45 protein-coding genes and 8 pseudogenes are annotated in these 46691 nt (G+C 60.8%); 22 read left to right on the top strand and 31 right to left on the bottom strand.

What is annotated here, in order from left to right:
* Window positions 1-509, bottom strand: a 509-nt coding sequence (locus F759_RS0130245; protein WP_027803146.1) for a hypothetical protein, incomplete at its 3' end; no start/stop codon positions are given.
* Window positions 510-552: 43 nt separating this feature from the next.
* A complete protein-coding gene (locus F759_RS0130240) occupies window positions 553-933 on the bottom strand; it encodes a hypothetical protein (protein ID WP_036025586.1) in 381 nt (126 codons plus the stop codon).
* A 255-nt stretch (window positions 934-1188) separates the two neighbouring features.
* Here F759_RS0130240 and F759_RS0130235 point away from each other — a divergent pair, with 255 nt between their 5' ends.
* From F759_RS0130235 to F759_RS0130225, 3 genes are all read left to right on the top strand, one after another.
* Window positions 1189-1878, top strand: a complete 690-nt coding sequence (locus tag F759_RS0130235) for a tyrosine-type recombinase/integrase (protein ID WP_027803144.1) — start codon at window positions 1189-1191, stop codon at window positions 1876-1878.
* A gap of 100 nt (window positions 1879-1978) precedes the next feature.
* Entirely contained in the window at window positions 1979-2224 is a 246-nt protein-coding gene (locus F759_RS0130230; RefSeq protein WP_027803143.1) for an AbrB/MazE/SpoVT family DNA-binding domain-containing protein, read from the top strand.
* On the top strand, window positions 2221-2619 hold the full coding sequence (locus F759_RS0130225; RefSeq protein ID WP_027803142.1) for a PIN domain-containing protein: 399 nt from the start codon (window positions 2221-2223) through the stop codon (window positions 2617-2619). Before F759_RS0130230 ends, F759_RS0130225 begins: the two co-directional genes overlap by 4 nt.
* Before the next feature lie 358 nt (window positions 2620-2977).
* On the opposite strand, the pseudogene F759_RS45450 reads toward F759_RS0130225, so the two are convergent.
* The 5 genes and pseudogenes from F759_RS45450 to glnT form a co-directional block, all read right to left on the bottom strand.
* Window positions 2978-3090, bottom strand: a pseudogene (locus F759_RS45450) (ATP-binding protein); the annotation flags it as partial.
* Window positions 3091-3389: 299 nt separating this feature from the next.
* The gene (locus F759_RS0130210; protein WP_027803140.1) at window positions 3390-4751 is read right to left on the bottom strand and encodes an FMN-binding glutamate synthase family protein; all 1362 of its coding nucleotides are present in this window, start codon (window positions 4749-4751) and stop codon (window positions 3390-3392) included.
* Window positions 4752-4771: 20 nt separating this feature from the next.
* Window positions 4772-5461, bottom strand: a complete 690-nt coding sequence (locus F759_RS0130205) for a GltB/FmdC/FwdC-like GXGXG domain-containing protein (RefSeq protein WP_027803139.1) — start codon at window positions 5459-5461, stop codon at window positions 4772-4774.
* Complete coding sequence (locus F759_RS0130200; protein WP_027803138.1) at window positions 5449-6357, bottom strand: class II glutamine amidotransferase; 909 nt, start codon at window positions 6355-6357, stop codon at window positions 5449-5451. Before F759_RS0130200 ends, F759_RS0130205 begins: the two co-directional genes overlap by 13 nt.
* Window positions 6358-6368: 11 nt before the next feature.
* On the bottom strand, window positions 6369-7757 hold the full coding sequence (glnT, locus tag F759_RS0130195) for a type III glutamate--ammonia ligase (protein ID WP_027803137.1): 1389 nt from the start codon (window positions 7755-7757) through the stop codon (window positions 6369-6371).
* A 189-nt stretch (window positions 7758-7946) separates the two neighbouring features.
* On the opposite strand from glnT, the gene F759_RS0130190 reads away from it, so the two are divergent.
* Window positions 7947-8549 carry a helix-turn-helix domain-containing protein gene (locus tag F759_RS0130190; RefSeq protein ID WP_027803136.1) on the top strand — a complete coding sequence of 201 codons (603 nt, stop codon included), beginning with the start codon at window positions 7947-7949 and terminating at the stop codon, window positions 8547-8549.
* A 233-nt stretch (window positions 8550-8782) separates the two neighbouring features.
* Here F759_RS0130190 and hutG read toward each other — a convergent pair whose 3' ends face one another.
* Entirely contained in the window at window positions 8783-9577 is a 795-nt protein-coding gene (hutG, locus tag F759_RS0130185) for an N-formylglutamate deformylase (RefSeq protein WP_027803135.1), read from the bottom strand.
* Window positions 9578-9600: 23 nt separating this feature from the next.
* Window positions 9601-10566: a LysR family transcriptional regulator gene (locus F759_RS0130180; protein WP_027194719.1), complete on the bottom strand. Its 966-nt coding sequence runs from the start codon at window positions 10564-10566 to the stop codon at window positions 9601-9603.
* A gap of 202 nt (window positions 10567-10768) precedes the next feature.
* Here F759_RS0130180 and F759_RS0130175 point away from each other — a divergent pair, with 202 nt between their 5' ends.
* From F759_RS0130175 to F759_RS0130155, 5 genes are read left to right on the top strand one after another with little or no spacing between them, the layout of a single operon-like run.
* Window positions 10769-11956 carry an NAD(P)/FAD-dependent oxidoreductase gene (locus tag F759_RS0130175; RefSeq protein WP_027803134.1) on the top strand — a complete coding sequence of 396 codons (1188 nt, stop codon included), beginning with the start codon at window positions 10769-10771 and terminating at the stop codon, window positions 11954-11956.
* Window positions 11957-11978: 22 nt separating this feature from the next.
* Window positions 11979-12752, top strand: a complete 774-nt coding sequence (locus F759_RS0130170; RefSeq protein WP_051377509.1) for an electron transfer flavoprotein subunit beta/FixA family protein — start codon at window positions 11979-11981, stop codon at window positions 12750-12752.
* The gene (locus F759_RS0130165) at window positions 12749-13681 is read left to right on the top strand and encodes an electron transfer flavoprotein subunit alpha/FixB family protein (protein WP_027803132.1); all 933 of its coding nucleotides are present in this window, start codon (window positions 12749-12751) and stop codon (window positions 13679-13681) included. The genes F759_RS0130170 and F759_RS0130165 overlap by 4 nt, the downstream gene beginning before the upstream one ends.
* A complete protein-coding gene (locus F759_RS40250; protein ID WP_051377504.1) occupies window positions 13681-14355 on the top strand; it encodes a HutD/Ves family protein in 675 nt (224 codons plus the stop codon). Before F759_RS0130165 ends, F759_RS40250 begins: the two co-directional genes overlap by 1 nt.
* Before the next feature lie 11 nt (window positions 14356-14366).
* Window positions 14367-16031 carry an electron transfer flavoprotein-ubiquinone oxidoreductase gene (locus F759_RS0130155; protein WP_036025581.1) on the top strand — a complete coding sequence of 555 codons (1665 nt, stop codon included), beginning with the start codon at window positions 14367-14369 and terminating at the stop codon, window positions 16029-16031.
* Between the two features lie 42 nt (window positions 16032-16073).
* On the opposite strand, the gene F759_RS0130150 is transcribed toward F759_RS0130155, so the two are convergent.
* From F759_RS0130150 to F759_RS0130100, 11 genes are all read right to left on the bottom strand, one after another.
* Window positions 16074-17000 (bottom strand): flavin reductase, encoded by a 927-nt coding sequence (locus tag F759_RS0130150; RefSeq protein WP_027803130.1) that lies wholly within the window; start codon window positions 16998-17000, stop codon window positions 16074-16076.
* An 11-nt stretch (window positions 17001-17011) separates the two neighbouring features.
* Window positions 17012-17839, bottom strand: coding sequence for an alpha/beta fold hydrolase (locus tag F759_RS38975; RefSeq protein WP_036025580.1), 828 nt, complete (start codon window positions 17837-17839; stop codon window positions 17012-17014).
* A complete protein-coding gene (locus F759_RS0130140; RefSeq protein ID WP_027803129.1) occupies window positions 17829-18416 on the bottom strand; it encodes an amino acid synthesis family protein in 588 nt (195 codons plus the stop codon). Before F759_RS0130140 ends, F759_RS38975 begins: the two co-directional genes overlap by 11 nt.
* Window positions 18417-18601: 185 nt before the next feature.
* Complete coding sequence (locus F759_RS0130135; RefSeq protein WP_036025576.1) at window positions 18602-19294, bottom strand: GntR family transcriptional regulator; 693 nt, start codon at window positions 19292-19294, stop codon at window positions 18602-18604.
* Between the two features lie 91 nt (window positions 19295-19385).
* Window positions 19386-20468, bottom strand: coding sequence for an ABC transporter ATP-binding protein (locus F759_RS0130130; protein WP_027803127.1), 1083 nt, complete (start codon window positions 20466-20468; stop codon window positions 19386-19388).
* Window positions 20465-21262, bottom strand: coding sequence for an ABC transporter permease (locus tag F759_RS0130125; RefSeq protein WP_027803126.1), 798 nt, complete (start codon window positions 21260-21262; stop codon window positions 20465-20467). Before F759_RS0130125 ends, F759_RS0130130 begins: the two co-directional genes overlap by 4 nt.
* A gap of 1 nt (window position 21263) precedes the next feature.
* Window positions 21264-22097, bottom strand: a complete 834-nt coding sequence (locus tag F759_RS0130120) for an ABC transporter permease (RefSeq protein WP_051377507.1) — start codon at window positions 22095-22097, stop codon at window positions 21264-21266.
* Between the two features lie 86 nt (window positions 22098-22183).
* The gene (locus F759_RS0130115; protein WP_036025596.1) at window positions 22184-23194 is read right to left on the bottom strand and encodes an ABC transporter substrate-binding protein; all 1011 of its coding nucleotides are present in this window, start codon (window positions 23192-23194) and stop codon (window positions 22184-22186) included.
* Between the two features lie 121 nt (window positions 23195-23315).
* Complete coding sequence (locus F759_RS0130110; RefSeq protein WP_027803123.1) at window positions 23316-23630, bottom strand: NIPSNAP family protein; 315 nt, start codon at window positions 23628-23630, stop codon at window positions 23316-23318.
* Window positions 23631-23640: 10 nt separating this feature from the next.
* Entirely contained in the window at window positions 23641-25113 is a 1473-nt protein-coding gene (locus tag F759_RS0130105) for an aldehyde dehydrogenase (protein ID WP_036025573.1), read from the bottom strand.
* 47 nt (window positions 25114-25160) lie between these two features.
* Window positions 25161-26207, bottom strand: a complete 1047-nt coding sequence (locus F759_RS0130100; RefSeq protein ID WP_027803121.1) for an LLM class flavin-dependent oxidoreductase — start codon at window positions 26205-26207, stop codon at window positions 25161-25163.
* On the opposite strand from F759_RS0130100, the gene F759_RS42480 reads away from it, so the two are divergent.
* The gene (locus tag F759_RS42480) at window positions 26206-26436 is read left to right on the top strand and encodes a hypothetical protein (RefSeq protein ID WP_027803120.1); all 231 of its coding nucleotides are present in this window, start codon (window positions 26206-26208) and stop codon (window positions 26434-26436) included. The genes F759_RS0130100 and F759_RS42480 overlap by 2 nt on opposite strands.
* A 494-nt stretch (window positions 26437-26930) precedes the next feature.
* Here F759_RS42480 and F759_RS0130090 read toward each other — a convergent pair whose 3' ends face one another.
* The gene (locus tag F759_RS0130090; RefSeq protein ID WP_051377506.1) at window positions 26931-28496 is read right to left on the bottom strand and encodes an amidase; all 1566 of its coding nucleotides are present in this window, start codon (window positions 28494-28496) and stop codon (window positions 26931-26933) included.
* Between F759_RS0130090 and F759_RS45255 the strand changes: the two are divergent.
* From F759_RS45255 to F759_RS38970, 3 pseudogenes are all read left to right on the top strand, one after another.
* A pseudogene (locus F759_RS45255) lies at window positions 28473-28532 on the top strand (hypothetical protein); the annotation flags it as partial. The gene F759_RS0130090 and the pseudogene F759_RS45255 sit on opposite strands and share 24 nt — an antisense overlap.
* Before the next feature lie 327 nt (window positions 28533-28859).
* Window positions 28860-29165, top strand: a pseudogene (locus F759_RS42465) (transposase); the annotation flags it as partial.
* 94 nt (window positions 29166-29259) lie between these two features.
* Window positions 29260-29742: pseudogene (locus tag F759_RS38970) on the top strand (IS3 family transposase); the annotation flags it as partial.
* A 415-nt stretch (window positions 29743-30157) separates the two neighbouring features.
* Here the strand turns inward: F759_RS38970 and F759_RS0130080 are convergent.
* Window positions 30158-31378: an ISL3 family transposase gene (locus F759_RS0130080; protein WP_036025571.1), complete on the bottom strand. Its 1221-nt coding sequence runs from the start codon at window positions 31376-31378 to the stop codon at window positions 30158-30160.
* A gap of 156 nt (window positions 31379-31534) precedes the next feature.
* On the opposite strand from F759_RS0130080, the pseudogene F759_RS43735 reads away from it, so the two are divergent.
* Window positions 31535-31624, top strand: a pseudogene (locus F759_RS43735) (IS6 family transposase); the annotation flags it as partial.
* A gap of 171 nt (window positions 31625-31795) precedes the next feature.
* Here the strand turns inward: F759_RS43735 and F759_RS0130070 are convergent.
* Complete coding sequence (locus tag F759_RS0130070) at window positions 31796-32947, bottom strand: porin (protein WP_027803117.1); 1152 nt, start codon at window positions 32945-32947, stop codon at window positions 31796-31798.
* A 640-nt stretch (window positions 32948-33587) separates the two neighbouring features.
* On the opposite strand from F759_RS0130070, the pseudogene F759_RS38965 reads away from it, so the two are divergent.
* Window positions 33588-34284, top strand: a pseudogene (locus tag F759_RS38965) (IS6 family transposase).
* 564 nt (window positions 34285-34848) lie between these two features.
* On the opposite strand, the gene F759_RS43730 reads toward F759_RS38965, so the two are convergent.
* Together F759_RS43730 and F759_RS38960 are read right to left on the bottom strand one after the other, a co-directional pair.
* Complete coding sequence (locus tag F759_RS43730; RefSeq protein ID WP_209440528.1) at window positions 34849-34992, bottom strand: hypothetical protein; 144 nt, start codon at window positions 34990-34992, stop codon at window positions 34849-34851.
* Window positions 34989-35951, bottom strand: coding sequence for a D-alanyl-D-alanine carboxypeptidase family protein (locus F759_RS38960; protein ID WP_209440527.1), 963 nt, complete (start codon window positions 35949-35951; stop codon window positions 34989-34991). Before F759_RS38960 ends, F759_RS43730 begins: the two co-directional genes overlap by 4 nt.
* Window positions 35952-36486: 535 nt before the next feature.
* On the opposite strand from F759_RS38960, the gene F759_RS0130045 reads away from it, so the two are divergent.
* From F759_RS0130045 to F759_RS45250, 3 genes and pseudogenes are all read left to right on the top strand, one after another.
* Window positions 36487-37437: a YncE family protein gene (locus F759_RS0130045; RefSeq protein ID WP_244438950.1), complete on the top strand. Its 951-nt coding sequence runs from the start codon at window positions 36487-36489 to the stop codon at window positions 37435-37437.
* A 68-nt stretch (window positions 37438-37505) separates the two neighbouring features.
* Window positions 37506-38513, top strand: a complete 1008-nt coding sequence (locus F759_RS0130040) for a sterol desaturase family protein (protein ID WP_027803115.1) — start codon at window positions 37506-37508, stop codon at window positions 38511-38513.
* A 342-nt stretch (window positions 38514-38855) separates the two neighbouring features.
* Window positions 38856-38948 (top strand): annotated as a pseudogene (locus F759_RS45250) (transposase); the annotation flags it as partial.
* Window positions 38949-38989: 41 nt separating this feature from the next.
* On the opposite strand, the gene F759_RS0130035 reads toward F759_RS45250, so the two are convergent.
* The 5 genes from F759_RS0130035 to F759_RS0130025 all read right to left on the bottom strand — a co-directional run bounded on the left by F759_RS0130035 (window position 38990) and on the right by F759_RS0130025 (window position 41623).
* The gene (locus F759_RS0130035) at window positions 38990-39661 is read right to left on the bottom strand and encodes an IS6 family transposase (RefSeq protein ID WP_152530739.1); all 672 of its coding nucleotides are present in this window, start codon (window positions 39659-39661) and stop codon (window positions 38990-38992) included.
* 99 nt (window positions 39662-39760) lie between these two features.
* On the bottom strand, window positions 39761-40150 hold the full coding sequence (locus tag F759_RS44455) for a Rossmann-fold NAD(P)-binding domain-containing protein (RefSeq protein WP_244438947.1): 390 nt from the start codon (window positions 40148-40150) through the stop codon (window positions 39761-39763).
* Between the two features lie 11 nt (window positions 40151-40161).
* Complete coding sequence (locus F759_RS45245) at window positions 40162-40308, bottom strand: hypothetical protein (protein WP_407668558.1); 147 nt, start codon at window positions 40306-40308, stop codon at window positions 40162-40164.
* A gap of 5 nt (window positions 40309-40313) precedes the next feature.
* The gene (locus F759_RS44450; RefSeq protein ID WP_244438946.1) at window positions 40314-40793 is read right to left on the bottom strand and encodes a lactate/malate family dehydrogenase; all 480 of its coding nucleotides are present in this window, start codon (window positions 40791-40793) and stop codon (window positions 40314-40316) included.
* A gap of 380 nt (window positions 40794-41173) precedes the next feature.
* Window positions 41174-41623: a potassium channel family protein gene (locus F759_RS0130025; protein ID WP_027803113.1), complete on the bottom strand. Its 450-nt coding sequence runs from the start codon at window positions 41621-41623 to the stop codon at window positions 41174-41176.
* Window positions 41624-41628: 5 nt separating this feature from the next.
* Between F759_RS0130025 and F759_RS0130020 the strand changes: the two genes are divergently transcribed.
* From F759_RS0130020 to F759_RS0130010, 3 genes and pseudogenes are all read left to right on the top strand, one after another.
* Window positions 41629-41916, top strand: a complete 288-nt coding sequence (locus tag F759_RS0130020) for a hypothetical protein (RefSeq protein ID WP_027803112.1) — start codon at window positions 41629-41631, stop codon at window positions 41914-41916.
* Between the two features lie 411 nt (window positions 41917-42327).
* A pseudogene (locus tag F759_RS38950) lies at window positions 42328-42588 on the top strand (DUF4148 domain-containing protein); the annotation flags it as partial.
* 316 nt (window positions 42589-42904) lie between these two features.
* Complete coding sequence (locus F759_RS0130010) at window positions 42905-45079, top strand: FUSC family protein (protein WP_027803111.1); 2175 nt, start codon at window positions 42905-42907, stop codon at window positions 45077-45079.
* 52 nt (window positions 45080-45131) lie between these two features.
* On the opposite strand, the gene F759_RS38945 is transcribed toward F759_RS0130010, so the two are convergent.
* Complete coding sequence (locus F759_RS38945) at window positions 45132-46055, bottom strand: LysR family transcriptional regulator (RefSeq protein WP_051377501.1); 924 nt, start codon at window positions 46053-46055, stop codon at window positions 45132-45134.
* A 291-nt stretch (window positions 46056-46346) separates the two neighbouring features.
* Between F759_RS38945 and F759_RS0130000 the strand changes: the two genes are divergently transcribed.
* Window positions 46347-46691 (top strand): IS6 family transposase (locus F759_RS0130000; protein WP_027803110.1); only part of this gene is annotated, 345 nt, incomplete at its 3' end.

Genomic DNA, 46691 nt, shown 5'->3' with positions numbered 1-46691 from the left:
AGTTCGATGTGACCCACCAGAACCGATTCGTCATCCCAGGCAGGCCGGTCAACGAGCTGTGCCACGTAGTGCACATACACCTTATCGCCCGCCTGCGCCTTTACGCCCGCTGACGGCGCGTCAATGTCCATCAGTTTCGCTTTTCCGCCGCAGAACCGGTTGCCGAGGCCCGGCGCCACACCTCTGGACGCCTTCTTTCCGGCGTCCGTCAGCGTGTACCGGGCGCCAGGCAAGCTTTGACCGAAGTCGCGCACCGTCGCAGGCTCCTTCGCCAGCAGTCCCACCTTCACAAGCTGGTCTGCCTGCTGCTGCTCCCCGGCGCGAACGTTCGCATACTCGAACGGCGCAGGCCGGTTGCTCCAGACGCAGACTGCGTCCGTGGCATCGAGGTACTGCTGCACAGCCTTCGCATAGTTTTCTTTTGTCGTGGCCGACTTGCTATCACACGCACTGAGCGCGATGGTCAGCAGCACGGCGGCAGAGACGGGCGCAATTTTCGAAGGTTTCATTTGCTGTTTTCTAAAGATGGGTTTGGCGGGACGCGAGCCTCGGTTAGTCCACGTCGGGCAGCATACTTCGGCGTTGAGGTGCCCCGCTGTGAGCCTTCGAGCCAGCGCGAGGCAATGCGCGCTGCGCGACCCTCGCGATGCCAATGTTCCTGACATCAAATCCGATCTCTCCGGCGGCTCTCACCGCCGCATCGAGCGTCTTGAACTGACGCACCTTGTGGGTATCGAGCTCGCGAGCCGTGCGCAACTGAATTTGTATCTGCCACCCCCCGCGGCCAACAACAAGCAGAGTGAGCACCCAGACATCCCCACCGACGTTACTGACGAAGAAATCGTCCACCATCCCGGCGCGAAAAAACGTTTTAGCCTGAGCCGGCGTCCACGTCTCGAACTCCTGCTCAAACAGTTCACCCGACATTCCCATGCACTTGCCTCCGCTCGGTCGGACCGCAGTGTACCAAGACGTTTCCAGAAAATGTCGTGACGGAAACAGAAACCCGGCTGCGACCGACGCGGTTACTTCTAACGGCGGGAAGGCAGCCATTGCCTTCCGGCTTTTTCCTCCCCTCAGCTTTTCCGAGGAAGTGAGGCACTACGCGGGTTACACTGGAAAGGAGCGTCAAACACTTTCTCTCTCGTAACAGGCTCGATTTTCAAGCGCATTACGAGATACGGAAGCATGGAACCCAAACACGCCAGAACCCTCACACCGGCGAAATTCCGCCACCTCCTGCGCGTCACCGAAGCGACCAGTCGCTTTCCGGAACGCGACACTTCGATCCTCCTGCTCGGCATTACATGCGGGATGCGCGTGACCGAGATCGCGCGTCTAGAAGTACATCATGTGCTCTCGAAGTCAGGCACAAAGAAAGAAGAAATCGGCTTGCCCGGTTCGATCACCAAAGGCTGCCGGCCGCGCTGCGGGTTTCTCTCGCACGCGAAGACGGTCGCAGCCTTCGAAGGCTACGTCGAGTGGCGATATGTCCGTGGGCATGGGGTGTCGCTGGATCGTCGCGAATACCGTGGCCTGATGCCGCGAACGAGGTTGATCCTCACGCAGAAGGGTGGCGCGTTCGAGCTGAGCGTCAAGCGGCGCGTCAATTTCGAGGGCAAATCAATCGAGTATCTGGCCGCCGATAGCCTCCAGAGCTATGTGACTGGCCTATACCGTGCCGCAGGGCTCGGAGCCGGTTACAGCAGTCACACTGGCAGACGGACGTTCGCTAGCCGCCTGATGGCGAACGGGCACCCGCTCGAAACGGTGCAGATTCTTTTAGGCCATGCTCACCTCGATCACCTGTCGCCATATTTGGACGTGTCCGCACGCGATCAGCGCGAGGCTGTCGCCGCGATTGATCTCGGCGAGTGACGCATGCCATCTGGGGTGTAGTCAGTCGTGTGGCACTCCCGCTGGTTTTCTTGCTTTTTCATATTCCTTACTTTAAAGTAAGGAATATGGAGGTGTCACCATGACAGCAGCAACTCTCACTTCAAAGGGCCAAGTCACTATCCCGGTGGACGTCCGTAACCAGCTTGGCTTGCAGTCCGGCGACCGGATCGAATTCAGCTTCAACGAGGCGACGGGCCGGTATGAGGTCTATCCGGCCACGCGGTCGCTTGGGTCCCTCAAGGGCGTCGTGAAGAAGCCGGCGAAACCAGTGTCGATCGAGGACATGAACCGGGCGATAGCCGAGCAGGGGGCATCCGCGCGATGATCGGACTGGATACGAACGTGCTGGTCCGCTATTTCGCGCAGGACGACGCCGTGCAATCAAAGAAAGCGACGGCGCTGATGGATTCCCTGTCGGCAGAACGAACGGGCTACGTTTCGCAGGTCGCGCTGGTTGAGGTCGTGTGGGTGCTTGGGCGATGCTACGGTGTCGAGCGCGAGCAGATGAAGGACATTATCGACTCGATGATCGGCACCAAGGAACTGGTCGTTGAAGGTGCAGACACGGTGCGCAAGGCGCTTCGCGTTTTCGCCGCATCTACAAAGGCGGATTTCGCCGACTGCCTGATCGAGCGTTCGGGACACGTCGCAGAGTGCGAATATACGGCAACTTTCGACGTGGCGGCCTCGAAAGTTGCCGGGATGCAGTTGATCAAGTAATGACGGCGCCGGCCGATAACAGGAGAGCGGTCGGAGGCTACCCGACCCCGAATTCCTTGTCTTTGGTCCGTAACTCCGGAAACATCTTTCTCGTTTTATTGAGGATGATCTCTGCCCGAGGGAAGTTCGGTGCCGCCTCTTTTTGTGCAAATTCGATTCCGCCTCCCACCTGCAAACCGCGGGTCATCGGAGCAAGGCAAAAGCCACCATCCGCATAGATGACGGAATGCCTCAACGTGATGCCCGGATCCCTTAGAAGGACTTGATAGCCTGTCGCCGGCCGCTTTCACGCAGCGATTCCATTTGAGTAAAATCGCTGCTTAACCCGTTGGCGTCCGCGGATTCCGACTGACCTCAACGGCTGATTTGCCGTTATTAAAAGACTTTTGGCTCATACCTCTCGGCGACCAGTTCGAACAGCACACTGGTTTCAGCCTGGTCCTTGCGCGCTTACGACAGGTCGTCCAAGATTTGTCAGCACCGCCCGTTGGCAAAGCTACAAAATTGCTAGAGGAACGCAATTAAGCAAAATTTTTTTAGTAACTTTGTTCCCGCCATTGGTTCAAGCCGCGGTCCGTCGGTGCTGAAAAGGACAAAATAATGTAAGACAACGGTGCTTGGAACGCCCGTTCAAACCGGCGACGATGCTCGACTGCCGCGGCGCGGTCTCCCTTTGCCGCCGCACACGATGCGTTGAATGCCGTGGCCGCATCGACGCCCTGCGTCGCTCGCATGGCGAGCTCTGCACCGGGTGTCGAATCCTGCACCGATCAGTACGTCTGCCCCGGAATCCACGACGTACCTGCCAGCGGAATACGCGCCATGGCAGCGGCCTCCACCGTCAATGCTACGAGGTCCTCGGGCTCCAGGTGATGCACGTTCTGCTTGCCGCAGGCCCGCGCGATCGTCGTCAGTTCCATGTTCAGCGTCTTCAGGTAGTTGCGCACGCGGCGCGATCCTTCTTCCGCCTGCACGCGCTGTTCGAGCACGGCGTCCTGCGTCGTCACGCCGACCGGACATTTGCCGGTGTGGCAGTGATGACAGAACCCCGGCGACGTGCCGAGCGCGGCGTAGTCCGCCGTCGCCGGATGCAGCGCGCCGTTCTGAAAGTACGTATCGCTATTGCAGCCGAGCGCCATCAACATGCCCTGCCCGATCGCGACCGCGTCGGCGCCCATGGCAAGCGCCTTCGCCACGTCCGCGCCGGAGCGAATGCCGCCCGACACGATCAACTGCACCGTGCCCTTCATGTTCAGGTCTTCGAGCGCATCCACGGCCTGACGAACCGCGGCCAGCGTCGGAATACCCACGTTCTCGATAAAACATGTCTGGGTGGCGGCGGTGCCGCCCTGCATGCCGTCGATCACCACCACGTCCGCCCCGGCGTGCACGGCCAGCTTGACGTCGTTGAACGTACGCGTCGCGCCGACTTTCACGTAGATCGGTTTTTCCCAATCGGTGATTTCGCGCAATTCCTGAATCTTGATCGCCAGATCGTCGGGACCGGTCCAGTCCGGATGACGACTCGCCGACCGCTGATCAACGCCCGCGGGTAGGGTGCGCATCGAGGCGACGCGCGGGTTCACCTTCTGCCCGAGCAGCATGCCGCCACCACCCGGTTTAGCACCCTGCCCGATCACGACTTCGATCGCATCGGCACGGCGCACGTCGTCGGGATTCCAGCCGTAACGCGACGGCAGGCACTGATACACCAGCGTCTTCGACGAGCGGCGCTCTTCCTGCGTCATGCCACCGTCGCCCGTCGTGGTGGACGTGCCCATCGCGGTGGCCGCCTGGCCAAGCGCTTCCTTCACGTTCGCCGACAGCGCGCCGAAGCTCATGCCCGCAATCGTGATCGGAATATCGAGCACGACGGGCTTCTTCGCGAAGCGCGTGCCGAGCACTGTTTGCGTCGTGCACTTCTCGCGATAGCCTTCGAGCGGATAACGCGACAGCGATGCGCCGAGAAACAGCAGATCGTCGAAATGCGGCACGCGCCGTTTCGCGCCGAGACCGCGAATTTCATAGAGACCGCGCTGCGCGGCGGTGTGAATGTAGTCGATCGTCTTGCGGTCGTAGCCTTGCGACTCTTCCTGCTGCAAGCGGGCGAAACGGACGGGTTTGGCTTCCATGGGGACGTTCTCGATGAAGTTCAATATTCCTGGTCCGCGTCAGCGTTCCAGTGATAGAGCGTGCGGGCCGACGCGATGCGTTTGAACGACTGCGGGTCATGATCGAGACCCGCGGCGCCGAGCAATGCACCGACGGCGGCCACGTCCGCGTCTGTCATGGGCTCGTACTGCGCATCCGCGCCGAGCGATTTCACCTCGCCGCGCACATACAGCACGGCTTCGTACAGCGAGTCGCCCAGTGCATCGCCCGCATCGCCGCAGATCACCATGCGGCCAGCTTGCGCCATGAACGCCGAAAAGCTGCCCACCGAGCCACCGACCACGATATCGCCGCCCTTGAGCGAAATCCCGCAGCGCAAACCCGCATCGCCCTCGATCACGAGCAGGCCGCCATGCGCGGATGCCCCCGCGCCGTTCGAAGCAAAGCCCTTCACGTGGACCTTGCCGCTCATCATGTTTTCCGCGACGCCGGTGCCGGCGCTGCCTTCCACGACGATCGTCGCGAGCTGGTTCATGCCGCCCACGTAATATCCGGCGTGTCCCTGCACCGTGACCGTCACGTGCGCGTTGACGCCCACCGCGATGTTGTGCGCGCCGTTCGGCGACGTGATATTCACCTTCACGCCTTCGAGGGCCTCTTTTGCGCCATGCAGGTACTGGTTCAGTTCGCGTACCGACGACCCCTCAAGGTCGAACTTCATGCTTTCCATACATACATCTCCTCGGGTGAGGGTTCGAATACCCTGGCATTGCTGATGTCGGGCAGATGCGCGAGCGAACGGAACTCGGAGGCGATCGCCACGTAGTCGTCGTTTTCCGCGACCACTGCGGGTTTGCACGCGAACGGATCCCGAATCAGCGCGAGTTCGGTCGAGGTCCCCATCAGGAACGTGTAGAAGCCGTCGAGTTCTTCAAAGCCCTTCTGCAATGCGACCGGCAGTTCATCGCCTTCACGCAGCCGCCATTCGAGAAAGCGGCACGCGGCTTCGGTATCGTTGTCCGTCTCGAAGCGGATGCCTTGCGGTTCCAGCTTGCGGCGCACTCCATGCGCATTCGAGAGCGAGCCGTTATGCACGAGGCAAAAGTCTTCGCCAGCCGTGAACGGGTGTGCGCGCTCGGGTGTGACCGCCGATTCGGTCGCCATCCGCGTATGACCGACGAGATGCGAGCCGGTCAGCTTGGAGAAGTCGTAACGTTGCGCGACCTCGGCAGGCGAGCCGATATCCTTGTACAGATCGATCGAGCGTCCGGTGGACAGCAGGAAGAGCTTCGGAAAACACTTGTTGAGCCATGCCTTCACTGCTTCGGCATGGCCGTTCACGGTCAGCACCGCATGATTGGCCTTCGACTCGGCGCGCGCATCCACGTCAATCGCGCTGTTGAGCGCATCGAGCAACGCGTTCCAGTCGAAGTCGTTGCCGGCTTCGGTAAAGCCCGCATACAGGCTCAGCTTGCGCTGGCTGTCGCCAACCGCGCTGCCGAACACCGCGAGTCCGGCCGAGTCCGGTCCGCGCTCGGTCATGCCGATCAGCATCGGCACCATCAACTGACCGAGCTGCGCGCGCAATGCCGGCGTCTTGACCAGCAGGCCAACAATTCCACACATAGTCGTACCCCTTAGAAGAATTCCAGATAACTTTTCATTTCCCAGTCCGAGACATGGCGCATGTACTCGAGCCATTCCATCCGTTTGAGCCTGATGAATTCGTCGGCGACAGGTCCGAGCGCATCGCAGATCACGCGATCGCTTTCGAGCGCGTCGAGCGCCTGTTCGAGGTTCTGCGGCAGGATACCGATCTGATGCTCGCGCAACTTCTCGAGCGACCACTCGTAGAGGTTTTCATTGGCCGGCGCGCCCGGCGACAATTCGCGTTCGGCGCCGTCGAGTCCGGCCGCAATCACGGCCGCTGTCGCGAGGTACGGATTGCACGCGCCATCGGGCAGGCGCAGTTCGATGCGCTCGCCGGGCATGCGCACCATCGTCGAGCGGTTGTTGTCGCCATAACTGATGTAGGCGGGCGCCCATGTCGCGCCCGTCAGCGAGCGGCCCACCACAAGGCGCTTGTACGAGTTGACGGTCGGGTTGCATAGCGCGGTGAGTGCCGGCGCATGCGCGAGCAGTCCCGCCGTGAACTGGTAGCCGAGCGTGGATAGCCCCATGCCGAGTTTGTCGCTCTTGTCCGAGAACAGATTGCGTTCACCATCGCCAATCGACATGTGCATATGCATGCCGTTGCCCGGACGGTTGGCGAATGGTTTTGGCATGAACGAGCAGATCATGCCCAGTTCGTTTGCGATCTCGGAGGCGGCCATCTTGAAGAACACGTAGTGATCGCACGAAGTCAGGCAATCGGTATACGTGTAGTTGATTTCGAACTGGCCGTTCGCGTCTTCGTGATCGATCTGATAGACGTCGATGCCGACCGAGCGCATCGATTCGGTGAGCTTTTCCAGGAAGACCCGCGTGCGCGACAACCCCTTGTAGTCGTAGCACGGCTTGGCGAGCGTATCGCTCGGATCGCACGGTTCGATTGCGCCCGTCGCCGAGCGCTTGAGCAGCGAGAACTCCGGCTCCAGTCCGGTGAACAGCGTCCAGCCGCGCTGCGTCATGCGCGCGACCTGCTTCTTCAGCGTGACGCGCGAATCGAAAGCCCACGCTTGTCCGTCGACGTGGCCGTCGCAGACGATCCGCGCGAGACCGTCCTGCCACGGCACCGGCGTGAGCGTCGACAGATCGCCCACCGCCATGTAGTCAGGACCGTTCGGCTCGATACCCACGCCCCAGATCGCAAAACCCGCAAAGCCGGCGCCTGCCTTCAGCACGCCCTTGAGATGCGCGACCGGCACCGACTTGGCCTTCGCCACCCCGTGGATATCGACGAATTGCGCCAGCACGTACTTCACACCGCGTTGCGTGAGGTAGTCCTGCGCCTCTTCAGCCGAGCCAAAGCGGGGCACGCTACCCAACTCGTTGACCGGCAGCTTGCTCGCATCGTTCAGGTTCATCGTCACTCCTTGCACCACCATCGCTGGCTGATTGAAGAGCCGTGCCCCATTGCACGACCCCGCTGCGAGGCTGTTCGCAGCATCAATACAAATTTATTGACGTGCAACAATAGTTCTCGCGGTGAAACTATCAGGGCGCAATGCGGCCCTTCGATCTGCTACCCTCTCGCCTTTCAACGAGGTTCAACCATGCAAAACGGCGAAGACAGTAAAAACTCGCTCGAACGCTATCTGGGCGCAACGATCCGCGAACTCCGCCAGCGCCACGGGCTGACCATCGCCCAGGTGTCCGAACAGGCCGGGATCAGCCGCGGCATGCTCTCGAAGATCGAAAACGCCCAGACTTCCACCGGACTCGACGTGCTCAACCGGATCGCCAATGCGCTCGGTGTTTCAATGTCCACGCTGTTCCGCCGTTTCGACGTGCCCGAAGGCGGCGCCCAGCTAGTTAAAAAAGGCGAAGGCATGGAGGTGGTCCGCAAAGGCACCAAGCGCGGCCACACGTATCACCTGCTTGCCTACGATCAGGGCCCGAGGAAACTGTTCGAGCCGTTCCTGATCACGATGGACGATGAATCGGAAATCTTCCCCGTCTTCGAACATCAGGGCACCGAATTCATCCATATGCTCAAGGGCGTCATCGAGTACCGGCACGGCCAGCAAACCTATACCCTGCATCCCGGCGACACCCTCACCTTCCAGGCCGACGTGCCCCACGGTCCCGAGCGGCTGATCAGAACACCGATCCAGTTCCTGTCCATCTTCCTGTACGGCCAGGGTGACCGCGACTGATGCAACGTACGCTCACCGGCAATACCTATGCAACGTTCATGCCATGATTACCAATGGGAACATAAGATTCATGCTGGGAAACACTTTGGGCGAACCGACCGCATGAAACGGGTGGCTTCCGCGGATCCTCACCGCGTCAAAGCAGTGCGGTTTACCGACCTGCGCGGTGCCTCGCCGCACAGGAACGGCACATCGGGTTCGGATACATCAACAGCATTACTTATACAAAGTGGTCACAGGTGCTCGAGCGCATTCAGCGCGCCGGCCACCATGCGCTGTAGCGTGGGTTGAAGAACCGCCGCGCGTGCGTCGTGATAGGAGAATGGCGCGTCTTCATTCATGTAGATGCACTGACACATTTCAAGCTGAACCGCGTGAATACCGCGCTCGGGTTCGCCATAGTGACGCGTGATATAACCACCCTTGAAGCGGCCGTTCACGACCCACGTATACGCGCTGTCCGCAGCGGCTCGTTCGGCTGCGCTTTGCACGAGCGCGTTTGCGGTGCGGCCGTCTTGGGTCCCAAGATTGAGATCCGGCAACTTCGCGTCGAAAAGGCGCGGCAGTACGCTCGCAATCGAATGTGCTTCCCATAACAATACATGCGGATGCCGCTCGCGCAGCCTCGCCAACTCCGCTTGCAATGCCGTGTGGTATGGCTGCCAATAGGCAGCCACGCGGCGTTGCTTCTCCGCCTGGTCGGGTTCCTGGCCGGGCCGGTAAACCGCTTCGCCCCGAAACGTTTCCGTTGGACAAAGGCCCGTCGTCGTTTGGCCGGGGTACAGACTCTCGTCGTTCGGCGGCCGGTTCAGATCGATCACGTAGCGGGAAACGCGCGCGCCCAGCAAAGTCGCGCCCAGCGCTTTCGCAAAGTCGTAAAGACGGTCGAGATGCCAGTCGGTGTCCGCCACACTCAGTGCCACCTCCGAATACTCATGCTTCAGCGACGACGGAATCTCCGTGCCGAGATGCGGAAGCGAAATCAGCAACGGCCCATCGCCGATATGCAGCTTGTACAGCTCACTCATCGTTGACTCCTTAAAATTTTTTTTCAGCGCAGCGCGCCATCGGGCAAATGCGGCAATGCGCGGGCCAGCGCCGGCCAGATGCTGTGATCGAGCACGCCACGTGTGAGTGTGATGATCTCCGACGCGAAATCGTCCCATTCACCCTGACGATGCAGCAGAAAAAAATCACGACGCCCAAGACGGCTATCGGGCAGCGGCAATACGGCAATGTCGTCGAGATAATGACGCGCCTGCCACAAACAGAGCGGCGTCGAAATGGCAAATCCGAGCCCTGCGGCCACGAGACTCAATAGCGGATCGGTCGCGTCGAACTCATAGCGCCGCGCGCTCTCTATGCCAAGATGCCGCGCGAACCGCTCAACCTGCTGACCGATCACGGAGCGCGCCGTATAGCGGATCAGCGGCAATTCCAGTGCGAGAGTGCGCCAGTCGACGTTCTTGCGCTGATCGGGATAACGTCGCGCCACGACGGCCACGAAGGCTTCCGAAAACAGCGGGACTTCGACAATCCGTGCGTCGCTCAATAACGTCTGCGTGCAGATCGCCACGTCCAGTTCACGGTCGTGCAACTGCTTGCTAAGGCCCGGCGTCAGACCAGACCAGAGCGAAATCTGCCGCGCCGAGCCCGATACCGCCCGGATTAGTTCGGGCCCCACGGTGGCCGCGAACGAATCCACGCAACCGAGCCGCACCGGCAGCTTGCCTGCATGCGACGCATCGCCGACGCGCGCGCTCACCATCTGCGCATGTTCGATCAACGGACCGGCCAGTTCCAGCAAGGCGCGTCCAGCGATATTGGGGCGTGGCGGCCGGCTTTCGCGATCGAACAGATCGACACCTTGATCGCGCTCCAGCGCGCCAATGGCCTGGCTGATCGCGCTCTGGCTTACGCCCAACTGCTTCGCCGCGCCCGTCATGGACCCCGCCTCGCAGACTGCGATGAAAGCCTGCAACGCGCGCAGGTCGATGGGAGGTTGGGTTCGTCGCATGAAAGCTCCGCTGGTTATCGCGTCTGGCGCCTTTCGCCTTCTTGCTCTCTTTTGTCACGGAAGAGCCTGCATGATGCTTTTTTTCTGCCGGCACTTGCCGACCATGAGCAATCCACGGTCTGCACCATAAGTTTGCCTAATACAAAAGTCCCGTGGGGTTCCGCTACCTAGAATCGGCTCCGTCTTCAACGCAGAGGTTCACATGAGCCATTACGATTTCGTTGTGATCGGAGCCGGAGTAATCGGAGCCTCGGTAGCCCATCATCTGGCCGCGCTCGGCGCGAAAAGCGTGCTTGTGCTTGAACGCAGCACCATTGGCGCGGGCACGACGTCACAGTCGTCCGGTCTGTTGCGCACCCATTATTCGGTGAAACAGAACGTCGAACTGGCTCGCTCGTCGTGGTGGGCTTTCAACAATTTCGCCGAATACGTTGGCGACGACGAAGCGTCGTGCGGTCTCGTCAAATGCGGCTACATGATTTCCGCACCGGACGGCGGCAAGATCGATCCGCTGCGCGCGTCGTTGATCGCACAGCAGGACATGGGTATCGAGGTCCAACTGCTCGACCGGGCCGAGGCGCGCGAACGCCTGCCGATCGCGCAATTCGACGACGCCGCGTTGATCGGCTACGAGCCGGAAGCGGGCTTCGCCGACGCGTATCTGGTTGCAACCAGCTTCGCTCGCGCGGCGCGCCGGCAAGGAGTCAAGATCATGGAGGGCGTGAGCGTCACCGGCGTAGTACGCGCAGGCCGCAAGGTGGTTGGGGTTCAGACGTCGGCGGGCTCGTTCAGTTGCGGCGCGCTGATCAGCACGCAGAACATCTGGACGCCGGAGATGGCCGCGTGGATGGACGTCGAATTGCCGGTCAAGCCTGAACGTCATACGGTGCTTGCACTGGAATGCGACACAGCCGCCTATTCGTTCAAGATGCCCGCGTTCAAGGATCTTGGCTCAGCCGGGATGCTTTACTACCGCAGCTATGGCGGCAGCCAGATGCTCGTGTCCGAAGGCGTGGTCGGCGAAACGTTGAATGCGCCGGAGACCGAGCAGGGCGATATCTCGCTCGACTACGTCGGCGAAGTCGGAGCGCAAGTCGCCGAACGCTTTCCCGCTTATGAGACGGCAGGTCTGGCCTCGTCATGGACGGGTGTGTACGACGTCACGCCCGACTGGAATCCGGTGCTCGGCTCAGTCAGCGATATCGAAGGACTGGTGGTGGGGTTCGGTTTCTCGGGACACGGCTTCAAGCTGTCGCCGGGCGTCGGCAAGATCCTCGCTCAGCATGCGCTTGGACTGCCCACTGACGTTTCGCTGGCCCCCTATGCGTTGAGCCGGTTTGCGAGCGGTGCGCTGCTCGTCGGCAAGTACGGCGCGGGCGCCGTGTCGTGATCAGGAGCCTATCCTCATGAATATTCGAATTCTCGTTCCCGTCAAACGGGTCGTAGATGCCAACGTGCGCGTGCGGGTCAGTGCAAGCGGCGTAATCGATACGGCCGGTTTGAAAATGTCGCTCAATCCCTTTGACGAATGCGCGGTCGAAAAGGCGCTGCAACTCAGGGAAGCCGGCGTGGCAACCCGGGTGACGGTCCTGACGTGCGGCCACGCCACGAGTCAGGATGTGTTGCGCACCGCCCTCGCCATGGGCGCTGACGACGCCGTGCTGATCGACACCGGCGCCGCCAGCGCAACGTTGGACTCGCTGGCCGTCGCGCGCTTGCTGCGCGCATACATGGCGGCGGGCGACTTCGGCCTCGTGCTGTGCGGCAAACAGGCGATCGACAGCGACATTGGCGGCGTCGCCGCCATGCTCGCGGCCTTGCTCGACTGGCCGCAGGCCCTGAACGCCAGCGCGTTATCCGCGCGGAGCGGCCACTGGCAGGTGACATGCGGCGACGATGGCGGCACATCGACATGGGAGCTCGACGGTCCTGGTGTGATCAGCGCGGACCTGCGTCTTGCCGAGCCGCGTCGCGTCACGCTGCCGAGCATCGTCAAGGCCAAGCAGAAGCCGCTTGTCATGCTCGACGGTGCGTCTCTTGGCGTCGACCTGACGCCGCGCACGACGATCGTCGAACTGCGCGACCCGCCTGTGCGCGAAGCCGGCATCAAGGTCGCGAATACCGCCGCGCTGCTGGACGCGCTCGCCGCGCATCATCCGTTCGACAATCTGGGAGCAAATGCATGAGAAGCCTTGTGGTGGGTGAATGGGAGCACGGCGCGCTCGCGGAATCGACGCGGCGTGCCGTCACCGCGGCGCTGCAACGCGGTCTGCCGGTCGACATGATGGTGCCCCCGGCGGGCGCTCAGGCCGCGGCCGGAATCGCCGGTGTGGAACGTGTGCTTGCCGTCGCGGGCGATGCTGCGCATGCCCCAGTCCCCGAAACGCTCGGCACGCAGCTTCAGGCCGTTTCGGACGATTACGCGCTGATCGTTGCGAGCCACCGCAGTCTCGGCCGCAGCGCGTTGCCGCGCGCCGCCGCGCTGACCGGCGGCGCGTTTCTCGCGGACGTGACCGGGATCGACGCGCAAGGTCTGTTCACACGTGGCCTGTATGCGGGCAGCGTCATCGCAAAAGTGTCGGTAACGGCGCGCACGACATTTGCGACGATACGTGCGTCGTCTTTCGGTGCGGCAGAGGCATCGGGCGGCACTGCAACTATTGTCGAGACGAACCCCGCCGCCACGTTTGAAAGGACGAAGCTGCTGGAGCGCCAGGCGTCCGGACAGTCCGGACGCGATCTGAGCACGGCGCGTGTCGTTGTCTCCGGCGGCCGCGGGCTGGCGTCGAAAGACAACATGGACCGGCTCGGCGGCCTTGCCGAACGCGTGGGCGCGGCACTCGGCGCGTCGCGCGCCGCTGTGGACGCGGGCTATGCACCGAATGCCGCGCAAGTGGGACAAACCGGCAAAACCGTCGCACCCGATGTGTACTTCGCTTTCGGCATTTCCGGCGCGATCCAGCATCTCGCCGGCATGAAGGATTCGAAGGTCATCGTTGCCGTGAACAAGGACCCCGATGCGCCGATTTTTTCGGTGGCTGACTACGGCATCGTCGGCGATCTGTTCGATGTGTTGGGCGAACTCGAAGCTCACGTCAGCGCAAAGGCGGCGTAATGGATCACGATCTTCTCAACCCTGCCTTACGCCGCAGCAGCGAGCCGCTGCTCCATCCGAAGACGGATCGCGCGGACGACAGCGTGCCGTCTGTCCGCTTTATCGACTGCACGTCGATTGCCCCCGAACCGTGGGCCAACGGAGGCGGCACGACCCGCACTCTCGCCCATGGCAGGAATCGGGCAGGGGTGGCGGACTGGCGCGTGAGTCTCGCGGACCTCACAGGTGCCGCGCGGTTTTCGCAATTCCCCGGCTTCGAACGGACCCTGCTGCTGATCGACGACGGCACAGTCGATCTGCATTCGCAGGACGGCCAGTTGCTCGCACGAACAGGGCAGCCCGTGCAGTTCTCCGGCGACCTGCATGTATGGGTCAGCTTGCCGACGAAGCCCGTTCAGGTCCTCAATGTGATGGCCCGGCGCGAGACGTGCCGCGCGAAAGTCAGCGTCGCTACCAATGCGCTGCGGATCACACCGGCGAGCGTCCAACTGTTGATCAGTCTTTCCGGCGAATGGAGCGTGTCGAGTGCGTTGCTGAAGAACGTCACGCTGTCGCCGATGCACGGCGTCTGGATCGAACGCCGCAATGAAGAGCTGGATCTGCATCATGTCGGGCCGGGCGCGAGACTGATGTCGATCGGGATCGAGCCGATTGTCGTGCCGTGCGTGCAATAGAGAATACAAGCATGCAGAACGTGAGAGAACAATACGGCCCGCGCGAGTCGATGGAATACGACGTCGTGATCGTCGGCGGCGGCCCGGCTGGCCTGTCCGCGGCGATCCGCCTGAAGCAGCTGGCGGCGGAACAAGGCGTCGAGCTTGGCGTGTGCGTGCTGGAAAAAGGCTCGGAGATCGGGGCGCATATTCTCTCCGGCGCGGTCATGGATCCCCGCGCGATAGACGAACTGATCCCGGACTGGAAAGAAAAAGGCGCGCCTTTGACGGTCGACGTGACCGAAGACAAATTCCTGTTCCTGACCGAAACCGGCTCGAAGAGCGTGCCAACGTGGGCGTTGCCGGATAACTTCAAGAATCACGGCAACTACGTGATCAGCCTCGCGAACGTGACGCGCTGGCTGGGCCAGCAGGCCGAAGCGGCGGGCGTGGAGATTTTCCCGGGCTTTCCGGCTGCGGAAATCCTCTACAACAACGATGGCTCGGTCAAGGGCGTCGCAACCGGCAACCTCGGCATCGGCAAGGACGGCGAGCCGACCGAAAATTTCCAGCTCGCCATGGAACTGCACGCGAAGTACACGCTGTTCTGCGAAGGCGCGCGCGGGCATCTGGGCCGTCAGCTGAACGACCGGTTCATACTGCGCGAGGGCGCCGATCCGCAGGTCTACGGTATCGGCATCAAGGAACTGTGGGAAATCGATCCGGCGAAGCACAAGCCGGGTCTCGTGATGCACACCGCCGGCTGGCCGCTGGAAAACGACACCTACGGCGGCTCGTTCCTCTATCACATGGACAACAACCAGGTGGTGGTGGGCTTTGTGGTGGGTCTGGGTTACACAAACCCGTACCTGTCGCCGTTCGAGGAATTCCAGCGCTACAAGACGCATCCGGCGATCCGCGCGATTCTGGAAGGCGGCAAGCGCGTGTCATACGGCGCGCGGGCGATTACCGCGGGCGGGCTGATGTCGCTGCCGAAGCTGGTGTTCCCGGGCGGCGCGCTGGTGGGCGATGATGCGGGCTTCCTGAATGCCTCGCGGATCAAGGGCTCACACGCGGCGATCAAGACCGGCATGCTGGCCGCCGAGGCTGCGTTCGATGCGGTGCAGGCCGGACGTCAGTCGGATGAACTCACCGCCTATCCGGAGAGCTTCACGACTTCGTGGCTGCACACCGAACTGCATCGCGCGCGCAACTTCAAGCAGTGGATGAGCAAAGGCCTGTACCTGGGCACGCTGATGGTCGGCATCGAGCAGAAGCTGCTGGGCGGCAAGGTGCCGTGGACGCTGCATCACCAGCATTCGGATCATGAGATGATAAAGCCTGCTTCGCAGTGCAAGCAGATCACGTATCCGAAACCGGATGGCAAGCTGACGTTCGACCGCCTGTCCTCAGTGTTCATCTCAAACACGAATCACGAAGAAAACCAGCCGGCGCACCTCACGCTCAAAGATCCATCCGTTCCCGTCAATATCAACCTTCTCACTTACGATGGCCCCGAAGCACGCTTTTGTCCCGCAGGCGTCTATGAATTCGTAAAGGAGAATGGCTCGCCGCGCTTGCAGATCAATGCGCAGAACTGCGTACACTGCAAGACGTGCGACATCAAGGACCCGACGCAGAACATCGTATGGGTCACGCCCGCGGGTGGCGGCGGCCCGAACTACGCGAACATGTGACCGCAGTAAAAAAGGCAGCTTCGAAATTCGCGGCCGCTTTTTCTATGCGTTCGCCACCAGCGATTGCACGGTGCCCTTTTCGACATCGCCGACATAGATGCCGAACGCGTCTTCGGTCCGCTCCTTGACATAGCGGCGCAGCATCGACTGCACAGCCGGATCGCGAATCTCGTCCCACGGTATCGCATCGAGCGGCACAAAGCGAACGTCCGCCGCGACCGGTGCGTCATGGACCACCCGACCGCGATAGTAGATGTGCGTGATGCCCTTCTCCTCGAACACTGCAAACAGAAAATCGAGGTTGACGTTCAGTTTCAGGCCTTCAAGCACACCGCGCAGACTCGTAACGTCCGACAGCGGTTCGAGCCGCATGCCAGTAGGCAACTGCATTCCGCTAGCGGTCCTGATCAGCACGAGTCCCCTGGCGTGCTCGAGAATCGCGCCGACCTGCGCACGTTGACCGGTCGCCGCCAACGCTTCCTGCGACAAACTGAAATCCACATACGCGCCACGGCAATACCCTAAAGGCGTCGCGCTGGAATGCGTGAAGTCCACCACGCGGCCGATCAGGATGATGTGATCGCCGGCATCCACCACCTGATGCGTCTCGCAGTCGAAGCTCGCCGCCGCACCGTCCATCACCGGGCTGCCGGTGCGCTGCGCGTGCCACGCCACCTGCGCGAACTTGTCCGCGCTCTTCGACGCGAACACGCCTGACACGGGCCGCTGATCTTCCGCCAGCACGCTGACCGCGAAACGCTGCGTCTGCGAAAACACCGGATGGCTCGACGCGGTCTTGGCAATGCACACGAGAATCAACGCGGGATCGAGCGACACCGACGTGAACGAATTCGCGGTAAAACCGCGCGGCGTGCCGTCCGGCTGGATCGTCGTCACCACCGTCACGCCGGTGACGAAAGCGCCCAGCGCGCGGCGAAACTCGATGAGGTCAAACGAAGAATCGGTCATGGTGCTGCTCCTCAGGACGGACGGCTCACATCGCGAATAAAGTGCAAAAGCCGCTGATTCACAATTGACGGCGCCGTGACGTTCATCATGTGCCGCTCGTCGGCGATGATCTCGGCGCGGCCGAGCGGCGCCGCAGCCGCCATCGACTCCGACATCGCCGGGCTCGAGTTCGGATCGCATTCGCCGGTCATGAAGAGCGCCGGCATTGCGAGTTGCGGCAGGCGGCCCACGTGCGCCTGGTCCGAACTCGCAAACAGCCGGTACGTGCGCGCATAGCCTTCCAGATCGACGCTGTCCAGCAACGAGCGCACGAGCTCCGCGACGTTCGCCAGATGACCCGGCACCGGATCGTCGAACCAGCGGGCGATCGTCGCGTCGATGCTCGGCTGGTCGAGCCCGCCGTTCAGCGACGCCGCGCGCTGCATCACGGCGGCCCGTTGCAACGGCGTGCGGTCGTACACCGCATTCAAGGCGGTCACGCTCGTCACCCGCGACGGGTAACGCAACGCGAATTCGAGCGCAATCAGCGAGCCCATCGAATGGCCGACGACATGCGCCGTCTTGACGTCGAGGTGATCCACCAGTGCAAGCAACTGCACTGCGTATTCCTCCAGTTGCGGAGAAGCCGCAGGCAGCCGGCTCGCGCCATGTCCCAGCATGTCGTAGCTGACGACGCGAAAGTGCGCCTGCAACGCTTCGACCTGCGGTTCCCACACGCGGCGATTCATGCCCACGCCATGGATCAGCACGAGGACCTCGCCCTCGCCTGCCACGCTATAGGCCGTGCCGTCGAACACGCCGTTCATCGGCGCATTTGCGATATCGGTTTCACGCTTCATTGGAGCCCAGCTCCTTCAGATCCTGATAGCGGTCGCCAATCCGGTGATGCGGCCGGCCGCCAATCGACGCGCCGAGCGCAATCACGAGTTCATCCGGCGCGGGCGCGTCGACGATCGAAAACTGGATGGTCAGGTAGTGCGAGCGCATGCCTTCGTCGCCCTTGTGCATCAGCGGAATCGTGACCGGGCAGTTCGGGCCGCCGCGCAGGTTTGTGAAGCTCAGATAACTCTTCGCGCCGACCGCTTCGCGAAATTTGTTGCCGAAGCGCAGCGTATGAATCAGCGCCGATGCGTGCTCGACTTCACCCGACGTTCCGACGATCGCCGCCTTGCCGTAACCCTCGACCGCTTCGCCCGAGCCAGCGATGCGCAGGATCTCGGCCGTCAGCACTTCGCCGAGTTGCGGCCCGAGCGCGTGAATCTCCGGCTTCAGGTCTTCGACGAAGCCGCGCCCGGCCCACGGATTGCGCAACACCGCCGCTGCCGCGAACAGTTTCAACGGCTGGGCTGCAACCTTGCCGCCTTCGATGAACGTATCTTCCACATAGGTGACCAGCTTGCGAATCTCGAGCTTCATAGGACTTCCTTCGGAGACAGGTGCGCCTTGGCTCAGTGCGCGACGCGTTGGAAGTATTATGGTATCCCATATTAGCGTATGCAAGGTTTTAAACGCCGATGGCGGGTTTACGAGACTTTCTTCGCCGTACGGACGAAAAAAAACCGTCGCGAGCGACGGTTTTTCCTGGGGGACGAAACGAGGATTCAGGCGCTTTCGCTTTGATCCGCGACCTGCTCGGCGAGCGCGGCCATGGCGATCGCCGCCGTGCGCCGCACATGTTCGAGCGACGCGGCGGCCGCCGCATCGCCGTCCTTCTTGGCAATGGCCGCCAGCAACTTGTTCATCTCGCGATTCGAATCCGCGCCACGCCCCGGCGACGAAATCGTTACGGAACGCAACTGGTTGATGCGGCCGTTCAGCGATTTGACCACCTGATGCATCATCGGCTTGTGGCCGCCCGCGAACATCGCTTCGTAGAAGCGTTCGGTGTAGGCCAACACACGGCGTAAGTCGGACTTGTCGAATGCGTCTTCGATTTCCTTGCGGATTTCGCGCAACTGCTTCACCAGCGCGGGCGTTGCAAGCTCGGCGCAGGCGCGGGCCGCCTCCGATTCGAGCAGCGCGCGAATCTCGTAGATTTCCTGCACCTGTTCCGGGTCGAGCCGAGCGACGATTGGGCCGGAATGCGCGACCGTCTCCACCAGCCCTTCCGTTTCCAGATGGCGCAGCACTTCGCGCACCACGGTGCGGCTCACGCCCAACTGATCGCACAAGGTCCGCTCGATCAACCGGTCGCCGGGACGATAAAAGCCCTGCGAAATGGCTTCACGCAGCTTCTCGAGCGTGAGTTCGCGAAGGGTCGGTGCACTGCGGTCAACGCGCATCTGTTCGATCATGGCGAGCTTCCCAGGCGATATCCTGGGCCGGTTGGTTTTTGGAATACCAAAGTATCGCACAGCCGCCGTCGGCGAATCGCGATGCCATAAGTCATGCGGGAAACACCTGCGCGTTTGAGCGGTCCCAGTCGAGCCAGGCTCCTGCGCCCACCGCGAGCCCCGCTTCATGCGTGCCCGCCGCGGTGCGCACCGCGATCTCCTGCTGCCATGGCGTCGCCACCGAATAGTGCATCGTGTCGCCCAGGTAGGTGATATCGCGCACGACGACCGGCAAACCGTCGTCCGCCACATGCGGCGCCTGCGCGCGGATACGGATCTGTTCGGGCCGCAGCATCAGCGCGCCGCCGTCGCCCGCGTTGAGCGCACGGTCGCAGCCCGCGATCGGCACCGGCTTGCCGTTCGGGAACACCGCATGCGAGTCCGCGTGGCCGCCGGCCAGCGTGACCGGCAGAAAATTCGAATTGCCGATGAAGCTCGCCACGAAGCGCGACGCCGGTTTGCGGTACAGATCCTCGCCCGTGCCGACCTGCTCGATGCGCCCTTTGTTGAATACCGCGATCCGGTCGGACAGGCGCAACGCTTCTTCCTGATCATGCGTCACATACAGGATCGTCACGCCCGTTTGCTGATGAATCCGGCGCAGTTCGCTCTGCAATTCCTCGCGCAGTTTTTTATCGAGTGCGGATAGTGGCTCGTCCATCAGCAGGACCGGCGGATCGTAGGCCAACGCACGCGCAATCGCCACGCGCTGCTGCATGCCGCCCGACAACTGCTCCGGCATCCGGTCACGGCAATCGGCCAGATGCACGAGCTTGAGCATTTCATCGACTTTCGCGCGCACTTTCGCGTCCGGCAAGCGCCGCACGCGCAGCGGAAACGCGACGTTCTCGCCGACCGTCAGATGCGGAAACAGCGTGTAGCGCTGAAACACCATGCCGATGTTGCGGCGGTTCGGCGCGACCGACAGCAGCGGCTTGCCGTCGAGCAGCACGCGGCCATCCGTGGGCGACTGGAAGCCCGCGACGATATACAGCGTGGTGCTCTTGCCCGAGCCGGACGGCCCGAGGAAAGTCATGAACTCGCCCTTCTCGATGTCGAGCGACACCTGATCGATGGCGACGACCTGATCGTAGGTCTTGCGAAGACGCTGAATCTGCAAAAACGGTGAGCTCACGATTTACCTCTCTTGAGTACAAGGCCCAGCAACATCAGGACAACGGTTAGACCGACCAGCAGCGACGACGCGGCGGCGATCACCGGCGTCAGGTCCTGCCGCAGCGTGCTCCAGATGCGCACCGGCAGCGTCTGCAGAGTCGGGCTGGCCATGAAGATCGACACGACGACTTCATCCCACGACGCGAGAAACGAGAAGATCGCCGCCGCGAACAGGCCGAGCCGGATACCCGGCAGCGTGACGCGCCATTTCACTTCGAACGGGCCGGCACCGCAGATCAGCGCGGCATCTTCCAGCGACGTGTCGAAGCTTTCCAGCGAGTTGCTGATCGCGATGATCGAAAACGGCAGCGCGATGATCAGGTGCCCGATCACGAAACCGACCAAGGTGCCCGTCAGGCCGATACGCAGAAAGAAACCATACAGCGCGACGGCCAGCACGACGACGGGCAGCACCATAGGCGTCAGGAAGAACGCCTTGAGCAATGCGCGGCCGCGAAAATTGCCGCGTGTGAGCGCCAGCGACGCGAGCAGCCCCAGCACGACCGACAGCACCATCACGACAAGCCCCAGTTCCACACTCGTCATCAGCGAGTCGAACCAGCCTGGATCGGAAAACAGCATGCCGTACCACTGCAATGTCCAGCCGGGCGGCGGAAACATCAGCCATTGCGAATTGCCGAACGACAGCGCGACGATAAACAGCACCGGCAGCAGCAGGAACAGCGACACCGCGCCGCCGACGCTCAGCAGCAGCCAGCGCAACGGGCCAAGACGATCGAAATCGAGCAGCATGTCAATGAACTCCTGAGGCGCTCGCGGCGCGTCCCGAGAAACGCAACTGCACCGCGTACAGCGACAACGTGACGAGCAGCAGCACCAAAGCGGCCGCACCGGCCAGCCCCCAATTCAGCAATTGCTGGACGAGCTGCGCGATCAGTTCGGCGAGCATCATGTATTCCGGGCCGCCCAACAGCGCGGGTGTGACGAAGTAGCCGAGCGCCATCACGAACACCATCAGCGCACCGCTGGCAATGCCCGGCATCGCGAGCGGCACGAGCACGCGCCAGAATGCTTGCCAGCGGCTCGCGCCGCAGATTGCGGCAGCGCGCAGTGTGGTCGGATCGATCGCACGCAAGGTGGCGTGCAGCGGCATGACGAGAAACGGCAACATGATGTAGGTCATGCCGATCGTCACGCCGGTGAGGTTGTTGACAAGCGTGAGCGGCTCATGAATCACGCCGAGCCACATCAGCAGACGATTGATCGGACCGGTCTGTTGCAGCAACACCATCCATGCGAAAGTGCGTGCGAGCAGATTGGTCCACATCGACAGCAGCAGGATCGCGAACACCAGCTTGCCGATCCAGCGCGGCGCGATGGCGAGAAGCCACGCGGTCGGAAAGCCAATCACTACGGTTACGGCGGTCACCACCGAGGCGACAAAAAACGTATTGCCGAACACACGCAGATAAGTGGTCGAGCCGAAGAGCTGCGCGTAGTTCTGAATGCCGGGCGTCGGCTCCAGCACGCTGCGCAACAGCAGCGAGAGCACCGGCAACAGAAAGAATACGACCAGCAGCAACAGCGCGGGCGCGAGCAGCCGGATCTTCCTGAAGCCGACGGCCATATTCGGCGCCGCGACCGGCGGCTCCGCGATAGTACTGACTGCATTCGACATGACCACTCCTTCGCTGGGTTCGTCAGGCCAACGCTTTACTTCGACTGCCACGCGTACCAGCGCTTCGCGATTTCATCGCGATGATCAGCCCAGTACTTCATGTCGAGATTGATCTGTGTCGCCTTGTACTGATCAGGCTGGGTCTTCGCAACGTCGGCAGGCAAGAGCGCGGCGGATTTGAGGTTGACGGGCGCATAGCCGGTTGCGGCCGCGAAATTCGCCTGGGCCTGCGCACCCGTCGCGGTGGCAAGGAACTTCATAGCCTCGGCTTTATGTTTCGAGCCCTTCGGCACAACCAGCATGTCGGCTGCTGTCAGGTTCTGATTCCACGACACGCCAACGTCCACACCGGTCTGCTGCAATGCATGCAGGCGACCGTTCCAGAACACGCCGATCGGCGCTTCGCCGGATGCCATCAACTGCTGCGATTGCGCGCCGCCGCTCCACCAGACGATCTGGCTCTTGATCGTGTCGAGCTTCTTGAAGGCGCGATCGAGATCGAGCGGATAGAGCTTGTCGGGCGCGACGCCGTCGGCGAGCAACGCGACTTCGAGCACGCCGGGCGCGGACCACTTGTAGAACGTACGCTTGCCGGGAAAGCGCCTGGTGTCGAACAGGTCGGCGTAATTCGCCGGCGCGCCGCTCCTGTACGCCGCCTTGTTGTAGCCGAGCACGAACGAATAGTAGAAGCTGCCCACCGCGCCGGGCGACATGAAGCGCGGGTCGAGTTGCGCCTTGTTCACCACCGAATAGTCGATCGGTTCCACGAGACCGTCACGCAGCGCCGCATACGCGAAATCGCCTTCGACGTCGACCACGTCCCACTGCACGTTGCCGCTGTCGACCATCGCCTTGAGCTTGCCGTAATCGGTTGGGCCGTCCATCAGAACCTGAATGCCCGACGACTGGGTGAACGGCTGCGCCCACTCCTTTTGCTGAGCCGACTGCGTCGTGCCGCCCCAACTGGCGAATACGATCGGCGCGGCAGCCGCGGACACCGGTGCATGGATCAACACGGCTGATGCGGCGATCACGGCGGTAACCATCGTGATGGCCACTGCGCGCGCCCGCGCGGGCATACGTAGCGCTTGCTTCATGACGACTGCTCCTTGAAAGGATACGGCTGGCTTCGAGAGGACGGTTTGCGAATGCAGTTCTTTGCAGTTCTTATTTCAGCGGCGAAAACGCGGCGGGCTTCATGATCTTGCTTTCCATGGTTTCCATCAGCGCCTGAATCTTCGGAACAAAGGCCTGCCATGCGGGATCTTCGGCGAGCCTCTGACGGCGTGCTTCGCGCTCGTCGAGACTCGGATACGCCCACATGTGGACGATCTGGTTCAGCGGCCCGATCTCCGAGAAGAAGTAGCCGACCAGTTCACCCAGATAGCGCTTCTGCAGTTCGATGCCCTCTTGCTCGACCAGTTTCAGATACGCGGGCACCGCGCCTGTCCTGATCTTGTACGTGCGGATTTCGTAGTACATGTCGGCCTCTTTAACGCATGACGAACGGATCGGCGATCGGGTCGTCCGACGTGCGGATCCACACGGATTTGGTGCGCGTGTAGTCGAGCACCGCATCGAGGCCGCCCTCGCGTCCGAGGCCGCTCAGACCATAGCCGCCGAACGGCACGATCGGCGACACGGCGCGATAGGTGTTGACCCAGACAATGCCCGCGCGCAACTGCCGCGTGAGGCGGTGCGCGCGCGTCAGATCGCGCGTGAACACGCCGGACGCGAGGCCGTATTTCGTGTCGTTGGCGAGCGCGAGCGCTTCGGCTTCGGTGTCGAAGCTCATCACGCTCAGCACCGGGCCGAACAGTTCCTGAGCGACGCTCGGCACCGTGGACGACGGGCAATCGACGATGGTCGGTTCGAAGAAGAAACCGTCGCCGTGTCCTTCGGGACGGCCGCCGCCTGTCAGCAGCGTGGCGCCCGCTTCGAGACTCGCGGCGAGCACGGCTTCGATATGATCGCGTTGCCTGCGCGTCGCGAGCGGTCCCATTTCTGTATCCACGCTCTGCGGATCGCCGATCCTGATCGCGCGCGCTTTTTCGACGAGCCGCGCGAGCAACCGGTCACGGATGCCGCGCTGCACGAGCAACCGCGAGCCCGCCACGCAACTCTGCCCGGTGGCGGCGAAGATGCCGGCGATCACGGCGTTGCTGACGCTGTCCACATCGGCGTCGTCGAAGACCAGCACAGGCGATTTGCCGCCCAGTTCCAGCGACGTCGCCGCCAGGTTCTCGGCGGAATTGCGCACGATCTGGCGCGCGGTCTCAGGGCCGCCCGTGAACGCGATCTTCGACACGAGCGGGTGACTCGTCAGCGCGCGGCCGCAATCCGCGCCGAAACCGGTCAGGATGTTGACGACACCCGCCGGAAAGCCGGCTTCGTGCACGAGCTTTGCAAATGCAAGCAGCGGCGCCGGGCCTTCCTCGGACGCTTTCAGCACGATCGTGCAACCGGCGGCGAGTGCTGGTCCGATCTTCACGGCCGAGAGAAACAGTTGCGAATTCCACGGCGCGATCCCGGCGACCACGCCGACCGGCTCGCGCCGCAGGAAAACGTCCATGTCGGGTTTGTCGACGGACAGACAGGCGCCCTGAATCTTGTCGGCGACGCCCGCGTAATAGCGGTAGTACTCGGCCACGTAGCCGATCTGGCTGCGCGTCTCGCGAATGATCTTGCCGGTGTCCGCCGTTTCCACCTGCGCGAGCTCCTGTGCGTTCGCCGCGACGAGGTCCGCGAGCCGGTACAGCAGCTTGCCGCGCTGGCTGGCCGTCAGGCCCGCCCACTCCGGCGCGAACAACGCGCGGTCCGCCGCTTTCACCGCGCGATCCACGTCCGCCGCGCTGGCCGCGGGCATTGTCGCCCAGGCGGCGCCGGTCGCGGGGTTCACGCTGTCGAAGGTGGCGGCGGCGTCGCTGAACTCACCGTCGATGTAATGCTGGAACGACTTCAACATAACTTCTGCTCCTGAGTGCAGAACGTCGATTCAAGGGTGAGCGGCAATCAGCCGCGCGCTGCGAAGGCCGGCATCACGTCGGAGATAAAGCGTTCGAGCGAGCGGCGTTTGCGCTCGAAGCTCATGTTGCTGTCGACCCAGAAGCTGTATTGATCGAAACCGAGTTCCTCATACTGTTTGAGCCGGTCGATCACGTCGGTGGGCTGGCCGATCACGAGATTCTTGCGAATCCGCTCCGGGGCGTATTGCGGGAACGACGCGATGTCGGCGTCGGTCAGCGGTTCGATGAAGCCTTGCTTGACCGGACGCTCGTTCTTGAACCACTTGCTGAAATAGCAGTAGAAGCGCGCCAGATCTTCAACGGCCGTGTCGACTTCGGCGGCATCGGCGCCGACAAAGGTGTGCATTAGCATCATGATCTGCGGCCGCCGAACGTCGGGGTTGGCCTTGCATGCCGCGTTAAAGCGTTCCATCAGACTGACGACTTCGCCATCGCCCGCGGCCAGCGAGGTCACCTGCACATTGCAGCCGTTGCGCACCGCGAACTCATGCGAGTTCGGATCGCGTGCGGCCAGCCACATCGGCGGATGCGGTTGCTGCACCGGACGCGGCACCGGCGTGGTGGACGGCCACGACCAGAACTCGCCCTGATGCGCGTAATCGCCCTTGAACAACTGGCGCAAGGCGGGAACCAGTTCGCGCATTCTGGCTCCGGCGCCGAACGCGTCGAGACCGGGCAACAAACGTTCATATTCGAAGGAATACGCACCGCGCGCAATACCCAGGTCGAGCCGACCGTTGCTCGCGACGTCGACCATACCGGCTTCGCCCGCCAGACGGATCGGATGCCAGAACGGTGCGATCACCGTGCCCGTGCCGAGACGAATCCGCTCAGTACGGGCAGCAAGATACGAAAGGTTGATAAAGGGATTGGGCGCGATCGTGAACTCCATCGCGTGATGCTCGCCGATCCAGGCGGTTTCAAAACCGCCCTCTTCCGCGATCTGGACGAGATCGGTCAGCTCGTCGAAAAGTTGCCGATGCGGCGTGGCAGCGTCGTAACGCTCCATATGAACAAACAGCGAAAATTTCATGATCGACCTGTATGCAGAAAGCTGGGAGTCGGTCCTGCCGCGACCGGCGCGTCCTCGAAGGACGCCGTCGCTCCGTGTCGACCGCTGGGATGCAGCGGTTGGTATTACGGTATTCCACCCAAGCCAACAGATCAAGCTTTTCAATATTATGGAATACCATAATATATCGCGCTGGCGCCAACTGGGCGCGCAAAGTGATGGGGTAGACGTGGTGGGCCAGGAACGGTAGTCGCGGAACCTGCTGCAGCGAGCGGCACGGGTACGGTCAGGCAAGGTGCTGCGGAGGTTTCGTCTCGAGAGGGGGCAGTGTCCAGCGTGCGTCATCTGACGTGCGTTCAGACGCCCCTAAGCGCCGCAAATATTCGGCTTACCGCGAGGGCCGCGGCCTTGAAAACAATCAGCCGCTGAGAGCAAGCAGCTTCCCTCATACGTTGGAACACGGCGAATGCGCGCAAGCGTTGCGCCGATCGCCGATATCTTTTGGGGAATGAGTGACGATCCAAGCATCCTTCATACCGAGGCTTTAAGCTCTTCACGTCGAAACTCGTCGGACAGGTTCGATCTGCTGCCGATGCTTGTCGATCTTGTCTGCCGTGTAATTCCTGTCACGGCTGTTCACAACCTTGCTCTGCGCTATTCAGGGCGCCGGCGCGAAATTATTTAACATACGCCGACACTCTTTCCCTTTCTCGCAAGCGTATTGATGTGCGCTGGAACATCCGTCTAGAGCGTCGGCACTTTACGATGGTGCGTTGCCTGTTCATAAGCATAGGCCATCGCGATAAGCGTCGCTTCGTCCCATTGACGGCCAACAAAGATAATCCCGAACGGCGAACCTGACGCGTAGTAACCCGCCGGGACCATCACGCCGGGCAATCCCGCGATGTTGATTTCTCCAACCGTTGTTTCCTGGATCGTTTCCTTCCCATGAAGTGGCGGCAGTTCGCAACGCATTTGCGGAAACGCCAAGGCGTCGAGTTGCTGGGCGTTCATCACTGCGTCGAAGATGCGCAGATACTGCGCCTTGAGTTCGATGAACTCGGAGATGTCCGGTGGCGTTGCCGGATTCGCCAGTGCCGCAGCGAATTGAGGCAGGTTGCGGGTAAAATTGAGCACGCCCTTCGTACCGAACGCATCTTGCGAAGCGGTTGCCCCCGCGAAGTCGTCGAACGTCTTCAACGGGGAATCAGGACCCAAGCGCTGCAAGTATTGGTGGACGTCGTAGGGAATCGACTCGATGCCGCGCGCGTCGAAATTGACGAGTGGCGGTGTCGGCTTGCGAAGTGAAAAGAACGACGTTGAGGCGAACGGGTCTTCGACGAGAATCGCGCCCGCCAATTGCAACTCGTGCTTCGCGCGTTCGTACAGTTGCGCCGCTTCATCCGATAGCGGCTGCGCACGCCAGCCCGGTCCGTACAGACCGATCCGCTTCCCTTTCAATGCGTCGACGGTCAGCGACGCGGTATAGCCACCCGCCTGTTGATGTCCGACAGAAGCCAGCGTCTTCGGATCTTCCGATGAATATCCCGCGAGCACATCGAGGCACAGTGCCGCGTCGCGCACGGTTCGTGCAATCGGGCCAACCACGTCGCGATTACCGGACAGTGGCACCACGCCCGCGTTCGGTACTAGTCCGATCGTCGGTTTGATCCCAACGAGGTCTTGCGCCGACGCCGGGTTCTGGATGGACCCACCCGTTTCTTCGGCGAGTCCCAACACCGCCATCGCCGATGCAACGGCGGCCGCCGTGCCTGCACTGCTTGCGCCCGGCACACGATCCGGCATCACGACATTCAGTGTCGGACCGGCCCAACTGTCGTTCGCATGCGTGCCGGAGTGGCTCAACACGGGCACATTGGTCTTGCCGAGCAAGATCGCGCCCGCGGCGCGCATGCGCGCCACGACCGGCGCGTCTTTCGCCGGCATCAGATCGATGCCGCCGGTCTTGCTGTAAAGCAGCGACCAGCCGGCCGTCGTTGGAAAACCAACCATGTCCATCGGATCCTTGATGACGACCGGGACGCCCGCCAGCGGCCCCAGTGATTCACCGGCTGAGCGGCGCCGGTCAATATCACGCGCATCATCGAGTGCTGCCGGGTTCAGAAAAATGAGGGCGTTGTATTTCCCGTTGTGCGCTTCGATCTGTTCGAAACACGCTTTCGCGAGCGACTCAGCGCTAAAGCGTCCGCTTGCAAAACCTTCCTGTACTACTTCTACGGTGAGATTCGCGAGATCGATGCCGACTCCGCGTTCTGAATCTGCACCGGCATGGTCGTCCTCTGCGGCGATAGCCACACGACAACGTATGGAGCGCTTGGAGCACTCGCGAACTCCGCCCGAAAGCGTCGCAGACATACCTATCTCTCAGAAAAAAGATATGAATAAAGCATTGTCAACAGCCTGCGCCGCGCTGACCGCGACGTTCGCTTCGGTAGCACACGCGCAAAGCAATGTCACTCTCTACGGCGCGCTCGATACGGGGTATCGACTATCTCAGTAACCAGAAGACAGTCAACGGACAGGGGACACAACAACTGGATGATGGAGAGCGGCAATCTCAACGGCGACCGTTGGGGGCTGCGTGGCACTGGGCCGGCCCTGGCGAAAACCGGACGCGAGGTAACGCTTAAACTTTGAGGTAGTCTTACGCCTATGTTTAGGCCAAGCTCTAACGTGGAACCCATTGAAGTTCTGAGCCAGCCCGAACAGCGCCGCCGGCGCTCTGTCGATGAGAAGCTCGCGATAGTGCGCGAGACCTTCGAGCCCGAAGCAACCGTTTCCGGAGTTGCCCGTCGTCAGGTAAATGCAAACCAGGTGTCCGCCTGGCGCAAGCTCTATTAGGACGGAAGCCTGTCAGCAGTCAGTGCCGGCGAGCAGGTAGTGCCGGCATCCCACTTGGCCGAAGCGATGAAGCAGATTCGTGAACTCCAGCGACTGCTGGGCAAAAATGGTATGGACGCCTCCTCATCGCATAATTGAGGCCTCGTCCTACCGGCGAGCGCAAATGGAAATGACAGTCGTGGGCGTAGACGTCGCCAAGCGGGTTTTCCAGCTCACCGACATTACCGAATTCCAGATCCCCGCCGGCCAGGTATATCTGTCGCCGGTGATCGACTGCTTCGACGGACTCGTTGTGAGCTGGTCAATCGGCACACGGCCGGATGCCAAACTCGTCAATACCATGCCGGATTCGGCGATTGAGTCAGTGGCTGGCTGCAAGGAGCGGCCCGTGGTTCACTCCGATCGCGGTGCGCACTATCGCTGGCCGGGGTGGCTCTCATGGATGCCGGATGCCAGACTAATTCGCTCGATGTCGCGCAAAGGATGTTCGCCGGATAATGCAGCCTGCGAAGGTTTCTTCGGGCATCTCAAGACGGAGTTATTCTATCCTCGTGACGGGCGGGCCACGACCGTTGATAAATTCTTTGAGGTCGTTGACTCGTATATCCGCTGGTATAACGCAAAGCGGATCAAGGTCTCGCTCGGCTCCCTCAGCCCGATCGAATACCGGCAGAGTCTCGGAATTGCGGCATAAATCAGTCCAAGAATTTAGCCGCACCCACACCGGCTGAATTTTCGGTCGGCGTAAGCACAGTAGGAGTACTGATTTAACAAGGCTGACAGAATTATGTGGATGGTGGCTGACTATAAGATCTTCGCAGCAGTTTACAACGTCTGTTCTAACCCATTGAGCGTGAACAATTCTTCATGCGATTGTCCTGCGGCTTAACCCATCATACGAAGATCCGGTCTACTGTAGCAACTTACGCGACGGGTCGCGTAGCCGGAGCTATCACCATGAACCAATACTTTTCTGCGACTGTGCTCGCCGCTTTGCTGCGTACCAGTTCCACACTGCTGTTTGCTGAAGCAATCGCGAACGCCTCGACTCGGTGACGGGAAACATCCACCTTTTATGGCTCTTTTGAAAATGCAGTGGGTAACGGGGCTCACAAGGCATGCGGGTTGAAGCCGGAGAAATCGAGCTTGCCAGCAACGAGAAAGAGGACCGTGCGCATCGTCGCGAAGCGCGTGTAGCCGCGAGCTTTTCGCTTGGTCGCTTGAAACAAGCCGTTGATTGCTTCGATGAAGCCGTTGGTCTGGCGGGTCTGAGTCCAGGCGACGATGCCATCGAAGTGCCGACGAATCGGGCGCGCGACCTCCTTCATCGGCTCGACTTTTGAGCGCATGACATTGGTGCACCACTGCCGCAACATCTCGGAGACGACATGGATTTGCTTGCGTTCGAGAATCTCTCGCGGTTGCTCGCGATACAGCCATGCGCGGGCGGTGCGCTTGGTGGCGTACTGCCTGACAAGAGCCTCGAGGTCGGTCAATTGCGCAAGATTCAGTTTGTTGGCGTCCTTGAGCAGCGTCCAGCGCATCCCTTTGAGTTCCGGGTCGGTTTTCTGTTGTTGGCGGCGCACCGTATCAAGCGCCTTGGACGCGTGGGCGACGACGTGAAACTTGTCGAACGCCACTCGCGCGTTGGGCAGATGTTCGCCCACGCCCTTGATAAACGCGGGCGACATGTCGATGCTCACCGAGGTGACCTGCTCGGGCTTGGCGTGGTGTTGGCTCAGATATGCCGCGAAGCCTTCAATCGTCTTCGCGTCACGCCCGGGCGTGACGAACACGACCCGTCGCGCCCGCATATCGGCGACCAGCGTCAGATACTCGTGGCCACGCCGGTACGAGGTCTCGTCAATAGCTACCGTGCTCACGTCCGACAGATTCGCAGACGCGAGCGCGAGTTCCACATAGCGCGAACAGATTGCGTGCACTTGGTGCCACGACAGATTGACGATGCGCGCCACAGCGGCAAACGGCATCTGCTGCGCCAGCATCAGCACCAGCGCTTCGAACAGCAACGTGAAGCCGTCGAGTTGGCCGACCCAATCCGGCTCGACCAGCCGTACCGCGCCATCCGGCAAGCGCACTCGCGGTACCCGCACTTCCAGATAGCACTCGTGCTGGAAGAAATTCAGGTGGCGCAGTGGCTTGATTTGCGTGTCATGCACTGGGTGCTCACCGGCGACCTCGGGGTAGGCGAACCGGCTGCCAGCGACAAAGTCCACGGCAATCGTGAGTTGCCGTTTGGCCGTGTCGAAGTCGACGCCTTGCACGTACCACGGGGCCTTGATTCCCAAGGCGGCTTCAAAAGAGTTGATTCGTCATGTTCGCTTCGTCTCGCATGGGCTGGTTGCCGCATTCTGCCGCAACCAGCCCATGCACCAGCTTGCCAATTCAGGGCGCCAAGGGTTCGCTACGCCGGGCTCACGCCCGCCCTTGACCCGCCAAATCACCCACTCGGGTTTCAAAAGAGGCAACTTATGCATATGATCGCCAAAGGGCAGATGAAAGACTGTGATATCGGACAGACTCCCGCGGAGCAGTTCTACTCGTTGGCGGTATAAGTAGTCCTCAGCATGCTGGCCATTGTTCAACGCACTTTTCTTAGTGCTACAGAACCGGTTTTCGGCCATCTGCCGTCGCGTCCATAGAAAATCCGCGACGTCACCGTGTCACGTGCAGGTTCGGAGGCAGCGCGAACTTGGAGGCCCGCGCTGCAAGCAGTGCGTGGAGATCTAGAAGCTGTGACGCAAGCCGACAGCCGCGGCGACCTGGTTACCGGTCGACGACGGCGCGAGCGTGTTGATCGCCGCCACGTTCGAACCGAAGTTGCCGAGTTCGCCCGATGCATGCTGATACACGCCTTCGACGTAGACGTCGGTACGCTTGCTCAGCGAGTAGTCGCCTTGCAGCGAGACCGTATGCCATTTCGGATCGCCCGATCCGTTCGAGCCCGACATCTTGCCGTCCGTGAACGTGTACGAAGCCGCAAGGCTCATTGCCGGCGTCAGCGCGTAGCGGCCGTTCACTTCGTAGTTGTCCAGGTGCAGGTTGGTGCCGGCAATGCCTGGCAGTGTCGCACCGCCGACGTCGATCCCGGTGATGCCGTCCAGTTGCGTATACGTGTACACGAAGCCCGCTGTTGCCGGGCCGTACGAGTAGTTGATGCCCGCACCGAACGTGCGCTGCAGGTTAGCCGCGACCTGCGCGGTGCCGTCCCCTTGTGAGACCGCGCCGCTCAGATTCGAGCTGCCCGAGTTGTTCAGTTGCAGGTAAGCCGCTGCGACGCTCAGCGGGCCGTTGTTATACGAAGCGCCCGCGCTCCACGCGCGGTTGTTCGAGAACTGGCCAGCCGAATTGCTGAAGCCGTACAAACCGCCGAACTTCAGGCCCGCATAATTCGCGCTGGTGTACTTGACCGCGTTCTTGATCGAGAACGAGTTGTCCAGGTTGTCGTTGTCGAACGGGTGGGCCGCCAGATTGTTGCCGTCGCCCGCACCCGCCTCCGACAGCGGCGCGAGATAGTCGACGACGGAATCGTATTGACGGCCGAGCGTCAGCGTACCGTACTGGTCGCTCTTCAGGCCGACGAAAGCCTGGCGGTTGAACATGGTGTTGCCTTCAGAGAACTGACCGCTGTTCAGATTGAAGCCGTTCTCCAACGTGAAGATGGCGTGCAGACCGCCGCCCAGGTCTTCGCTGCCGCGCAAGCCGAAGTACGTGTCGGACACCGAGCCGCTACCTTGCTGCCAGTTGCTGTGGCCGCCCTGGTTGTTCGAATACACGAGGCCCGCGTCGAGCGTGCCGTACAACGTGACGCTGCTTTGCGCGTGGGCGTTGAGCGCGAACGCGCCCATGAGACCTGCTGCGATGAGGGTTTTTTTCATTTCATGACTCCAAGGATAATGCATCGAGGATCGCATTCGGGGAGCGGCCATTGCGCTGATTGTGCTGGCCGCGTGACGATCCGCTGCGAAGTGTATTCCCCGTATTCGTTTATCCAATCGCGTGAATGGCGCAACAGTCATTTCCTGAATACGTAACGAGGCGATTTAGGTGGCGTAAGTACGCAAAAATAAAGGCGAACTCGCAATCGCGGGCGAATAAAGCGCCGCATTGCAGCTTGTGGTGTTGTTGCCGGCGCGCGACGGCTTTCAACCTGCCTTACTGCGAAAGTCTCAAAGAGGTTGCTGGATGAACTCGAATTCACTGCGATTTACGCAATAGAGTATTCGTCGCCTCGGGCGCTATTTAATTCGTCGCCAGTTCGGAAGTGTTTCTACCGGCCGCAAAAGCCGCCTTTTCTATTTTATATGCGGCATTGGAGCCGCTTTATTTGCGATTTAATAACACTCAAATAACTTCCGTTTAAGGGCGAAATGGACTATTTCCGTGTGCGAGATGACAGCGAACACTTGTCCGTTCGTTAGAGCGCGGCGTTCGACGCGCGTAGAGCGAATCAAAGGGTTCTGTCGCAATAGCGGCGGCTGGTATGCTGGGGGACCTTACAGAACGATGTGAACGACAATGAAAGCGCTCAGTCCGGCGGTAGCCAAGGTGCTGAAACGGTTGCACTATCCGCTCGAGATCATGTTGGTGTGCGTGCGTTGGTACGTGGCCTACCCGCTGAGCTTGCGCAATCTCGAAGAGATGATGGCCGAACGCGGGATCGCGGTCGATCATTCGACCGTTCACCGGTGGGCCATCAAGCTTCTGCCGGTGCTTGAAAAGGCGTTCCGCCGCTGCAAGCGCCCGGTCGGCAAGAGCTGGCGTGTCGACGAGACCTACATCAAAGTCAAGGGCAATGGACCTATCTGTACCGCGCCGTCGACAAGGCCGGCAACACCGTTGACTTCCTGCTGCGAGCCAGGCGGGACAAGGAAGCGGCCGACGGTACTTCGAGAAGGCCATCGATCAGAATGGCGTGCCCGAAACCGTAATCATCGACAATAGTGCTGCCAGTCTGGCCGGGCTGCACGCCGTGAACGCCGAGCGTGAGACGCCTATTAAGATCCGCCAGGTCAAGTATCTCAACAACATCGTGAAACAAGACCATCGGGCGATAACGCGCCGTACCCGACCCATGTTGGGATCCAAGATATTTTGTTGTGCGCGCATCTTGTTAAGCGGCATTGAACTTATGCATATGATCGCCAAAGGGCAGATGAAAGACTGTGGTATCGGACAGACTCCCGCGGAGCAGTTCTACTCGTTGGCGGTATAAGTAGTCCTCAGCATGCTGGCCATTGTTTAACGCACTTTTCTTAGTGCGACAGAACCGCGGCTTGTGCCGGCGCACCATGGATCGTGGTCAAGGAGCATGCATGTCATGGCATGCTCGCGTTACGCAACATCCGTAGATCGCTTTCGAACAAACCTGGTTCGGTCGACGGACTCGGCGGTCTCGCCTTCGACATTCGCAAGCGTGGTTTCGGCAGCATCATCGGTTCCTCGGGCTGGGGTTCACCGTCAACGAGTAGAGGACTGAAATAGTCGGCGGAGAACCCAGCGACTCCACCTAACCAACTGTCCATATTTCCGGAGCCACCTCTGTGACGGACGCAGAGGTGAGGCCGCGCAGTCCTTTTGCAAAATCGTGCCGGTGCTTAACGCATAGCTTCTTCTTTATACGAGGTAGTGACGAAGCAGGTCCGGCTGTGGAGGACGAACCGCGCACACGTCGCCCGTGCCGCCGCCTCGCTGAGCCCGGTGAGTTGCGCTTGCCAGATCCGACGGTGATGCCGTACCGTGCTGACGACCTGTGCGCCGCCTCCCTGCCGTGCGCCGCTTAACAGTGTTCCTGGTGCCTGGCCCCCGCATAGGTGTCGTAGGCACCGATCTGCACCGTCCAGTCTGGAAGCATGTTGTTGACCGTGCCGACGGATTGGGCGGCGAAGCGATGGCGCGGCGACGACGGCTGTTGCAGCGTCACGGAAACGCGCCGCGCCGCGCCGCATAGGGATGCGTCGTGACTGCGTCAGCGTCTGGCAGTGCACCATGGTTTGCGGCTAGCAGGTTGGCTGGCTCTTCTTCTGACGCGAAACCGGCGTCGAGGAGTCTCGCCATGGTGCCATAGGCCGTGCTCCACGACCGGGCGTGAAGTTCGACGCCAATCAGAAGGTGCCCGTCGCGCTCCGCCGCGGTCACCACGTTGAAACGTGCGGCGTCTGTGAAGCCGGTCTTCATTCCGATCGCGCCGGGATAGCACTTGAGCATCCCGTCCAGGTTGGGGATCGTCCGTCCTTCGAAGTTGAAACTCTGAACCGAGAAGAAGTAGCGATACTGCGGATAGGTCAGCAGGATGTGGCGGGTCAGGATCGCCATATCGTAGGCATCGACCACCTGCCCCGGATTGGGCAAACCCGACGGATTGCGAAAGCTCGTGTGAAGCATCCCGAGCGCACGGGCATGATCCGTCATGGCTTGGGCGAACTTCGTGACGCTGCCTCCACCAAGATACTCGCCAAGCGCAGTTGCGGCGTCATTGGCAGACAATGTCGTCATGCCCAGTATCGCCTCACGCATGGTGATTTTCTGGCCCGGCAGCAGATCGAGTTTCATCCGCTGAACGCGAGCCGCCGCCGCGCTCACCGGAATCAAGGTATCGAGCGTCAACCGCCCGGCGCTTAATTCCTGGAACGCGAGATCGAGCGTCATCAGCTTGGTCAGGCTGGCCGGGTATCGCTCGGTCCGGGCACCTTGTTCGGACACGACGCGTCCGGTGGACATGTCCATCACGATCCAGTCGGTGCCGGAAGATGTCGGTGCAACGCGCCCCGCCGCGTGCGCCGTAAACATCGGGCTGCAGGCAACGATGCCAAAGATTACCGCGAAAACTGCAGCCCCTTTTTTCTGGACAATCGTCCAGGCACTAACCACGTCAAACCTCATCGCCGCCTCACAATCGCTAAGCCCTGCCCGAACGGACAGGCAAACGGCCGTCGATGGCCATTTGAGGCGTAAATATATAGCAGCCCGGGGTCGCTCGCCTATCAAACTACTTGAGCTGGCACGCGGCGTCGAACCGGCTCAGGTGCGCACACGCACGCGTGGCTCCAAGACCCCTAAACCCTCACACTATGTCGAAGGCGCGATAGCCGTGCCCATCGCAGTACCGCCCGCCTGCTTAGCGACGTTCACGGGTCGAGGGAGATCAACTGGGCAACCGCTTGCCTCGTGAACGCAGAAAACCGAACGGTTCGATTGCCAGGTTGCCCGGCAATTTCTGAATCTGGCCTCGCCAGTCGTGTCATCGGCAGCGGCGGTTCAAACGTTAGAAGGAGACAGACTTGACCGCGACCGACGAACGTCCAACATCTTTATTACATTCCACCTCAATATATCTTTCCGCGTGAATACGATCCAAATGCTATTTTCTATCCTTTCCATTATAAGGATCGGAGCGCTCGCCGCGTCGCTGTGCGGCATGCTGGCCATAACGAATTGCGCGTATGCCGCTGATAGCGTGATCGTGCTCGATTCCGGTGAAGCGCAACTGACGCTGATCGACGAGGCCACGCACAAAATCGTCGGCACGGAGCCGACCGGCAAGGAACCACACCATCTGATGATCACGCCTGACGGCCGCTCCCTGATCGTTGCTGATTCGGTGTCGAACAACCTCATGTTCGTCGACCCGCACACAGGTAAGGTGCAGCGCACGGTGGAGGGCATCGAAGATCCGTATCAACTGGGCTTCTCTCCGGATCACAATTGGTTCGTCACAGCTGCGCTGCGCATGAACCGCGTCGACATCTACCGCTATGACGGCGCGAATATGGCGCTGGTCAGGCACATCGAACTGGCGAAGACTCCTAGCCACATGACGTTCGCCTCCGACAACCACACCGTGTTCGTCACGCTGCAGGATTCCGGCGAACTCGCAGCGATCGATCTGCCGACCCAGAAAGTGCTTTGGAAAATGCATGTGGGCAATGAACCCGCAGGTCTGTGGATGACTCCCGGCGACCACTACCTGCTGGTTGGCATGACCGGCGAAGACGACGTGACCGTGGTGGACTGGCACAAGCAGCAGATCGTCAAGAAGATCCACACAGGCCGTGGCGCGCACAACTTCCGCAACCTCGACGACAACGAGCATGTAGTAGTCTCCAATCGCGTCGACAGCACCATCAGCATCATCGACTACATCACGCTCACCAATGCCGGCGATATCAGCGGCCTGATGCCCGGGCCTGACGACATGGAACTAACACCCGACAAGCGTTATCTATGGGTGGGATTCCGCTTCGCGAAGCATGTGGGCATCATCGATCTGACCACGCGCAAGCTGATCGAAACCATTGCGGTGGGCCGCTCGCCGCACGGCATCTTTTTCGACAACCGTGCGCCGGTCGTGTCGCCTAATCCAGACTAGGCGGGGCGGCCCTCTCAACCTTGCCGCCACATCAGCACTGACAGAACTGGTAAAACACGAGGCTTTTGATGTTTCACGAAATCGTCGCACAACTCGACAATATGGTGTCCGCGCTGCAGACGCTTTTATATGTCGACATCGTGCAGCCGTTCTTCTATCGCTTCGGCTTAATGCGTTACGACGAAGACACCTATGACGCACTGTACTCGGTCATCATCGGCGTGGTGGAAATCGTCGTGACGTATCTCGCGTTACGGCCGCTTGAAGCGCTGCATCCCATCGAGCAGTGGCAGGATCGCAAGGCGCTGCGCGCAGATGTGATCTACACGTGGATCGCCAAGCTGGGCATCATCAACATTGCGTTCTTCTTCATGCTTCAGCCCCTGTTCGATCACTGGCAGAGCCTGTTCTCGATCTACGACATCCCGAACATCGACCTCGACAGTCTCTGGCCGGGCGTCACCGATCAGCCGATCGTCGCGTTCCTGATTTACCTGGTGGTGCTCGATTTCGCCGGTTACTGGTATCACCGCTGGCAGCATCGCTTCGGCGTGTGGTGGGAACTGCATGCGGTGCATCACAGCCAGCAGCAGATGTCCCTGTGGAACGATGACCGCAACCACTTTCTCGACGACATCATCCAGGCCGCGTTCTTCGCAGCGATCTCGCTGTTTATCGGCGTGCAGCCGAACCAGTTCGTGGTGCTGGTGGCAGTCAGCAACTTCATGCAGAGCATTCAGCACGTCAACGCGCGTCTGCCCTACGGCTGGCTGCTCGAGCGCGTCATCGTTAGCCCGATCTTTCACCGCCGCCACCACGCGGTGGGCTACGGCCATGAAGGCACGGCTTACGGCTGTAATTTTGGTGTGCTGTTTCCGTGGTGGGACATGATGTTCCGCACCGTTTCATGGAATGCCGCCGTCGAGCCGACCGGCATCCGCGACCAGCTACCCGTGCCGCATGGCTCAGGACGTTCGTATGGCGGCGGATTGATCGCGCAGCAGTGGCTCGCGTTTGGCCGAATTGTGAAGCGTCTGCGCGGGCAAGGAAATTACGCGGGTGGTGCCGTGGAGTGAGTGCAGCTGACGCGCGAGTGCGCCATTCCGGGGGTTGGCGTCGCCGACCGACTTTTTCGACTGTCAGGCGGCCTTGCCTTTCCTGCGGGCGAGCAGTAGCGTGGAAATGCTCACCCCCGATTGCCCGGCTGCCCGCTGGTAGGTCATTCCCTGCCTGACCAGGGTCAAGCCTTGTTCACCACGCGCGGTGTCGCGTTGGGCCGGCCGAGGCGCTTGCCCCTGGCGCGTGCATTGGCCAGGCCCGAGCGGACACGTTCCCGAATGCGCTAGCGGTATAAGTAGTCCTTAGCAGTGCTGGCCATTGAACATTTTAACCACACCACCTATTTGCACCAGAACCGTGCGTGCATCGGGCTCGTGCCAGAGCCCTACGACAGTGGCGAAAGCCAGGTCGACCATGGGATCAGCAAACAGGGAAAGCGGTTGTGTCGCAGTAAGACGGAAGGGACGAGAAAATGCGATCTCCAAAGGATACCTTATGAAACGAGCGAGTAGAACTGCTGCGCAGCGGACAGCGGGATTTTACCCCGGCATTTCATCTGCCCTTTCTTGATCATGTGCATGGTCTCAATGCCACTGAGAATAACGCGAGCGCAGTCAAAGTCCTTGAACCCCTGCATCGGCCGAGTGATGCGTTTGATGGCCCGATGGTCCTGTTCGACCACGTTGTTCAAATACTTGACTTGACGAATCTTGATGGGCGTCTCGAGCTCGGCATTCACCGCATAAAGCGCTGCCAGATTGGAACCGCTCTTGTCGATGGTCACCGTCTCGGGCGAGCCGTTCTGACCGATTGCCTTTTCAAAAAACCGCCGGGCAGCAGCCTTGTCCCGCTTGGCTCTAAACAGAAAGTCGATGGTGTTGCCCGCCTTGTCCACGGCGCGATAAAGATATTTCCACGAGCCTTTGACCTTGATATAACTTTCATCCATGCGCCAACTCCTGCCCACCGGGCGCTTGTGCTTGCGAAATGTCTTTCCGAACAAAGGCACCAACTTGATGACCCAACGATGCACTGTTGAATGATCCACGCCAATGGCGCGCTCAGCCATCATCTCCTCAAGATTCCGAAGACTTAGCGAACAGGCCACATACCACCGCACGCACAACAACATCACGTCCAGCGGATAGTGCAACCGCTGCAGCATCTTGGCAACGCCAGCAGCAAGGGCCACTCGTGGTGTTGCGGTCTTCGTCATCGTGGGCATAAGCAAAGTTTTGGCAACCTGCACTTTACCGCAGCATAGCTATTGCGACAAAACCGGCGAGACCTTGGCCATGATCAACCTCCTCCTGCCGATGTCGTCCGGTTTATCCGGAACATGCCTGATGCTCCTACCGGGCGAGGAGCAAGCTGTTGGTCGCTTCCTTGACGATCTGCGCGCTGCATCGCAGGGCGTCTCGCTCCACTGAACTGAGTTCGGGATAAGCGAGCAGATGAGCCCACTGCCATTGATCACCATCGGCAGCGATAAACACACATGGGGCACGCCTTCGACTTCGGTATGCACAATGCCGACGGTCAGAATCAGATCAGTGTTGTGCACGATGGCTTGGCAGATCCTGCCAATCGCACTGGCGATCCCGTAATGGGTGGCGCCCTTGCCTTCCTTGATGAGCTTGGCCGCTTCGTGCACGGAGCGCAGGATCAGGTCGCGGCTGGCCGGTCCAAGCTCTTTGCCACTCCTTGAAGGAACAGTTCGAGAGGCATGCCGCAGACCGCCGCGCCGGACCAGTGAATCAGCGCCGACTCACCATGTTCGCCCAGCACGGAAGCATGGATCGCCGGTGGCACGACACTCAGCCTGTCGGACAAAAGCGAGCGCAATCGGCCGGTGTCGAGGGAGGTGCCTGTGCTGATAACCCGCTCCCTCGCACACCGAAGACTTTCGAGAACGACGCCCGCCAATACGTCGCAAGGGTTGCTGGCAATAATGTAGATTGCCAGGGCGCCAATGGCGCGATGCGATCCACGATCTCCGTTGCGATATCCGCATTGATACGCGCGAGATCCAGGCGGGTCTGCCCGGGTTTCACACCGACGCCCGCAGTGATAACGACGACGTCCGCGTCGCGCGCGTTGTCATAATCCCCGGCATAGAAGCGGTTGTCGCCCCAGAACGCAGCGGCATGGGCGAGGTCCATTGCCTGTCCTTCGGCACGCACGCGTGCAACATCGATGAGGACGAGTTCCGCACTCGGGATTGTCACGGCCGCAAACAGTGCCGCGGACCCGCCAACCAGTCCTGCGCCGACTATGACAATTTTCGCTTGACGCATGGAGTGCCCCCTTCGCGTCTAGATACACCGTCTTTGTGAATTTGGTCATTCGACAGGCGACGTCGTCACCGGGGACGGGCGATCGCGTCGAAAGCCTCTTCTATGACTGAATCTGTTTGCGGCCAGGTTGCAAGGAGGCCGAGAGCAGCCCTGTGGCGGGATTGCGTCGGCGCGCACGACCACGCGCTGGCCGGCCACGACTCGACGCAACATGCCCAGAAAGCAAAACGCCTCGGTTCAAGAATATGCCCGACGCCCACTGACGAATATTGGACCTTGGTCCCATACGCCGCGCGCCCCAAGCTGCCCATCGTTCTGCGGAACTGCCGTGCCACACACTCCGGATCGCCGTGAGCGCCTCGTGTGCAGCAATTTCATGACTACTGCTTTTGCAACCGAGCATTATGGTACTTAATCACATCCATAACGGCAGCCGTCATAACTGAGGTTGAGACGCCGAACATCAGGATGCCGTTGGCAGCTTCGATTGGGCCGAGCATGCGCCAGCTGTTGGACATGACAATGTCGCCGTAACCCAGCGTGATGAAGTTGACCGCGGAATGATACAGAGCAGTGGTGAAATCGGAAAACTCGCCCAAGAGCATGAACAGCGCCGCCCAGATTGCCATCTGGGCGAAATTGCAGAGCAAGGTCAGCAACATCACACTTATCAATAGGAGGACGTCCACCCACAACATGTCCTGCCCCTTAACGCTACGCCGGAAGCGCGCGTACCGGCGCAGGCAGACGGCTACCACCCCACCTTGCAGCATCAGGCACAGGACCATGGCCGGAGCGGCTGCCGGTCCAGCGCATTCCGACGCCTGCATCGGTGATGGCCACGCAGGCGATTGCAAGCAGCACGGACGCGATCACGAACGTTCCCGGCTTCCCGAGCGATGCGGTCATGGTAAGAAAGCAGCACCCTATGACGAGCGTGTGCAACAGCACGCCAAGCGGAGCGAGGCGTGAGCGATCCGCTGCAATGAAGACCGACACCGTGACGATCTACACCCGGAACCAGATCGGGTTCCCGGTTATGAGCCCCATGATGAAAATCGGCGCAAGCAGCATGGCACCGCGCAACAGCATTATGTTGTTGATTAAACCGCTGAACATATAAGTGGCAATTCTGCGTCCATTGACGACTCTTCTGATGGCCAGCATCGGATCGACGCGGGTCGGTGCGATGGAACTCCTTTACGCGCGCCTGAAAAGCTGACCCGCCACAGTTCCCAAGGACGGCGCTACGAAAGCAGTATCGGTTTCGGTAATCATGCATGCAATACACTCGTTGCAGCGATTTCCATCTCTATTTTTGAATAACACCGCCTTTGAGGGACCGTTGCTGGCTAGCGCGGCGCCCGTGTGGTGTCGCGGCGGAACCATCCGCGATATTAGGTTAACCCAATTGCGACAACGATCCTCTCCAGACATGGCTCTTAATCCTAAGCATCCATGTACCTAGACTACCGCTACTGATTGCGAACAGGCTGCTCGTAGCAGGTCTAGACAAAGTCCGGAGGTAGTCACCATGAAGTCCCTGATTCAAGCCGTTGTTGTCGCCGCTGCCCTTGCTGCTCCGGTTGCCGTGTTCGCCCAATCGAACGCGCCTCTCACGCGTGCACAGGTGCGCGCAGAACTCATCCAACTGGAGAAGGCTGGTTATCATCCGGGCGACGGTGACAACACGACTTATCCGGCGGACATCCAGGCTGCTGAAGCCAAGGTTGCCGCACAGAACAATGCGGTAGGTGGCGCGGCAGCCGGTTCGTCGCAGTCGGGTCGCGCGGCTGACACTGCGGCGGTGTCTACGTATTCGCCCCGGATCGACACCGCTCACCAAGCCAGGCAAACGGGCGTGTACGCGCTGAACTCGCTACGGGCGCCGAGTGACACCAGACCTCAAGAATGAAACATGGCCGCTCTTGCCAGAAACGTGAGAGCAGGCCGGTTTTGCCAATATCCGAATACCTCCGCCGCCGGGTTCCCGGTGGCTTCGCCCGGACCTTCCGGGTCTGGGCTCCTCTTGTAAGGCGGTTTCAGGTACGAAGTGCGACGCCGCGTCCAATGGCCTCATTTTTAGCAGGCAAGGGAAGTAGTCCGTGTTGATGAGGAACGGGAAAGCGGCGCGGCGAACCCTGGCCGGATCCGCGCGATTGTCGGTTTGGGCGCGCGCGACGAAGCTGGTTGCCAGGCAATGGATGGCAGGCGACGGTCTTGTCTGGCTGCACCTGTTAAAGACGGTGAGCGCCGCCCTGCTCGCGATGGGCATCGCGATGCTGCTGGAACTGCCGAGTCCGCGCACTGCCATGGTGACGGTGTTCGTCCTGATGCAGCCGATGAGCGGCATGGTTTTGGCAAAGAGCTTCTATCGGATCCTAGGAACAGCCGCCGGGATGATCGCCGCGTTAGTGCTGGGCGGCGTGTTTGTTCAACAGCCCGAGTTATACATGCTTGGGATGACGATATGGATCGGTGCCTGCACGGCTGCGGCAGTCCGGTATCGCCATTTCCGGTGGTACGGCTTCGTGCTCGCGGGGTACACCGCAGCACTGATCGGCATTCCAACCGTCATGGCGCCAAACGGTTTGTTTCTGGCCGCACTGACACGCGCCGCTGAAGTGACGATCGGCATTCTGTGCTCCAGCGCGGTCAGCGCGCTAGTGTTGCCGCTACGATCGAGTACGGCGTTGCAACACACACTGCGCACCCGTTATGCCAGCTTTTCTGCCTTTGCGGCGAGCGTGCTCGGCGAGCGGGTCGAAAACGGTGCTTTCGAAACACGGTTCGCGGATCTGGTCGATGAAATCGTGGGCTTCGAAGCGGCCCGGGGCTTCGCTTCGTTCGAAGATCCGAACATGCGTGTCCGAAGCCGGCGGCTTGTCCGACTCAATAGCGAATTCATGGACGCGTGGACGAGACTGCACGCGCTTCACCAGTTGTTAAAGCGCATGCATGCGGGGCAGGTAAAGCCGGTCATTGAAGCGGCGTCGCCATACTTTCGTGAGCTTTCAGGCCTGCTCGCCAGACAGAACGATCCATCGACGACCGATGCGGTGCGGGTTGCGAGCGCGGTGGCTGAACTTGGTGCCTTGCAGGCAACGCTGCCGCCACGCGTGCGCGAGACACGGCGTTCGTTTGAGACCTCCGCGCCGGAATTATTGCTCGACTTCGATACGACGATGGAGCTTCTGTATCGCTTTGTTGTTGAAGTCCTGCGCTATACGCAGACATACGCGTCGCTGGCGGACCACAACCACGTTCTCGAACGATCGGTGACGAAATACGTCGTCAAGACCAACATGTACGTCGTGGCGATCACGTTTTTGCGTACGGCGGTGGCCGTCGCTGGCATGGGGGCGTTCTGGATCGCGACCGATTGGCCGAGCGGCGGCCTCGCCGTAATAGCGGCTGCGATAGCGTGCGCCCTCAGTTCGGTATCGCCGAACCCGCCAAAGCTCGTCGCTCAAATGGCGGCGGGGGCGTCACTTGCAGCCGTGGCGGGTTATCTGGTTACGTGTTACGTATATCCGAACATCGACGGTTTTCCGCTGCTGTGCGTTGCGCTGGCGCCCCTGCTGGCGTTCGGTGCGTTTCTGGCGATGCGTCCCGGCACGAGCGGATACGGCGTCGGCTTTTGTGTGTTCTTTTGCCTGCTTGCCGGGCCGGACAACGTGATCGTCTATGCGCCGGATCTCCTCATCAACAACGGCATCGCGGTGGTCGCAGGTATGCTCGTTTCCTGCCTGGTTTTCACCGTGATTTTTCCGACGGAGATGCCTTGGCGGATCGGGAACATCAAGCGCGATCTACGGCGACAGGTCGTGCTCGCATGCAAGGGAGCGCTCACCGGACTCAACCAGCAGTTCCACTCAGGCACGCACGACCTGATGTTCCAGCTGCGCATGCTCCTGATGAAGCGCTCCGCACAGCATCGCGATGCGCTGCGATGGATGCTCGTCACCCTCGAAGTTGGACACTCGGCAATCGATCTTCGCAACGAGGCGCTCGACGCACCCTACGCGGCGCGATTGCAACCGGGATGGCGTACCTCGGTCGATGCGGTCAGGCGCGATCTGGCAGAGCTGTTCGAATACCCCGACATGAGTAGACTCACGCATGCGCTGGCATCCGTCGACACAGCGATCCGGATAGCGCAGTCCTTGCGTGACTCGCTGCATGAGAATCGCGAAAGACGTCATCGAATGCAGCGGATTCTGAGCTACCTGCACTTCATCCGAAGCGCCCTGCTCGATCGGGATGCTCCCTTTTACGCGAGCTGAGCGCGAGGCCGGCCTTACGAGAGTGGAGGCCATCTCTATCGCTCACCGGCGGTCAGCCGGCAAGCAGTGCTTTGTCGCGTGCAATGACTTCCGGCAAGTAGGTGCGCAGGAAGTCGACCCACGTCCGTGTCTTTGCATCGATGAACTTGCGCGACGGATAGAGCGCGTAAATATTCATGTTCTGCAACGTGTGATGGGGCAGCACGCGAACCAGTGTGCCGTCACGCATACCGTCTACGGCGGCATACAACGGCAGCATGCCGATGCCCATCCCTTCACGAATGGCTACCACGAGCGATTCGGCGATGTTCACCTGCAAGGGGCCGCGAACCTCAATCAGTTCGCTGCCACCGGGGCCTTCGAGCAGCCACTCGTGCGGCGGAAAAGCAGGTGTGTTCAAGATCAGGCACTCATGTTGCAACAGATCACCCGGTTTCTCCGGTGCGCCCCGCGAACGCACGTAGTGTGGTGAAGCGCACAGAATGCTGTACGTCGCGCCGAGCAGGTGAGAAACCATCTCCGAGTCAGAAAGCGAAGGAGCAGCAATGACGGCTACATCGCTGCCTCCTCCGAACAGATCGGGCGCGCTCTGTGACAGAGTTAGTTCGACCGTCACCTCTGGATACTGGGCACGGTACCGTGAGATCGCCGGCAGCACGTAGTGCTGACCCATGCTCGCGAAGCTGAACATCCGCAACGTGCCGGCTGGATGTTCGTGCGCGCCGCTCGCCTCCTCCTCTGCGTTGTCGAGATCGGCCAGGATCTGCTGACAGCGTTGCATATATCGTTCGCCAGCGGGCGTGAGGGCAAGACGCCGCGTTGAACGGTTCAGCAGGCGGATTCGCAGGCGTGTTTCCAGTTCTGACACCGCGCGAGACATGGCGCCGGTCGTCGAGTCGAGCGATTGAGCCGCGACGGTGAAGCTGCCCGTTTTGACGATCCTAAGGAACACCCGCATACTTTGTATCGTATCCATACCACCTCAGATTTGAAAAGAGCGATCGTCGTACCATCCAGCCAAACCGGTCGGGTTTCGGTCACAACCCGGCAGCACTCGGGAAGCGGCGGCAATACCGTGCAAAGCGGCGTCACGGCGCATGGCCGCCTCTACCGCCCGCACTGTCGATGAGGATCCTGTCTGTCTATCGTGAACCGCGCTGCGAGCGCGTTGGCGGGGCGCTGCCAGGTCAGTTATCGCAAGGGAACTGGTGCAAATAAGGCGATCAATTCGGTTATCGTAACGGGCTGACCGATAAGAGGGCCACCAATAAGCAAGCGCCAGAACCTGAAGGAGTTGTTTGCGGGCCGCCACTTTGACGGTGACGTAATCATCCTCTGCGTTCGCTGGCATCTACGCTACAAGCTCAGCCTGCGCGACCTTGTCGAGATGATGGCCGAGCGCAGCGTGGCTCTGGCCCACACGACAATCCTCCGTTGGGTGATGCACTATACGCCGGAGTTCGTCAAACGTTGGAATCGATTCGACACGCTCGCCGGACGGTCGTGGCGTGTCGACGAGACCTATCTGAAAATTCGTGACAAGTGGGTCTACCTATATCGGGCGGTTGATCGAGCCGGGCACACGGTTGACTTCATGCTCCGGGCAAAGCGC

This window comes from Paraburkholderia dilworthii, assembly GCF_000472525.1.
Lineage (GTDB): Bacteria > Pseudomonadota > Gammaproteobacteria > Burkholderiales > Burkholderiaceae > Paraburkholderia > Paraburkholderia dilworthii.
Note: the sequence above shows the minus strand (reverse complement) of the source record. Positions and strands in the feature narration are given on the sequence as shown.

Excerpts from the sequence above, each read along its gene's own strand:
- F759_RS0130235 (WP_027803144.1), top strand. The coding sequence starts at position 1,189 with ATGGAACCCAAACACGCCAGAACCCTCACACCGGCGAAATTCCGCCAC.
- F759_RS0130045 (WP_244438950.1), top strand. The coding sequence starts at position 36,487 with ATGCTGGCCATAACGAATTGCGCGTATGCCGCTGATAGCGTGATCGTG.
- F759_RS0130115 (WP_036025596.1), bottom strand. The coding sequence starts at position 23,194 with ATGGTTACCGCCGTGATCGCCGCATCAGCCGTGTTGATCCATGCACCG.
- F759_RS38960 (WP_209440527.1), bottom strand. The coding sequence starts at position 35,951 with ATGAGGTTTGACGTGGTTAGTGCCTGGACGATTGTCCAGAAAAAAGGG.
- F759_RS0130040 (WP_027803115.1), top strand. The coding sequence starts at position 37,506 with ATGTTTCACGAAATCGTCGCACAACTCGACAATATGGTGTCCGCGCTG.
- F759_RS0130010 (WP_027803111.1), top strand. The coding sequence starts at position 42,905 with ATGAGGAACGGGAAAGCGGCGCGGCGAACCCTGGCCGGATCCGCGCGA.
- F759_RS0130100 (WP_027803121.1), bottom strand. The coding sequence starts at position 26,207 with ATGAAATTTTCGCTGTTTGTTCATATGGAGCGTTACGACGCTGCCACG.
- F759_RS0130165 (WP_027803132.1), top strand. The coding sequence starts at position 12,749 with ATGAGAAGCCTTGTGGTGGGTGAATGGGAGCACGGCGCGCTCGCGGAA.
- F759_RS0130035 (WP_152530739.1), bottom strand. The coding sequence starts at position 39,661 with ATGCTGCAGCGGTTGCACTATCCGCTGGACGTGATGTTGTTGTGCGTG.
- F759_RS0130190 (WP_027803136.1), top strand. The coding sequence starts at position 7,947 with ATGCAAAACGGCGAAGACAGTAAAAACTCGCTCGAACGCTATCTGGGC.
- F759_RS0130150 (WP_027803130.1), bottom strand. The coding sequence starts at position 17,000 with ATGACCGATTCTTCGTTTGACCTCATCGAGTTTCGCCGCGCGCTGGGC.
- F759_RS42480 (WP_027803120.1), top strand. The coding sequence starts at position 26,206 with ATGATCGACCTGTATGCAGAAAGCTGGGAGTCGGTCCTGCCGCGACCG.
- F759_RS0130105 (WP_036025573.1), bottom strand. The coding sequence starts at position 25,113 with ATGTTGAAGTCGTTCCAGCATTACATCGACGGTGAGTTCAGCGACGCC.
- F759_RS0130020 (WP_027803112.1), top strand. The coding sequence starts at position 41,629 with ATGGCCACGCAGGCGATTGCAAGCAGCACGGACGCGATCACGAACGTT.
- F759_RS0130025 (WP_027803113.1), bottom strand. The coding sequence starts at position 41,623 with ATGCAGGCGTCGGAATGCGCTGGACCGGCAGCCGCTCCGGCCATGGTC.
- F759_RS0130180 (WP_027194719.1), bottom strand. The coding sequence starts at position 10,566 with ATGCGACGAACCCAACCTCCCATCGACCTGCGCGCGTTGCAGGCTTTC.
- F759_RS0130200 (WP_027803138.1), bottom strand. The coding sequence starts at position 6,357 with ATGTGTGGAATTGTTGGCCTGCTGGTCAAGACGCCGGCATTGCGCGCG.
- F759_RS0130155 (WP_036025581.1), top strand. The coding sequence starts at position 14,367 with ATGCAGAACGTGAGAGAACAATACGGCCCGCGCGAGTCGATGGAATAC.
- F759_RS0130125 (WP_027803126.1), bottom strand. The coding sequence starts at position 21,262 with ATGCTGCTCGATTTCGATCGTCTTGGCCCGTTGCGCTGGCTGCTGCTG.
- F759_RS0130205 (WP_027803139.1), bottom strand. The coding sequence starts at position 5,461 with ATGGAAAGCATGAAGTTCGACCTTGAGGGGTCGTCGGTACGCGAACTG.
- F759_RS0130240 (WP_036025586.1), bottom strand. The coding sequence starts at position 933 with ATGGGAATGTCGGGTGAACTGTTTGAGCAGGAGTTCGAGACGTGGACG.
- F759_RS0130175 (WP_027803134.1), top strand. The coding sequence starts at position 10,769 with ATGAGCCATTACGATTTCGTTGTGATCGGAGCCGGAGTAATCGGAGCC.
- F759_RS0130120 (WP_051377507.1), bottom strand. The coding sequence starts at position 22,097 with ATGGCCGTCGGCTTCAGGAAGATCCGGCTGCTCGCGCCCGCGCTGTTG.
- F759_RS0130225 (WP_027803142.1), top strand. The coding sequence starts at position 2,221 with ATGATCGGACTGGATACGAACGTGCTGGTCCGCTATTTCGCGCAGGAC.
- F759_RS0130135 (WP_036025576.1), bottom strand. The coding sequence starts at position 19,294 with ATGATCGAACAGATGCGCGTTGACCGCAGTGCACCGACCCTTCGCGAA.
- F759_RS0130210 (WP_027803140.1), bottom strand. The coding sequence starts at position 4,751 with ATGGAAGCCAAACCCGTCCGTTTCGCCCGCTTGCAGCAGGAAGAGTCG.
- F759_RS0130110 (WP_027803123.1), bottom strand. The coding sequence starts at position 23,630 with ATGTACTACGAAATCCGCACGTACAAGATCAGGACAGGCGCGGTGCCC.
- F759_RS40250 (WP_051377504.1), top strand. The coding sequence starts at position 13,681 with ATGGATCACGATCTTCTCAACCCTGCCTTACGCCGCAGCAGCGAGCCG.
- F759_RS38975 (WP_036025580.1), bottom strand. The coding sequence starts at position 17,839 with ATGAAGCGTGAAACCGATATCGCAAATGCGCCGATGAACGGCGTGTTC.
- F759_RS38945 (WP_051377501.1), bottom strand. The coding sequence starts at position 46,055 with ATGGATACGATACAAAGTATGCGGGTGTTCCTTAGGATCGTCAAAACG.
- F759_RS0130230 (WP_027803143.1), top strand. The coding sequence starts at position 1,979 with ATGACAGCAGCAACTCTCACTTCAAAGGGCCAAGTCACTATCCCGGTG.
- glnT (WP_027803137.1), bottom strand. The coding sequence starts at position 7,757 with ATGAACCTGAACGATGCGAGCAAGCTGCCGGTCAACGAGTTGGGTAGC.
- F759_RS0130070 (WP_027803117.1), bottom strand. The coding sequence starts at position 32,947 with ATGAAAAAAACCCTCATCGCAGCAGGTCTCATGGGCGCGTTCGCGCTC.
- F759_RS44450 (WP_244438946.1), bottom strand. The coding sequence starts at position 40,793 with ATGCGTCAAGCGAAAATTGTCATAGTCGGCGCAGGACTGGTTGGCGGG.
- F759_RS0130140 (WP_027803129.1), bottom strand. The coding sequence starts at position 18,416 with ATGAAGCTCGAGATTCGCAAGCTGGTCACCTATGTGGAAGATACGTTC.
- hutG (WP_027803135.1), bottom strand. The coding sequence starts at position 9,577 with ATGAGTGAGCTGTACAAGCTGCATATCGGCGATGGGCCGTTGCTGATT.